This is a genomic window from Sphingobacterium sp. GQ94 (assembly GCF_059758715.1).
This window is the reverse complement of the sequence record NZ_JCAXEC010000002.1, coordinates 288,356-346,026: the sequence shown is the minus strand read 5'-3', so window position 1 is coordinate 346,026 and position 57,671 is coordinate 288,356. Positions and strand designations below refer to the sequence as shown.

Below are 57,671 nucleotides of genomic sequence, written 5' to 3'. Positions count from 1 at the left end.
TATATTCTTTGGCTTGGCAGCGATGGGATATATAGGAGGGGTAGCATTTAATAACGCTTATTTACCCATTATAGCGACCCCTGACCAACAAGACAAAGTTTCTGCTCAGGGATTTGCTTATGGGTATATTGGCTGCGTTATTTTACAAATCATTTGTTTTGTATTTGTTTTTAAACCAGAATGGTTTGGTATCACCGAGCCTTCTGTTCCCGCCAGGTTATCCTTTTTTTTAGTGGGATTATGGTGGATTTCTTTTGCTCAGATACCTTTCCGATATCTTCCTAATAATCGCCCATCAATTGCAAACGAGAATCTTCCATTTTTTGTTAAAGTAAAAAAAGAATTTTCCGAAGTAATCTCTCAAATTAAAAAAATAGATGCCATAAAAAAATTCCTACCTGCATATTTTTTTTATGCAATGGGGATTCAAACATTAGTCATAGTAGCGGCTGCATTTGGTCAGAAAGAACTGGATCTGGGCACCAACAAATTGATTGGTTCAATTCTACTGATTCAGATTGTAGCGATCGGTGGCGCTTTTATTATGTCCAGATTGGCAAAAAAATTTGGCAATATAAAAATCTTAATGTTTGTGGTTTTTTTGTGGATACAAATTTGTATAGCCTCATATTTTATGACAAATGAGTATCATTTTTACGGCATGGCATTCATGGTTGGGTTATTAATGGGTGGTATACAATCCTTATCTAGATCAACTTATTCAAAACTGATCCCTGAAAACATAAAAGATACCACATCATTTTTCAGCTTTTATGATGTTACTGAAAAATTTGCTATTGTAATTGGTTTATTTAGTTTTGGTATAATTGAACAGATTACAAATAATATACGTTATTCAGCATTGTTTCTTGGTATATTCTTCATCATTGGATTTTTACTGTTGTTTCGTGTTTTAAAATTTAATAAATTACAAACTATTCGGACAATTAATGAATAAGGTAGAATTATTTATCCCCTGTTTTATAGATCAGCTGTATCCCGAAACAGCTTTTAACACTGTTAAACTTTTAGAGAGGGCAGGATGTGAAGTGTTTTACAATACGAATCAAACCTGCTGCGGACAACCTGCTTATAATGCTGGTTTCTGGGATGAAGCAAAATCCATAGGATTAAAATTTCTTAATGACTTTGCCGAAGAACATCCCATCGTTTCGCCTTCTGCCTCTTGTGTTGGTATGGTTCGAAATGGATTTGATGACTTATTTACGAATTCTATGGAACATAATAAGTGTCGTTCCATTCAGCGAAATATTTTTGAAATCAGTGATTTTTTAATAAATGTATTAAAAAAGGAATATTTTGGGGCTGAGCTAGTCGGAACAGCTGTTTACCATGATTCATGTTCAGCATTGAGAGAATGTCATATTAAAGATGAACCAAGAAAATTACTAAATCATGTTGGAGGTTTGCAATTGTTAGAAATGCGAGATCAGGAAACATGTTGTGGTTTTGGAGGGACTTTTGCTGTAAAGTTTGAAGGCGTGTCTAGTGCGATGGCGGAACAAAAAGTGAAAAATGCTTTGGCGGTTAAGGCAGATTATATCATTTCCACAGACTCATCTTGTTTATTGCAGCTAAAAGCCTACATAGACAAACACAAATTACCGATAAAAACAATGCATATAGTTGACGTTTTAACCTCAGGTTGGGCTAATATATAAAAATAACTTATAATAAATATACTATGAATTCAAGAAGAGATTTTTTAAGAAACTTAGGGCTAATGACCGCTGGGATTACACTTGCACCATCATTGGATGTATTTGCTGCGAAAAAAGATTGGTTCGAAATATCGCTAGCTGAGTGGTCTTTACACAGAACAATTAACAAGGGTGACCTAAAGAATATAGATTTTCCAGAATATACAGCTAAGACATTTGGTATTTATGGTGTAGAATATGTCAATCAGTTTTTTAAAGACAAGGCTCAGGACATGACATACTTAAAAGACTTAAATAATAGAGCAAAGGACAATGGAATTACGAATGTTTTGATTATGATAGATGGGGAGGGATTTTTGGGTGATAGAGATGAAAATAAAAGATTGAAAGCAGTTGATAATCACCATAAATGGATCGATGCAGCTGAGTTTTTAGGTTGTAAAGCTATTCGTGTTAACGCAGCCGGAGAAGGAACTAAACAGGAAGTGAAAGACCAGGTTGTAAAAAGTTTATCTGCTTTAGCTGATTATGGTAAAAAAGCAAAAATAAATGTTATTGTTGAAAATCATGGAGGTATATCTTCCCATGGTGATTGGCTTTCTGATGTGTTGAAAACCGTAGGCAAGAAAAACTGTGGAAGTTTACCAGATTTTGGTAACTTTTATGAATATGATCGTTACCAAGGAGTAACTGAATTGATGCCTTATGCTAAAGGTGTATCTGCTAAATCTCATGATTTTGATGCGCAAGGTAATGAATCTGGCATTGATTATGCCAAGATGATGGATATTGTTAAAAAATCAGGTTACAAGGGATATGTAGGAATTGAATACGAAGGAAGTAAGCTAAGCGAAGTTGAAGGTATCAAACTTACCAAAACATTATTAGAGCGTTTTAAATAAGATGAATATTATTCTTAAAGAGTATATAATTACATATCTATCTATTATTTAATAGTTTGCGTTATTTATGTAATCTTTTAATTTATAAAACTGTTTTGTAAAATTTGCAAAACAGTTTTTTTTGTTACAAGCTTAAATTTGCATTCTTGAACACTATGGACCAGATTTACTATCCCAAAGAAATAAGTTTTAAGTGTAATGCTTAATGGTAAAAATGTGTTTACAATTTACATATTCTTACTATTAAACTTAGGGGTTAACCCGGTAAAAAAAAATTAGAACATTCATAAACGATGTTAAAGAGCAGGTAAAGATTAGCTAAAATGAAAATTATCGATTTTGCAATCATTTAGATCATATAGAGAAATTTATAATCAAAACCGGTTATTAATTTAATATTTTCCTTTTAAAATCATGGTTTTCCGATTAAACCTTATGTTCTACAAAAGTGTCATAAAACCAGTGCTATTCAAATTAAATTACATTTTCTGCATCAATACCGGAGACTAATTAGATGTAAGGATGTGTTTAATTACTATAATTTATGAATAATAATTTGTTATTTTGCTGGTCTAATAAAATAATGTTCTGAAATTTATCTTAAATTATTATATAACTAAATCATATGAATCAAGAGAAAGACGCAGAATTAGTCCAACACCTTGCTAAACAAGGAGTGGATGATAAAATGGTTATGGGGCATCCCGCCAGTCTTTTTGTCCTATTTTTTACAGAAATGTGGGAGCGCTTCAGTTACTATGGTATGCGTGCCTTACTTACAGTATTTTTACTAACTGAAATTTCTAAAGGAGGCTGGGAGTGGTCCAATAAAGATGCGATGGACTTATATGCGTGGTACACAGGGTTAGTCTATTTAACCCCATTACTTGGTGGAATAATAGCTGATAAACTGACCGGCTATCGAAAAGCAATTCTTATAGGGGCATTGGTGATGACCATGGGACATGCAGCTATGGCCTTTGAAAATATTTCTGAAAACTTCTTCTTCGTCGGTTTGATTTTAATGATACTAGGTAACGGTATGTTTAAACCAAATATCTCTTCAATGGTCGGACAATTATATCCCGACAGTAGCAAGAAAAAAGATGCTGGTTATACTATTTTTTACATGGGTATCAATTCAGGTGCGTTTTTAGGAATGTTACTGTGTGGTTATATTGGAGAGAAAATTGGTTGGCATTATGGATTTGGATTAGCAGGAGTTTTTATGTTCTTTGGTATGATTCAATTTTATTTTGCTAAAAGAATATTTGGAATAATTGGTGAAGAACCAGGAACAAAACATGATTCAAAAGAGGGTATAATTGATCCTAAGGAGGAAAAACTTCCAGCAAACGTTGTTCGGGATCGCTTAATCGTAGTTTCTGTACTAATGATTGCAAGTATATTTTTCTTTTTCGCTTTTGAGCAAGCAGGTGGTTCCATGACTATTTTTGCAAAAGATTATACACAACGAATACTTGAGGGTAATGCCGGAAGTATTTTCAAGTGGGTTGATGCAATCTTGACTGTATTTCCTATACTTATTGTGAGCTTTGTATTGTTTAAACTCTCACAGAAAATTTACAACAAATACCCGATGACTGTAATTGCGACCGCAATATCATTCGCCCTCATTTGGTGTTTAGGAATTTGGAAAGTGTACAGAGAGTTTAATTTGGAACAGACGGAAGTAACCGTTTCCTGGTTTCAGATTTTAAATAGTTTCTTTATAATCACTTTAGCATCCTCATTTAGCAAATTATGGGAAAAAATATGGAATCCTTCTGGTCCTGTTAAATTTGCATTTGGTTTGTTATTGGTCGCCTTGGGATTCATCGCATTATCGTATGGTTCGTTATCCATCCCTCAAGGAGCTAAAACAGCGTCAGTTAGTATGGTCTGGTTAATTTTAGCTTATTTTTTCCATACAACAGGAGAATTGTGTGTTTCACCAGTCGGACTTTCTTATGTCAGTAAGTTATCGCCAAAGAAATTCGCAGGTTTATTATTTGGCCTTTGGTTCACTGCATCTGCAATTGCTAACTTTATTGCGGGTAAAACAGGTTCATATATTGATAAAATTACCGAGGAATATTCAATGACAGTATTTTTCTTAATCATTGCCTCCTTACCAATTGCTGTAGCCTTGTTATTGTTAATATTTAATGGAACTTTAAAGAAAATGATGCACGGAATTAAATAATTTGCACAAGATAGTTCAACAATACAAAGAATTGAAGCCGATTAAACATAGTCGGCTTCTTTTATTAACTCATTAGTCAATTTCAATAATTGATCTAAATGTTTACCTTTACTTATTCAAAAATCTAACAGTGTCGAAGAATATTGTAATCATTCCAACTTACAACGAGAAGGAAAATATTGAACTAATTATCCGTAAAGTCTTTTCATTAAAGTATGACTTTCATATCTTAATTGTTGATGATGGATCACCAGATGGTACTGCTGAAATTGTAAAAAAACTGCAAAATGCTGAATTTGTTGAAAACCTACATTTACAAGAAAGAAAAGGAAAGCTTGGACTAGGCACTGCCTACATACATGGCTTTAAATGGGCACTTTCTCACAATTATGAATATATTTTTGAAATGGATGCTGATTTCAGCCATAACCCTGAAGATTTAATACGCTTGTGGGAGGCCTGTAAAGATCAAGGAGCAGATATGGCTATAGGTTCTAGATACGTAAAGGGGGTTAATGTTGTTAACTGGCCTATGAATAGGGTATTAATGTCCTATTTTGCTTCTGCTTACGTCCGTCTAATTACCAGAATTAAAATCCAAGATGCAACCGCTGGTTTTGTTTGTTTTAAAAGAAAAGTCTTAGAGAGAATTCCTCTTGATCAAGTAAAATTTGTAGGATATGCTTTTCAAATCGAAATGAAGTTTACGGCCATTAAATATGGCTTTAATGTTGTTGAAGTCCCAATTATATTTACGGATCGAACTTTAGGAACATCCAAGATGAATACTAAAATTTTCAAAGAAGCCTTTTTTGGGGTCATACAAATGAAAATTAAAAGTTTATTTACGGATTACAATAAATAATCTATCTAAGAGTTAACTAAAATATAGTAATATGAATGAAAACCTTGATCCCAATCCTGATAAACTATCTCATACTGAGAAAGATTTAGAAAGAGTGCTTCGACCTCAAACATTCGAAGATTTTACGGGTCAAGCGAAAATTCTTGCCAATCTATCTATTTTTGTTCAGGCCGCTATATTACGTGGTGAAGCACTAGACCACGTACTTTTACACGGCCCTCCTGGATTAGGAAAAACGACATTATCCCATATAATCGCGAATGAAATGGGTGTTGGGATTAAGATCACCTCAGGTCCTGTATTGGATAAACCGGGTGACTTGGCAGGCTTATTAACTAACCTAGAAACAGGTGATATTTTATTCATTGATGAAATCCATCGTTTAAGCCCTTTGGTCGAAGAATATCTATATTCTGCAATGGAGGACTTTAAGATCGATATTATGCTTGAGACTGGACCCAATGCACGCTCAGTACAGATTTCTTTAAATCCTTTTACACTCATTGGGGCAACAACCCGTTCTGGCTTACTGACTTCCCCTTTAAGGGCTAGGTTTGGAATCAATTCAAGATTACAATATTATGATTCAAAACTATTAACCGATATTGTCATGCGCTCCTCTAGTATTCTGTTAGTACCAATATCGGAGGAAGGAGCATATGAAATCGCAAGGAGAAGCCGCGGCACCCCACGTATTGCAAATGCATTATTAAGAAGAACTCGTGATTTCGCTCAAATAAAAGGCAACGGTTCCATAGATAAAGCCATCGCTCAATTTGCATTGAATGCATTAAATGTGGATGAAAATGGCTTAGATGAAATGGATAATAAAATTCTAAGCACCATAATTGAAAAATTTAAAGGGGGACCAGTTGGGTTAAAAACAATTGCTACTGCCGTGGGAGAGGACGAGGGTACCATTGAGGAAGTATATGAACCTTTTTTAATTCAAGAAGGATATTTAATGAGAACTTCCAGAGGAAGAGAATGTACTGAATTAGCTTTTAAACACTTAGGTAAAGTGCACCCACAAAAAGGGAATACTTTATTCTAATTTCCATTAGTTAACCGGTTTAAAATTAAATTACCCCGACTTCTTAATGCTGGGCTAGCTTCTTTTTCTAAATTGAATTGTATAATCATAATCAATTCTCCCTTTAACCAGGAATGTATACTAGTTAAATGAAATAGAATATCGAATGCATTTACTTTAACTGCAACTGGACATTCAGGATTTTCAATGACATTGAATGATTTTTCAATTATTAACTCCTGTTCTTTGGGAGTAATATGAATCGTTTTATTCTTTTTTGACAAGAAATACATCAATATTTTTGTATAACTCCGAAGGCTACTCCAATTTTTAAGTTCAATATAATTCTGGATAAGTTTTGGGTATACTAAATGAGAAAGTTCTGTATTTTTTAATAAGATATGCTCTAGGGCCCAAGACGCTTTGAAAGAAATACGAGGGTTATGAACATCCAAACTTAATTCCATAAGATCATTTAAAGTGATAGTTTTAAGTAGATCCAGATTAAAATCTGGAACACTATACTTCAAAAGACTTTCAATTTGGTTATTATCCATTAAGAAAAATCATATATCATTTAACTGAATTGCTTAAAGAACTTTTATTATTGAATTCCTAAACATTTACTTATTCAAAAATAATAGAATCTTCATAAAATTTCTCATTAAAATTCACTAAAAAAAGTTCTCTGCTCGCTCTAGTAATTGCTGTATACAACCAGCGCATAAATTCAGTATTCAACATCTCATCTACCATATAACCTTGATCAACGAAAACCAAAGGCCATTGACCTCCTTGGGCTTTGTGACAAGTTATAGCGTATGCAAATTTAATTTGTAATGCATTGTAATAGAGATCCTTTTTAATGTATTCCAGTCTGTCTTTTTTATTTGGAATATCTTGATAATCTTTCGCTATACTCTCATAAAGCGCGTGTTGCTGCTCGTAGGGCAAACTAGGGGAGTCCACATACAAGCTATCGAGCAATACGCGACATCTTATGGCCTCACCTTCGTTATTATCCATAAATTCTAAATAAAGATCTGCAAACCGAAAACCATGCATTTCGTGTATATTACTCACTTTTCTAACAGATGCCATGTCACCGTTTGCGATAAATCCTGTGCTTTTTTCATCGTTTTGTTGTAACCAATGATAATTATTTCGCACGACCATTATTTTATCACCCCCAGAGATTTCATCTTCACTAAAAAGAATTTGATTTCTAATGTGTTTATTGTAAAGATTTGCAGACTTGTTCGAACGACAAATAACCATGCAGTTTTCAATACCATATTTTCCATAGGCATAATGAAGCCCTTCAATCAAACGATCGCCGTTCATTCGAAAAATGTCATTAAATGATTTCACAATAAATTTAGGGTAGCTGTATTCAACAAACTCTTCGTCTAATCGGATTTCATTTCTAATTCTGGTGGCATTAAACAAAATGCCTGAATTTTTATCCTGCCTTACAACATCTGTAAGCTCGTAACTTAAAATATCTAATCCAAACTCAGCGTTTAAGTATTCCGCATTCAAAGCAGGGCTGGATTCTAAACCAACCGGAGGGAGTTGAGCAATATCTCCAACGAACATTAAAGTACATTTATTTCCAGATTGAACATATTTTATGAGATCGTCCAGTAGACCATTACTAAACACAGTCATACCTTCATTATTAATCATCGAGGCTTCATCAACAATAAATAAGGTATGCTCATGTTGGTTGTCCGCAAGGGTAAAATTCATCTCTAAATTCGTTGCATTTTTCTTTCTGTAAATTTTCTTATGGATGGTGAAAGCACTCTTATTCGAATAAGAACTCATCACTTTGGCAGCTCTTCCAGTTGGTGCTAATAATACCACCCGTTTTTGAAACAATGGCATCGCACTTACCAATGCAGAAATTATCGAAGTTTTTCCAGTTCCGGCATATCCCTTTAAAATAAAGCAGTAATGAGAAGAAAAAGTATGAATAAATTTCCCGATTAATTCAAAAACCTCCTGTTGTTGTTGAGTTGGCTGATGGGAAAAATGATTTATTAGAATTTTTTTAATTTGCACAATTCAAAGTTATTTAAAAGGTTGGTCAATCCAATTATTAAAGCTAATTTTGTCATTAAAGCACAATTAGGGCATGAATTATACATCGAAACAATTTCACTTCCATTATATTGCTAAATATACCTTAATCGTCAAAGCAAATTTCTTCTATGACATGCTTTATGTTATCGATGAAATGGGGCAATTAATGATATATATGAAGTATCCAAGCCATCAACCTTCCGAGGATGCATTAAAGATTTTAAGTTTACCATTTCAAAAAGTATACATCACTATTCCACATCAAAATTTAACATTTATTCCTGAAGAACTTTTCGATATCGAGGATGTAGACAAGTACCAAGAATTTATGGAAAACCCTAAACCGATGGCGGAAATTGAGAATTTGGATTTTTTGAATATACGAGCCATTTATCAAAATGATGCATTATTATTCAAACGTTGGAAGTCGTTATTTCCAATGGCACAATTTATTCCTGAATTCAAACTTAACTTAACACAAGCAAGAGCACATGTTCCTTTACAAGGGGAGGTCTTGGGGCTTGTTTTTCATGATGGGTCGACTGATATTTTTTTATTTATAAATGGTCAATTTAAGTTTTTCAACACCTTTGAGGTTGTATCCGAGGATGACTTAAATTACTTCATACTGAATCTTTTTAAAGTTTTTGGAATATCAAAAAAAGTCAATAAAGCTATCGTTAGCGGTATTGGAATACAGGAGTCTTTTATGAATACTATAAACAAATACAGTGGAGAAATTATTCAATTAAATACTAATACTCAACGAGAAGTGCTTCAGGATGTACCTGAAGATATTGCCCAAAGTTATATCCTAGATTTACCATCATGCGGATAATTGGAGGAACACTCGCAGGATTGAGATTAAACCCACCTCAAAATTTACCGGTCCGGCCAACAACAGATATGGCTAAAGAAGCATTATTTAATATCTTAAATAACCGGGTTGATTTTGAGACTTTAAAGTGTTTAGACCTGTTTGCAGGCACAGGGAATATCACCTTAGAACTTGCCTCAAGAGGAGTAGACCAAGTAGACGCAATTGATCTCCATAATAAATGCATTTTATACATTGATCAAACAGCTAAAAAGCTTAATTTAACACAAGTTAAAGCTTTGCGTTCTGATGTCTTTAAATTTATAAATTCTACCCCCAATCGCTATGATCTAATATTTGCTGATCCTCCTTATGACAACGGACAATTGCCTCAGTTGGCTCAGCTTGTACTAGAAGCCAATTTATTAAATGATGGTGGTCTTCTCATAATTGAACATCCGAGTAGCCGAAAATTAGCTCAGCATCCAACTTTCTTGGAAACTAGAAAATATGGCAATTCTTCCTTCAGTTTTTATTCAGGATAAATCGCATAGTTAAAATTAGTATAGAGGTTAATAGTGTTTTAATCAAAAAAGGAATATTGCTCAATTCCCCCCTTAGTCTTAGTATTATGGGTATATTTTGGAGCCTATTTATATGAGAATAGCCGTTTTCCCTGGGTCTTTTGATCCCTTTACCTTAGCTCATCAAGATCTCATTGAGAGATCTATGCCATTATTCGATAAAATTTATGTGGCAATTGGTATAAACAGTTCTAAAGTTGGGATGATGCATGTTGAACTACGAAAAAAATCAATACAACAATTATTTAAAAATAATCCAAAAATTGAAGTAGAAATATATAATGGTTTAACAATAGATTTTTGTAAAACTGTTCAAGCGAAATTCATTTTAAGAGGATTAAGGAACAATACTGACCTGGACTATGAAAACATTATAGCCCAGAACAATTTATTACTGGATTCAGAAATAGAAACTTATTTTCTAGTGAGTCGAACTGGAAAATCACATATATCTTCTTCAATCGTTCGTGATATCTGGAAAAACAAAGGAGATATCAGCAAGCTAATTCCAAAGATTATAATGAAATATATTGAAAAGTTAGATTAAATTAATTCTTACTTTTTGACCTTTTATTTTTCCGTTGTTTCCTAACTTCACAACTGATCTTGCTATTTCTCTTTTAACAGCAACATAGGAATCAAGTACTTTCACATCAATTAAGCCCAAGTCGTCTTTGTTAAAATCACCCAGAGACATGATATAGCCAACAATATCAATTTTATTTACCTTTTGTTTTTTTCCAGCCGTGATTCGAACAGTATGATAAGCAGGTTCATCAGGAATTGGATAGAATTCATTTAACTCTAAAATAGGCACTTCTTTATAATACTCAGGACATCGCTCGTCAACTGTTTTAACAGCATATACATTTCCTTTTTGTTGATTACGCCCAGCACGACCATTTCTATGAATAAAATCTTCTTCTTTATGTGGAAATTGATAGTGAACAATATGATTCATCTCAGGTATATCCAGTCCTCTTGAGGCTAAATCTGTTGTTATTAAGATGTTTTGGCTTCCGTTCTTAAGTTTTATTATAGCTAATTCACGGAAATATTGGTCCAAGCCACCATGATATGGAATACTCAAAATACCTTTGCCCTCAAGTAATTCTGATATATGTTCAGCGGCCTCCCTGTGATTACAGAAAACTAAAACCCTCTCGTTTGCAATTTTACAAATTAACTTAAATAGCGCCTCCAATTTAAACTTAGTAGCTACTTCAACTTTATAATACGTTAAATCTGGAATTAGTGTCTCTTTGGATAAAAAGTCTAATCTTAAGGGGTTATTCAATTCAAGATAATCAGGAATTTCGGGAATGTCTGTTGCCGAGGTAAGAATTTGATGTTTAAGTTTACTACAGGTATTTACGATAAATGATATCTGTTCTTGGAAGCCGAGTTCAAGGGATTTATCAAATTCATCTAAAACCAATGTATGGGTATTATCCAACATGTCTGGAAGTCGCTCGATATGGTAAATTAAACGTCCCGGTGTGCTCACAATTAGCTGTGGATTATCTCTTAATCTTTTCTTTTCAATTTGCGTATCATTTCCTCCATAAAGGCATACCATTTTCAATTGGTTATCCAATTTTTTAAATACACCTTCAATTTGTAATGCAAGTTCCCGAGTAGGAACAATTACTAATGTCGATGCCATTGTATTTGGATAATCTTTTAACAGTTGAAACGCAATCAAGGCGAAAGCTAAGGTTTTACCAGATCCGGTAGGCGACAGCAAAATTAAGTCTCTTTTGGGGTCGAATTGCTTATTGACCTCAAGTTGCATAGGGTTTAATGCCTTAATTTTAAGGTTTTCAAGATAGTTGTTTAACTGCTGCATGGACAAAATTATCATTATTTACTGAATAACTATCTCAATTTGTTAAATATTGTTAAGCTATCGACTATTCAATAGAGATTGGTATATCGTTTGATCATACATTAACTCATAATTTAGGTTAATAATTGGTTAGTTTAAGGCTTGACAATCTCCCCGATTGCAAGCCTTATTTTATTTTGGGGATTTGTTTCTTAAAAACCCGCTAGACCAATTCGGTTTTTCACAATAGGCACTGCTTTTGCTCTAACTAGGAAAATGGTTAATGAATGCATTTAAAATTAAAGGTTATGATAAAAAAAATAAGTTTTCCACTCCTTTTAATGTCAGTAATTCTGATTTCATCGTGTGGAATAAGTAAAAAAACACATTTGGCTCTACAAGCCCAACACAAGACTTTAGGTGAACAATATCAAAAGTCTCAAGTTGAGCTTGCCGAGAGTAGGGCACAGGTGAAGAGCTTAGAAGATCAGCTTCAACAAGAACGAAAGTCAAACGCTAGTCTGAGAGAGGCCTTAGCAAAACTTCAAGGAACCCTAGATAATAGTATTAATCAAAACACTCAAGGAAATGTAAATATTTCGAAATTGGTGGATGAGATCAATGCCTCCAACAAATACATTAAACATCTGGTGAACACTAAACAAAAAAGTGATTCACTTAACATGCTGTTAACTAATAATCTAACTCGTTCCCTTAGCAGAGAGGAAATGAGAGATGTAGATGTACAAGTACTTAAAGGTGTAGTATATATATCATTATCAGACAATATGTTATACAAGTCAGGAAGCTACGAAATATCCGATAAAGCTGGTCAAACGCTTTCTAAAATCGCAAAAATTATTAAAGATTATAAGGATTATGATGTATTAATTGAAGGTAATACAGACACAGATCCAATAGCACAACCCAACATTCGTAACAATTGGGATTTAAGCACGCTCAGAGCGTCATCCGTTGTTCAAGCTTTACAAAATACTTATGGAATAAACCCCAAACGTTTAACTGCTGGTGGACGGGGTGAATTTAATCCTATAGCAGATAATTCTACACCAGATGGAAAATCCAGAAATAGAAGAACGCAGATCATCATTACGCCAAAACTTGATCAATTTATGGATTTGATCGACAAAGCGCCAGAAACTTCTGAGGCTGATTCAACTACATTTTAATCAGTTTAGTTTCTTTTATTTTAAACATATTAAGGCATGGAGTAGTCTCCATGCCTTAATATGTTTATATCTTACCTAGTTAACCGCTATGCGATGATTAACATCACTGATGCCAAAACAACAAGTGCTAAGATGGTAATTTTAAACTCCTTTTCTGGAATGACCTTTACTAGTTTGATACCAATAAATGCACCCAGGAAAATAAAGGGAATTGCTAAAGAGTTTAATATAAGTCCTTCTACAGTCAAGTTCTTCCAAACCAAAAGTTGCAATGGAATTTTAGAAAAATTTAATATCATAATAAACCAAGCTCCTGTGGCGACCAAAGCTACCTTCTTGAGCTTTTTACTGATTAAATATAAACTGAGCGCTGGACCAGCTGCGTTACCGATCATGGTGGAAAAACCTACCAAAAAACCAAAGAAAGGAGAATACCACCATTTGCTTGTAAAAGTTGCGGCTTTGTGGTTATCTTTTTTAGATTGGTTGGACACCCATATCATCAAAAGCACACTCAATAAGATACACGCCCCCATAATTACTTTAAATGTCTGATCGTTGATGTGTTCCCCTAAAATAAGTCCAATAAACAAACCTATAAAGGAGTATAATAACATGGGTTTGATTTCTTGCCAAAGGAACTTTTTTCTGTAGTATATTACGGCCATCAAATCTGCAATACACAATAAGATTAACACTATTCCAGTAGAGAATTTAGCTCCGAACAAGAACGCAAAAATTGGAATTGCAAGTGTTCCGATATTTTGAATTCCAGTTTTTGAGATTCCTATAAGAATAGCGCAAAAAAAGTAAAGTACCCAGTATGTTGGGCTAGGAATTAATTGAAGTGTTTCAGACCACATAATTTAACAGTTCCTTCAGACGTTTACTGTTCATCCCTCTATAATCTTTTAGATAGCTTAAACATACCGGAAGCTCATCCCGATGATGGGAGGTAAGTACACCTATTACATGCATGCCCGCATTTAATCCGGCTGTTATTCCCGAAAATGAGTCTTCAAAGACGAAACAATCTTGAGGATCCACCAGCAGGTTTTTAGCCGACTGTAAATATACTTCAGGATGAGGTTTATGGAGGAGAACATTTTCACTTCCTAAGGTTGATTGGAAGTATTGACGAATATCTAGTTCGTCTAAAATTAAATCCATATTTGCTCTTGGAGCTGATGTAGCAACCCCTAATTTAAATTGATTGTTAGATAAATCTTGTAAAAATTCAATAAGAAAAGAAATGGGTGTAACTTGAGAGCTATAAATTTCCCTAAACAGGCTTTCTTTTTCATTTTCCAAATGAATTAATTCTTCACCCTGAATTTTCCTTCCGAAAAAATAAGTAAAAATATGACTATTATGTTTACCATAAATGTGATCATGAAACTGCTTTTGGGAATAAGAAATCTTATATCTTTCAAAAACCACTTCAAAAGCTTTGGCGTGATAGGGATTTGTGTTAACAATAACACCATCCATATCAAAAATTACGGCTGAATCTTTCATTCTGGCAAAAATACAAATTAAACTTATTGATCAACACGTTTTCCTAACATCTTATAAGCTTGGTTGATAAATTGGTAAAAAGCGGATTTAGGATCTTCTTTGGCTAAACTATCTATAGATCTCCCTAACCTCACGATGATCAGTTCGTCCTCAGGTAACACAATCACATACTGACCTAAGTGGCCATCCATGTAAAAAAAGTCTTTGTCTTTATACTTTCCAATCCACCAACCGTAACCGTATTTTGGTGAATCTTCAAATTTCTGACGGACTGAATTATTAACATAGGAAGAATCCAATAATTGTTTGCCATTCCATTTGCCATTTTGTAAATATAACTTCCCGAATCTAGCAAAATCTTTCGCATTACTTGCAATACAACAATATGCTTTTTCAAATCCATTGTCTTTGCTATCTACTTGCCATAGGGCGTTCCGTTCTGCTTCCATGGGCTTCCAGAAATAAGTCGACAACAATTCTGATAATGAGGTATTACTTGCTCTCTGGATAGCAATTCCCAATAGCTGTGTATCACCGCTTTTGTAATTAAAGGCTTTTCCAGGACGATCCTCAATTGGCAAAGCCTTCAGTGTGCCTTTGAGATCCTGATCAAAATATAATCTTGTGGTTATGGAAAATGGATTATAATAGCTTTCTTCCCATTTCATGCCAGATCGCATTGAGACAAGATTTTCAAATGTTAATGAATCTGCATAAGTACCAATAATTTCAGGAACAAAATCCTTTATTTTTTGTTGCAAATTTTTGATTTTTCCTGTTTCAATCATTTTTCCGAGGATTGCAGAAACAACGCTTTTAGCCATTGAAAAAGAATTTGATTTACTGGTATCTGAATAGCCTCCATAATAGGACTCACTCCATAGACTATCCTTATGAATGATTAAATAAGCGACGGTTTGGCTTGTTTCATGAACTTTTTTTAATGAATCGTTTATTGGTATAGAATTATAGCCAGAAGATTTATTCCATGGTTTTCCAATACCATTCTCAATTATATGATTATCAAAAAAAGTATAATCTTCCAGATAGGCTGTATTATACCCATGTAGATAAGTCACATAAATCCCCTTTAAGATATATTCAAGTCGGAATACATAAAGTAAAATGATTGATAGGAGCAATATAGAGCCAATCAAGATGCCAATCCTTTTTAGAATTTTAAATAAGGGATTCATATGTAGGTTATTTGATAATAAAGTTATCGAAATCTTACCAACAATTAATTATTTTATTTTTTTTGCTTCATTCCAATAGACATCCATTTCTTGCAAGCTCATTTCTTGAAGTTTTTTACCATTTTCTTTTGCTTTATTTTCCAAATAAGTAAAACGATATATAAATTTTTTATTTGTTTTTTCTAGCGCATTTTCTGGAGTAATACCCAAATGTCTAGCATAGTTAATGAGAGAAAAAAGAAGGTCTCCAAATTCTTCTTCGGCTCTTTGCATATTAATTTCGTCTTTCTCCACATTAAACTCTTGCTTGAATTCAGCTAATTCCTCTTCAACTTTTGCCCAAACTTGAGATTTGTCCTCCCAGTCAAACCCAACACCGCGAACTTTATCTTGAATTCTATGTGCTTTAACAAGGGCCGGGAGTCCATTCGGAACTCCTGAGAGGACAGAAACATTTCCTTCTTTGAGTTTAAGGGTTTCCCAATTATTTTTAACGTCTTGCTCATCTTTAACCACTACGTTAGCATAAATATGAGGGTGACGAGAAATTAATTTATCACAAATTCCGTTTAGAACATCAACAATATTGAAGTGTTCTTCTTCTTCGGCAATGCGTGCGTAGAAAACCAAATGCATTAATATATCTCCCAATTCTTTTTTAATTTCCTGATGATCCTTTTCTAGGATTGCATCTGCTAACTCATACATTTCCTCTATGGTCAAATGTCTGAGAGATTCCATTGTTTGCTTCTTGTCCCAAGGGCACTCTAAACGAAGGGTATTTAGTACTTCTAACAATCTTTCGAAAGCTTTGCCTGGACTTTTCTCTGTTGAGGGAGGAGTAAATGACATAAAATATATTGAATCAGAATTATAAAAACAATCCGTAAAGTTATGTGTTTTTTAATTAAACAATCAAAAAAGAATATGGATACCTCTCACAAATATGCCACAATCACACAGGCTTTAGATAGCTTAATTAAACAGGGTTATTCCGTTGACTATAATTTGGAATTCGACCGATTGGTATCAAATGCATCAGATTTTGAAATAGATGTGCTTTACAGGTACGAGGGAGCTTCAGATCCTGCTGATGAATCTTCTGTTTATGGCCTTAGCAATGTCAAAAATAAAGAAAAGGGAGTCTTTGTTGCTGGTAACCTATCGTTTCTAGAAGGTAAAAAAAGAGATGTTATCTTAGACTTAGAAATGAGATACCATCAAAAATAATCAGATTTTCTATCATTTATGATAATGAATAATCACACTCATTTGACTTTATTTTTTTGCATCCATTCGTTTAATCAACTAGGCATCCGTACATTTGTATAGTTAAAACTTATAGTATGACCCTGGTTCAATTAGAATATGTAATAGCAGTAGACACCTATCGAAGTTTTGTTGCAGCCGCTGAGAAATGTTTTGTTACTCAGCCTACTTTGAGCATGCAAATCCAAAAACTGGAAGAGTCAATTGGGGCAAAAATTTTTGATCGAAGTCGACAACCGGTTGTACCTACAGAAGTTGGAGAAAAAATCATCAAACAAGCCAGAACGGTTTTAACAGAAAGCAAGAAAATAGCTGAAATTTTACAATTCGAAAAAGGGGAGTTGTCTGGGGAATTAAAAATAGGCGTAATTCCAACTGTTGCGCCATTTTTACTACCTTCAGTTATTTCGAACTTCCTAAATAAACACAATAGATTAAAATTACAAATTTGGGAATATACGACAGAAAAAATTATTCAAGAATTGAAACTCGGAACCTTAGATTGTGGCATTCTTTCAACCCCATTACATGATTCTGCTATTCAGGAGATACCCTTGTTTTATGAAACTTTCGTTGCCTACGTTTCTGAAAAAAGCACTCTATTTGCTAAAAATATGGTTAGTTCTGAGGAAATTTCTGATGAGAAACTTTGGTTGTTAAATGAAGACCATTGCATGCGTGGCCAAGTTTTAAATATATGTCATTTTAAACATAATCAATCTAAGGAGGGGACCTTCGATTACAATACAGGGAGTGTTGAAACTTTAAAGAGGATGGTAGACTTAAATGGGGGCATCACGATTCTTCCAGAGCTAAGTATATCCAATTATGATGAAGACCAAATTGCAAGAGTTCGCTATTTTAAATCACCTGAACCAGTCAGAGAAATTAGTTTGGTTACGGCACAAAACTATGTCAAAAAACACGCCATAAACATGCTTAAAAATGAAATATTGTCCATCGTTCCTGAACGGTTCAAAAACAAAAAGAAAAAAGACGTAATTGGAGTGTCACTTTAGCTTTAGCAACATTATTAGGATCTTTGTGCTAAGAGTTTACTAACGTATTTGCCAATAATATCAAATTCTAAATTTACAGTTGAGCCTACTGTTATGCTTTTTAAATTGGTATGTTCTAATGTATAGGGTATAATAGCAACCGAAAAACTATTGACCTTTGAATTCACCACTGTAAGGCTAATACCATTTACTGTAATAGACCCTTTTTCAACGGTGATATTGTTCTGCTCTATATTGTATTCAAAAGTTAACTCGATGCTGCCATGGTGAGTCTCTATGAAAGTGCAGGTAGCTGTTTGATCTACATGCCCCTGAACAATATGACCATCCAGACGACCGCCCACCTGCGTACAGCGCTCCAAATTTACATCATCATCTTGTTTTAAGTGAAGTAAATTGCTTTTTTCCAGGGTTTCTTGGATAGCGGTAACTTTATGTATATCACCAATCACATCAACGACTGTCAAGCAAACCCCGTTGTGGGCGACACTTTGATCAATCTTTAAGAAGTTCGATATTTTTGATTGAATATAAAAATGAAGATTAGACTGCTCAGTATCAATTTTAACAACTTTTCCTACGGTTTCAATTATTCCTGTAAACATACATTAAACGATTTATACAAAGATAATGATTCTTTTCTCAGCGAATAAGTCAGTCGTACTTAAAAAAAATAAAAAAAAATTTGCAAATGTGTAGAATGTACACTATCTTTGTGTCATCATAATTTAGGTTTATAATTGGTTATTAAAGGTTTTCATTCTCCCCGTTTGAAAACCTTTTTTTTTAAAAATTTAATCATCTCATTTCTAGATAGTTAAATATTTTAGGCTATAGAACACTACTTAATTACTCAAATATATTTGGATTTTAATAAAGAAATTATCTACCTTTGTCTTAGGTTTAGGTTGATTACCTCGTTAAGAGGTTATTTTTTTAAAGCTTGAGCGATCGCCCGATTGTCTCAAGCTTTATTTTTTGAACTTATTTGTTGATTCTTGTTTGAAATTATCTTAACAAATCACCTTTTATTTTTTCTTTTTAAGAATATTTTTAAGGATAAGCTATTAATTTTTTAATAATCTTTTTTCCTAGCTTTAAAATATACATTAAATAAATACGGGTAGTATGGTTAAGGCACTGAGCTGTGATTTGCTGTTGAAATCAATCTTCCGGATTATAATACCCTTCGAAATTATTCCCCCGAAAAACACGAAGATCGATAACCTGTATTAAAGTATATTATTTAAATAGGGGAAGGTGAATGCATTTTTAAGGTTCAATCCCAACTTAAGACAAACCAAGGCCATGTAGCTAATAATAATACAGAAGGTTTTCAAAATTAATATAGCTTTAATTAAGCCTTTTTTTTCGATAAACTAGATAGATAAAAATAACCCAATAAACCAGATATTAATGAACCAATTAAAACTGCAAACTTAGCTTCTTCAATAAAATGTGGATCTTCAAAGGATAACATAGAAATAAAGATTGACATTGTAAATCCAATCCCACCTAACATGCCAACGCCAATCATATGTTTCCATCCGGCTAATTCTGGTAAATTTGCAATTTTAGTCTTTACACATATCCATGAAGTCAAAAATATCCCGGTTGTCTTACCTAAAAATAATCCAAGAATAATCCCTAAACCCAATGGTGTACCTAGTCCTGAAAGCATTTCATGATGTATTGTTATATTGGTATTCACCAAAGCAAATAGGGGAATGATTATAAAATTCACTGGGCTAACTAATAGATGTTCTAATTTTTCCAAAGGTGACTCCTTAGCATCTATAGTCGTTGGCAAGGTCATCGCAACCAGCACGCCTGCAATCGTAGCGTGAATGCCCGAATGGTGGATAAAGTACCAGATAAATAAACCAGGAATAATATAAGCCCAAATGTTTTTAATCCCCATTCTATTAAAGATGATTAATAGCATTAAAATACCAAAAGCATACATTAAATAGGTATAATGAAGTTCGCCTGAATAAAATATCGCGATTACCAAAATGGCTAGTAAATCATCTACTATCGCTAAGGCTGCCAAGAAAATTTTTAGACTAGCTGGAACCTTATCTCCCAATAAAGTAATTATTGCTAAGGCAAAGGCAATATCAGTTGCCATTGGGATTCCCCAACCATGACTTGTTGAACCGCCTAAATTTAACAATGTATAAATCAGTGCAGGCACTACCGCGCCTCCAATAGCGGCAATGATTGGGAGAGCAGCTTTTTTAGGTGAACTAAGTTCACCCTCTACGAGCTCTCTCTTAATTTCTAGCCCAACCAACAAAAAAAAGATGGCCATTAAACCATCGTCAATCCATTGTTTAATAGAATATTCTAGCTGAATATATTTATCCTGGTAACCAAATGTCGTTTGCAATAATTGATTAAAGGAATCAGCCAGAGGGGTATTTGCAACTACCAAAGAAAATACCACACAAAAGAATAATAATATACCGCCTGACGTATTTGAGGATAAAAATTTCTTAAATACCGTTAAATTAATCAGTTTCGCCATTTTTTCTCTTATTCAATTATATGTTTTTCAGATTAAATATTAAAGGCCCAAAGGTAATAAAAAGATTGAAATTGAATAAAAATTGGTCAGTGAGAGCTGGGTTTTTTAAAGAGTTTACCAGATCAAAGATGCTCTTATACTCTGTCTCTCCAGTCGACCTATCTCTATTCCACATTTAAATCGGTAAAAAAGAAGTTTTACGGCACACAGTAAAAAATTAGTCTCTCACTTTATACAAAAAAACTAATTTTTATAATTAAACCACTTAATTAATTCTTTTAGACTTGCTTTTTTTCCGTACATCAAAATTCCAACTCTATAAATTCTTGAGGCGGTCCAAGTCGTCAGTAAGAATCCCGCTACTAATAGGGTAAAAGATAATGCAATTTGCCAAATAGGAACCCCAAATGGTATTCTAACCAACATAGCAATTGGAGAGGTGAAAGGAATAAAGCTCAACCAGGTAGCCAATGTGCCATGAGGATCATTAATTAATACCCCAAATGATAAAGCATACGCTAAAAGCAAAGGAGCGGTTATCGGCATTGTAAATTGATTTGCCTCGGTCTCGCTATCCACTGCAGAACCTACTGCTGCAAATAAAGCACTATAGAGCATATAACCACCAATAAAAAACAGGAAAAAACAAATCACCAATTCAGAAATATTCAATGATTCAACTGCAGAATTAACAGTAGAAAGCATTGATAATCCTTCCATATCTCCACCTGAATTTACAGTTTGACTTGTTAAGTGCTCTTTAATATCATCTTTATTTAAAATGACTGCACTTGCAATAGCAAGAAGACTAAAGCTCAGAACAATCCATAAAACAAATTGCGTTATTCCTACCAGACCAATACCGATAATTTTTCCCATCATCAATTGAAACGGTTTTACAGAGGAAATAATAATTTCGATAATACGGCTTGATTTTTCTTCAATAATGCCTCGCATAACCTGAGCGCCATATAGAAATAAAGAAAGATATATCAACATCGAAAATGCGATTGCAATTATCATTGCGATATGTGTATCACTTGCTTTTGCTTCTCCGGAATCCATGATCTCCTTAGCCGAGATAGTTACTTTATTATTTATCCCTTTAATAGTTTCTGGGTCAATGTCTAATTGAGAATAATGATAATTCATCATTATTTCTTCCAAGTGGGATTCTACTTCGCCCAGTGTGTTTATATTTGGTTTTCCTGAGGAAAGAAATTCAATTTTTTGAGTAGAATAAAAATCTTTAGGTATGATTAGAATGTTGGTGTTTTCCTCTTCATCTTTCATTTTTTCTATTTGCTCATTCAGTTCTAAAGCCGTAGTGGTATAGCTGATATTTTTATTGCTTTTAAGCTTATCTGCTACTTTTGTTGAATGATCAATCACATAGATTGTAGCATTGGTCCCTTCAAAACTATTTTTAGTCAGAAAAATTACACCAACATACAAAGCAATAAAGAAGATCGGGACCAAGAAAGTAGTTAATAAGAATGATTTCTTCTTTACTCTACTCGAATATTCCCGTTGTACAATTAAGAGTATTTTATTCATGAGCTTGGCTTTGTATAGAGTTAATTATTGTTGGTGACTTTATCGATAAAAATATCGTGCATAGAGGGTACTATTTCAAAAATTTGAAGTATATCAATTTGGGGAATTAAATAAAGTAAAACTTCATTAAGGGTATAATTATCTTTTATTTTTATAGTCAATTTATTTTTGACGGATTCAGGTGTTAGGTTTTCGAACAAAACAGAATAATCCAAACTTAAATTAACTCCCGGTTTATTATTGAATTCGATCGTAAAAGTTTGACTTCTAAACTCATTTCTAATTTCTTTTACCGATCCTTCTAAAATAACCTTTGATTTATTCAACAAAGCAATATGATCACACAAGGCCTCGACAGAATCCATCCTGTGGGTGGAATAAATGATGGTTGCGCCTTTCTTATTTAGTTCTAATATTTCGTTTTGGATAGTTTGTGCGTTAATAGGGTCGAATCCGGAGAAGGGTTCATCCAATATAATCAAATCAGGCTCATGAAGTACAGTCGCTACAAATTGAACTTTTTGCTGCATACCTTTACTTAAGTCCTCAACTTTCTTGTCCCACCATGACTCAATTTTCAGCTTTTCAAACCAATATTTAATTCTAATTTTTGCTTCTTGTTTGGAAAGACCTTTCAATTGGGCTAAATATATCATCTGATCCCCAATTTTCATTTTTTTATAAAGACCTCTTTCCTCTGGCAAATACCCTATTCGACTAATATGCTTTGGTTTCAAAACTTCACCATCTATTAATATTTCACCTGAGTCTGGAGCTGTAATTTGATTAATAATTCGGATTAAAGATGTTTTCCCCGCCCCATTAGGGCCTAACAGCCCAAATATTTGTCCTTTTGGTATCTGGATAGACACATCGTCTAAGGCTCTATAATTAGCATACTGTTTAACTATGTGACGGATGTCTAGCATATAATTCAAATTTTAGGCTGAAATTAATTAAATATTTTTACAATGCGTATGAATTTTATAGTAATTCTAAATGAGTATGAAAATTATTTAAATTGTACATTTGCATTATGATCATTAAAAACGCAGAATTCTTAACGAGTAATACAGAAGTTGATAAATTGCCTCAAGCCGACCGTCCAGAATATGCTTTTATCGGACGTTCCAACGTAGGTAAGTCTTCATTAATTAATGCGATGACCAGTCGAAAGGGATTGGCCAAAACATCTCAAAAACCAGGTAAAACTCAGCTAATTAACCATTTCAACATTAATGATGAATGGTATTTAGTTGATTTACCAGGTTATGGATTTGCTCAAACTTCTAAAAAGAATCGAGCAGATTGGGAAAGATTTATCCGTCGATATTTGATTATGAGAGAGAACCTGCAGTGTGTTTTCGTGTTAATTGATAGCAGATTAGAACCTCAGAAAATCGATCTTGAATTTTGTTGTTGGCTGGGTGAAAAAGAAATCCCATTTTTTTTACTATTCACTAAAGCAGATAAACAATCTATCGTCAAGGCCGATCAGAATATTGCAAAGTTTAGAAGAGCAATAAAACAATGGTTTGAAGAGGTTCCTACTCATATTTTAACCTCATCCGAAACTAAGATGGGATGCCAAGAAATTTTAGAAACAATTGAAGGAATTAACCAAAATTTTGTATCTCCATTGGATTAGTTTATGAAGAAATATATGTCCTTAGTGCTATTCGCTCATAGCATTTTTGCGCTCCCTTTTGCTGTTATTGGTTTTTTCTTAGCCCTAAATACAACTGATTATCAATTCGAATGGAAGCTCTTCTTACTCATGCTAGTTTGTATGGTAACGGCAAGGAATGCTGCAATGGCTTTCAATCGATATTTAGACCGGGATATCGATCTTTTGAATCCTAGAACAGCTACTCGAGATATCCCCGCAGGTAAAATTTCTTCTGGACAGGCGCTTTGGTTTACAATTATTAATTGTGTTATTTTTGTGTTTTCCTGTTATTTTATAAACCCTATTTGTTTATATTTATCACCAATAGCACTTTTTGTGATACTATTCTATTCATATATGAAAAGAATATCTCCCTTGTGTCATTTTGTTTTAGGGATGGGATTAGGATTAGCACCCATTGGGGCTTACCTGGTTGTTACAGGTGTCTTCAACATTGTACCTTTGTTTTATGGATTATCTGTATTGACTTGGGTTAGTGGATTTGATATTATTTATGCACTACAGGATAAAGAATTTGATGAAGAAAACGGATTAAATTCTATCCCTGTTAAATACGGTATTAAGAAGGCCATCTTAATTTCAAAAGGTCTTCATATACTGTCTTTTATATTTGTGTTAATACCTATTTTCTTTATACCTTCTGGTATATTCTATTATATAGGTGTAACTATATATGGTTTGTTATTAATTTATCAGCATAACATAGTAAGTCCGACAGATTTCAGTAAGATTGATCGAACGTTTATGACGATTAATGGAATTGCTTCTGTGGTTTTTGCAATGTTTTATTTATTGAATATTTGGTTTGTTTAATTGACAAGAATACTCACTTTATTAATATGTCGAATAAAAATTAATTTGCATTCCATTTTGAAATCGTTTTCTTTGCAAGAAATCTATAAAATTAAATGGCGAAAAATCTATTGATAGTTGAGTCTCCGGCTAAAGCAAAAACAATTGAGGGGTATTTGGGAAAAGATTTTTTAGTAAAATCTAGTTATGGTCATATACGCGATCTGGTTAAGACCGATGATGCTATTGACACAGATAATGATTTTAAACAGAAATATGAAGTTCCCTCAGATAAAAAAGCCATTGTTAGTGAATTAAAGAAATTAGCAAAAGCTGCAGAAACAGTTTGGTTAGCTTCCGATGAGGACCGTGAAGGAGAGGCTATTTCGTGGCATCTTTTTGAAACCTTAGGGTTGAAAGAGGCCAATACCAAGCGTATTGTATTTCATGAAATTACCAAACCAGCAATACTTAAAGCCATTGAGTCGCCAAGAACAATAGATTATAATTTAGTGAATGCTCAACAAGCACGTAGGGTACTAGACCGTCTGGTTGGGTTTGAACTATCGCCAGTATTATGGAGAAAAGTTAAACCCTCACTTTCTGCCGGTAGAGTTCAATCTGTAGCTGTTCGATTGATTGTTGAAAGAGAAAGAGAAATTAATAAATTTAATGCTGAGGCATCTTTTAAAATAATTGCAATATTTAAAACTGGTAAGGGAAAAGAACAATTTAAAGCTGAATTGCCAAAAAGATTCCAAACAGTTGAGGAAGCTAAATCATTTTTAACGGACTGTATTCAGGCAAACTATAAAATAAATAGTTTAGAAACTAAACCTGCAAAACGGTCTCCATCGGCTCCTTTTACAACCTCTACACTTCAACAAGAAGCAAGTAGAAAGCTAGGCTATTCAGTTGCACGAACAATGCAAATTGCTCAACGTTTGTATGAGGCTGGGCGCATCACATACATGCGTACCGATTCAGTCAACTTATCAGAGACTGCTTTAATGGCGGCCGAGGCCGAAATAGTAAATGCTTATGGTAAAAAATACCATAAACAAAGACAATTTCGCACCAAAAGTGCTGGAGCTCAAGAAGCCCATGAAGCAATTCGACCTACTTATTTTGAAGCACATAGTATTGAAGGTGACAATTCCGAAAGACGTTTATATGAATTAATTTGGAAACGTGCTATCTCTTCTCAAATGAGTGAGGCTGAATTTGAAAAAACCACGGCTAAAATTGAGATTACCACGCGTTCAGAAGAATTCGTAGCCACGGGAGAGGTAATGAAATTTGACGGATTTTTAAAAGTGTATTTTGAATCTACAGATGAAGAATCTGACGAAGTCGATACAGAAAATTCAGAAAATACGTTATTACCTGTATTATCTATTGACCAAGAATTAGCTGCAAAATTACTGCAGGCGACCGAACGGTACTCTAGACCTCCTGCTCGATTTACAGAGGCGGCGTTGGTAAAAAAACTTGAAGAGCTTGGTATAGGTAGACCATCTACCTATGCTCCAACAATCTCCACTATCCAAAATAGGGGATATGTGATCAAAGAAGAAAGAGAAGGGAAGGAAAGAACATATCAAGTTCTAACTTTAGAAGATGGTAATTTATCACAGTTGAAAAAAACAGAAATCACCGGCGCAGAGAGAAACAAAATGTTTCCAACTGATATTGGTGTTTTGGTAAATGACTTTTTGATACAACATTTTAATGGTATTGTTGATTATCACTTTACTGCAAAAGTTGAAAAAGAATTTGATGAAATTGCACAAGGCTTAAAAGGCTGGACTCAAATGCTTTCTAATTTTTATGGTCCTTTTCATAGTGAAGTCCAAAATACATTAGAGAATGCTGATAGAGCTACCCATGAAAAAGAATTAGGTTTAGATCCAGTTTCAGGTAAACCAATATCAGTACGAGTAGGACGGTTTGGACCATTAGTTCAAATTGGAACAGCCGATGATGAAGAAAAACCTAAGTTTGCTTCTCTTCGCAAAGGTCAGATGATTGAGACAATCACTTTAGATGAAGCATTAGAATTGTTTAAATTACCTAGGAAAGTAGGAGAGTTTGAGGAAAAGGAAATGACAGTTGCAATTGGTAGATTTGGACCTTACATTCGTCATAACAGTAGCTTTTATTCTCTTCCTAAAGAAATAGATCCGTTGGAAGTTGAAGAAGATCAGGCCATTGAGATTATTAAAGAGAAACGTCAAAAAGATAAAGATAAAATCATTCGAATTTTTGAAGAAAATCCAGATGCTAAGGTAGAGAATGGCAGATGGGGACCATTTGTGCGATTTGGCAAACAAAACCTGAAAATCCCAAAAGGTACCGAGATTGATAATATTACCTATCAGGATGTGCTGAAATGGGCGGAACAAGATAATAAATCAACATCAACTAAGAAATCGAAAACCCCTGCAGCTAAGAAGCCTAAGGCTACCAAGGCAAAAAAGAAATAATTTTTATGAAAAAGGATTTGCCATTAAATATTGTTGAAGATATTTCAGTTGCGATCGTTTTAGAATCGGAGACTCCTACAAACAAAACATGGAATGTTTATCTGATCAATGAGAAATCAAAAGAACTTCAAAATGTATTGGTATCTTCTAGGGGATTTGGTGAAAACAATGGTAAACAAGTTAAGACTACAACCTTAAGACATTTTATAGGCGATATGAAAGGTCAATCTTTTCAAAAAATAGAAGCGATAGATCCACAAGTTTTTGGGTTAACCAATGAGTACTGGGTGAGCTTTTATATTAATGGCATTATGTATGATAAAAAATATATTTTCCTGCCTGAGAGTATAATTGATGACAATATGATTAAAGTTCCTTTGGTTGATAAACCAGGTATAATGATAGGAGGAGCAAATTAATACGTATGAATAACTTTATAATTGCCATTGATGGATTTTCCTCTTGTGGAAAAAGTACGGTTGCCAAAGCACTGGCTAAAAAATTGAATTTCGTATTTATAGATAGCGGTGCCATGTATAGGGCCGTAACCCTCTATATTTTAAGGAACAAGATTTCTCTTGAGGATCAGCTTTCGATACAAAAGGCGCTGGAAAATATACATATTGACTTTGTTCCAAACACTGAAAATGATCAAATACTCCTAAATGGAGAAGATGTTACCCAAGAAATAAGAAGTATGCTTATTTCTGAATATGTGAGTGAGGTCAGTGCCGTTAAACAAATTCGTCATGCGATGGTTAAACAGCAGCAAGCCTTAGCAAAAAAAAGAAATGTTGTCATGGATGGTCGTGACATTGGCACAACGGTATTTCCTAATGCGGACTTAAAGATTTTTATGACAGCCAGTCCACAGATACGTGCTGAACGCAGGTATGCTGAATTAACAGCTAAGGGAGAAATTATCAGCATGGAAGAGGTCAAAGAGAACTTAGCACACAGGGACCATATTGATAGTACAAGAAAGGAGAGTCCATTAAAGCAAGCCCAGGACGCTATTGTTTTGGACAATTCAGAGTTAAATCAGGAGGAACAGTTGGATTTTGTTATTCAACTAGTCAACTCAAAACTTTCTAAAAAATTGTAAAATAATCGCAAATCGTTAATATAAAAATAAGAATGGTCTATCAAATTCAGATAGACCATTCTTATTTTTGCCTTTTACTTCATATCATTAATTTCCTGTTGTTCACGCAACTTGTCTATATTATTTTTTGAACTAAACTCATCCTTTTTCTCTTGAAAAGATGTTAATATTTCTAATATAGCTTCGGAGTTTTCTGCTGTTCTTTGATAGATTTCTGGAATTTTATTTTCGATAATTTTATCACCAAGATCTATATTATCAATTTCAACTTTGGCGACTTTTTCTAAAACTGCTTGTTGACTATTTCGAATATCTTCAAGTTCCCTGGAAATCTTTTCCATTAATTCGAATTTCTTTAAATTATCCATAAATAAATTTATTAGTTTCTTACTACTATAAACGTATCATTCTTCAAATTGTTGCAATAATTTCTTAAAATATTGATTTACAGTTAGATAAAACAGAATTAAAAATATTGTAATCGTGTTTAGAAGATAGAGGAATCTCGAAAAACTAGTCAAAAATGTAATGGAAATTAATGTATGTAGGAATGAGTAGGATGTTTCGGTAACTAAGAAATAGAACAGGCTAAATACATATCTATATAGTAGATTAATATCTAAAATCTTTATCCACTATTTTTTTAAAAGATGGGATGCAAAAAAAAATGGCAGTAAAATAAATCACTGCCATTTTTAAGTTATATGTTTAAAGCATTTTTCCAGGATATATTTCCAAAGCATGTTTTAAACAAATAAGTGCTCTTTTTAAATCCTCTTGGTTTAATACATATGCTAATCGTACTTCATTCAGACCAGCACCTTTAGTTGAGTAGAATCCGGTAGCAGGAGCCATCATTACGGTTTCATTCTCATAATTAAAACTTTCTAAAATCCATTGACAGAACTTATCTGAGTTGTCAATAGGTAATTTCGCTACGACATAGAATGCACCTCCTGGATTCGGACAATAAACTCCTGGAATTTGATTTAACCCATGTACTAAAGTGTCTCTGCGTGCGGTATATTCTCTTGAAACCGCTTCAAAATAGCTATCTGGTGTATCGATTGCCGCCTCACCCGCTATTTGTCCTTCTAAGGAGGGACTTAATCTTGCTTGAGCAAATTTCAAAGAAGTTTGGTATAATTCTTTGTTTTTAGTAATAATACAACCGATGCGCGCTCCACAGGCTGAATATCTTTTTGAAACGGTGTCAAAAACCACAACGTGTTGCTCAAGGCCTTCCAAGTTCATTGGTGAAATAAACTCTCTGCCATCGTAGCAAAATTCCCTATATGCTTCATCAGAAAATAAATACAAATCATATTTCAAACACAATTCCCTCAATGCATTCAATTCTTCTCTTGAATATAGATATCCAGTTGGATTATTTGGATTACAGATGGCAATCGCCTTTGTTTTATCAGTTATTACTTTCTCAAAATCTGAAATGGATGGTAAAGCGAAACCATTGTCAATAGTTGACATTATTGGTTTTACTATAATATCTGCAGAACAGGCAAATCCGTTATAATTCGCGTAAAAAGGTTCTGGAATAATAACCTCTTCACCTGGATTTAAACAAGCCTGCATAATAATTGTAATCGCTTCAGATCCGCCGTTGGTAACCAAAATATCATTTGGCGAGAGATTATAATTTAGCTTATTATAATACTCAGCCAATTTCGTTCTATAGGACAGAGTACCCTCAGATGGGGTATAAGCCCAAACTTTAAAATCTATGTTTTTTAAAGCATTTAACATCACTTCTGGTGTTTCGATATCGGGTTGACCAATATTTAAGTGATAGATCTTCTTACCTTCTTTTTTTGCTTTATCAGCATATGGAGTAAGTTTTCTAATGGGAGAGGCAGGCATGTTAATACCCTTTTTTGATATACTTGGCATTATAAATTAATTACGTTCTTTTTTTTTGTAAAAGTACAAATTAATTGAATAGAAATTAAAAAGCCATTCTTTTTACGAATGGCTTTTTTTAAATTCTTGAACAAGGTAGTTGTTTTTTAGACACCAGAGCTATTCAACGATTCCTTTTATTGTAAGGGTTTTAATCGGTGTTTTTGTATTTGATTTTACAATAAATGATTTTGTAAATGGACCTTTAGCTGCAGCATTAAAAGTCACTTTAATACTTCCAGATTCTCCAGGTTTTACTGGTGTTTTAGTATATTCTGCTACTGAACATCCACATGTTGGCTGAACAGCTGAAATTATGATTGGTTCATCACCTGAATTTTTGAAAATATATTCGTGTGAAACAGGTTTATCCAAAGGAATTTTCCCGAAATCATGTGTTTCTTGATCAAATTTAAATTCCGCAGTGAATAATGACATGGAAGATAAACTGATAAATGCTACCACAACTGCACATATACTTTTTATTTTTTTCATTGTTTCAATTATTAGTTCGTTGATAATCTAAGACAAAATTAAGACCAATTTTACAAGTTTGGTCTATTTTAATACATTTTTGTTTAAATGAACAACAATTTTACAAACACACTCCATAGATCTGTTATAAAAGAGCATATTGTGAAATGTATACTTAAAAGGTTCTAACGGGATAAGGATAAAATATTCAATTGAAGGTCGATATCATAATCAAATAATCCCTTCTTTTAAAATATCCTGAATGTGTATTATTCCAGCGTATTTTCCTAGATCAGTTACCACCAACTGAGAGATACTATTTTCTCGCATAATATGAAGAGCGTTTACTGCCAATTCAGATTTTTCAATCGTTTTCGGGTCTAATGACATAATATCTTTCGCTTTTAAAGAACTTATGTCATCATGTCTTTCTAACATTCTGCGTATATCTCCGTCAGTAATAATTCCTTTAATGACATGATTTTCTATCACAATAGTAGCTCCTAATCTAAATTTTGTGATACTAATTAATACACTTCTAATAGCGGTTGATTCAGAAACAAATGGGAGACCATTATGGTCCGAAAGATCGCTTACCTTTAAATATAATTGCTTACCCAAGGAACCACCTGGATGATATTTAGCAAAATCTTGATCCGTGAATTGTCTTTTTGACTGCAGACAAACAGCAATAGCATCACCCATGGCTAATTGAACAGTCGTACTCGTTGTGGGAGCCAAATTATTAGGACAAGCTTCTTTTGTTATAGTTGTATCTAAAATAAAATTGGCATTTTCAGCCAGAAATGAAGATGTATTACCAACCATAGCAACTAAGATATTATTGGTTTGTTTTAAAAATGGCACCAATACTTTTATCTCCGGGGTATTCCCACTTTTGGAGATTGCAATGATGAGGTCATTTTTTTGAATAATACCTAAATCTCCATGAATTGCATCTGCAGCGTGCATAAAAATAGAAGGAGTACCAGTTGAATTTAAGGTAGCAACAATTTTTTGGGCAATTATTGCGCTCTTACCAATACCTGTAATGATGACCCTACCTTTTAAGTCCAAAATCGTCTCGATGACACTAACGAATTCATCATCAATTTTTTCTGAAAGTGCTAAAACATTCTGAGCTTCTAGTTGAAAAGTTTCCTTTGCTAGCAATTTAATATCTATATTGTTTTTCACGTAAAATTTGCTTATTTTTATATATTATATTTAACGCACATTACAAAAATACATTATTTAACACGTATTTTTTATACTGTTAATACATCTATTTATTTGCATCGTCAATGGAAATAGAAAAATCACTATTCGACAATCTTCAGGATTTTTTTGGGTTTGATACTTTTAAAGGAGATCAAGAAGCTATTATTACTAATGTCCTGAACAAAAAGGACACATTTGTAATTATGCCAACAGGCGGGGGAAAATCCATTTGTTATCAACTTCCTGCTTTAATGAGTGAGGGAACCGCGATTGTTATTTCCCCTTTAATTGCTTTGATGAAAAATCAAGTCGATCAACTCAGAGCATTCGGAGGTAGAAATAACATAGCACATTTTCTGAATTCTTCGCTTTCAAAAAGTGAAATCCTCAAGGTAAAACAGGAAGTTTCTGAAGGAAAGACTAAACTACTTTATGTCGCTCCTGAATCTTTAGCCAAAGAAGAAAACATTAACTTTTTAAAAAGTATAACCGTATCTTTTGTTGCTGTAGATGAAGCGCATTGTATTTCGGAATGGGGCCATGATTTCAGACCTGAATACCGCAAAATCCGTCAAGTTATTAATGAAATAGGCCAGGGGATCCCAATTATAGCATTAACAGCTACCGCTACCCCAAAAGTCCAATTTGATATTCGTAAAAATCTTCAAATGAATGACGCCTCTTTGTTCAAGTCTTCCTTTAATAGAACAAATCTATATTATGAAGTTAGACCCAAACAAGACGTTATAAAAGAAATTGTGCGATTTATCAAAAATAATTCGGACAAAGCCGGCATTATTTATTGTTTAAGTCGTAAAAAAGTTGAAGAAATATCTGAGGTATTAAGTATTAATGGTATTAAATCTCTACCATATCACGCTGGGCTGGATGCAAAAACACGGGCCGATACGCAAGACAAATTCTTGATGGAGGATATTGATGTGATTGTTGCAACTATAGCTTTCGGAATGGGTATAGATAAACCAGATGTTAGATATGTCATTCACCATGATATTCCAAAGTCTATGGAAGGATACTATCAAGAAACTGGACGAGCTGGAAGAGATGGAGGAGAAGGGTATTGCTTAGCCTTTTATTCTGAAAAGGATGTTGAAAAATTGACAAAATTCATGAAGGATAAACCAGTCTCTGAAAAAGAAATTGGTACCCAAATCCTTAAAGAAGTGATTGATTATTCCGAGTCTGCAGTGTGTAGGAGAAAACAAATTTTGCACTATTTTGGTGAACAGTTTGATGAAACTGGTTGTAATAATATGTGTGATAATTGCCGTGCTAAAAAAACATACTTTGATGCAGAAGCACCTCTGATTAAGATCTTAGATTTTATTAAACAACAAGGAGATAAATTTGATGATCAACATTTAATAAATGTAATGATTGGTCAAAATAATCAACCGATATCTTCTTACAAACATGATTCGCATCCCTTATTTGGAAGTGGGAAAGAGCTTGGGATTAATTATTGGAACTCTTTGCTTCGCCAAACTGTTTTGGCCGATTTCGTAAAAAAAGACGTAGACCAATATGGTTTATTAAAACTAACAGAAGAAGGAAAGCGGTATTTAAACAGTCCTTATGCAATAAAATTTATTCTTAATAGACCAATGCTTGCTGCAAAATCAGATTCACTCGACGAACAGTCAGGACAATCTGGAGCTCTCGATACAGAACTATTAAAAATGTTAAAGGAGCTGAGAAAGAAGATTGCAAAACAAAAATCTTTACCTCCTTTTGTAATTTTTCAAGATCCTTCTTTAAATGAAATGTGTACACATTACCCAATTACATTAGAAGAACTGAAGCAAATTCAAGGGGTTGGTTCGGGTAAAGCCGTGAAATTTGGGACCTCATTTATTGAGTTAATAAAAAAGTATGTGGAAGATAATGAAATTGACAGACCACAAGACTTAGTCATTAAGAGTACAGCAAATAAATCCGCACTCAAAGTTTCGATAATTCAGAATATTGATAGAAAGATTAGTCTAGAAGATATTGCTTCCTCTAAAGGGGTTAGTTATGAAAATCTTTTAAAGGAAGTAGAATCAATTGTAAATTCTGGAACCAAACTTAATATCGGATACTTCGTCGATGAAATGATAGATCAAGACCGTCAAGATGAAGTCTATGATTATTTCAAGTCAGCTGAAAACGATGAAATAGGATTGGCTCTAAATGAATTGGGTGAAGAAGATTACTCTTATGAGGATATTCAACTGATGAGAATCAAATTTATGTCTGAACTAGGAAATTAATTAATTTTATATGATTACTAAATATTTGCCAGGAATTAAAAATGGCAATTCACCTGCATTCTTTTTGATGGCAGGTCCATGTGCAATTGAAGGTGAAGAAATTGCTTTACGAATTGCAGAGAAAATTGTTTCTGTTACCGATAAGCTTAATATACCCTTTATATTTAAGGGGTCTTACCGGAAAGCAAATAGATCAAAAGTAGATTCTTTTACTGGGATAGGTGACGAGAAAGCATTAAAAATATTAGAAAAAGTTGGTAAAACATTTGGAGTACCTACTGTAACGGATATCCATGAAAGTCATGAAGCCGCGATGGCAGCTGCTTATGTGGATGTTTTACAGATACCAGCGTTTCTATGTAGACAAACTGAATTATTAATTGCTGCTGCCGAAACAGGAAAGGTCGTTAACATAAAAAAAGGGCAGTTTTTATCAGCTGAATCCATGAAATTCGCGGTTGAAAAGGTAATTGACTCTGGGAATGATAAAGTCTTCTTAACGGATAGGGGAAATACTTTTGGTTATCAGGATCTGATCGTGGATTTCAGAGGTATTCCTGTTTTAAAATCATTTGATGTTCCTACAATAATGGATTGTACTCATTCGTTACAACAACCTAATCAAAGCTCCGGAGTTACCGGTGGAAAACCAGAATTAATTGAAACAATTGCAAAAGCGGCTATAGCAGTAGGAGCAGATGGATTATTTATAGAAACACATCCAGATCCAGCTAACGCTAAATCTGATGGCGCAAATATGCTTCATTTGGATTTATTGGAAGGCTTGTTAACAAAATTAGTCCGAATTAGAGAGGCCATTTTGTAAGATTATTTACTCAACCATTAAAAAAGAGGAATTATTCTTAGAAGATGATTCCTCTTTCTATTTTTGTATACTTAAATTAAGTTTTCAAAATTCAAACCGACATTTTTGAAATATCAAAAAAAATGCGAAGATTTCACTTCGCATTTAAATACTCAAATATGTGTTTCACTAAAATTAACTAAATAGGCTATTCAAAGTATTCTTTGATACGCTCAAAAAATGATTTTTCACTTTTACCTGGTTGTGGTTTAAAATTTGCAGAATCCTTTAGTTTTTCCAACAATTCCTTTTCCTCCTTATTCACCGTTTTTGGTGTCCAGACATTCACATAGACTAATTGATCACCGTGATGATAAGAATTTACCTCAGGTAGCCCCTTGCCCTTTAAACGTAAAATTTTTCCCCCTTGTGTTCCAGCATCAATTTTAATTTTTGCCTTCCCATCAATAGTGGGTATTTCCACGCTAGTCCCTAAGGCTGCATCAGCAAAACTGATATATAAATCGAAAATGACATTAATACCATCTCTTTTCAAAGTTTCATGCGGTATCTCTTCAACTAGGATGATTAGATCACCAGGAATTCCACCTCGAGGCGCAGCGTTTCCTTTTCCACTCATCGAAAGTTGCATACCCTCACTCACGCCTGCAGGTATATTGATAGAAATTGTTTCCTCCCCACGAATCAAACCTTCTCCTTTACAACTTGTACATTTCGCTGTAATTTCCACACCCTCTCCGTTACAAGTAGGGCAGGTACTTGTGGTTTGCATTTGTCCTAAAACAGTATTTGTAACACGACGAACAGAACCACTACCACCACAGGTTCCACATGTATGATAAGAATTTTTATCTTTTGCACCACTACCACTACAAGTTGTACAAACAATTTGTTTATTTACTTTGACTTTCTTTTCTACACCTTTAGCGATCTCCTCTAGAGTAAGTTTGACTTTAATACGAAGATTACTACCACGCTGAACCCGACGTCCACCACGTGATCCACCTCCGCCAAAGAAACTTTCAAAAGGATTCCCACCTCCTCCAAAAATATCTCCAAACTGGCTGAAAATATCTTCCATGTTCATTCCGCCTGCGCCACCTCCGTGACCTGCTGCAGAATTCCCTGAATGACCAAATTGGTCGTATCGCCTTCTTTTATCTGTATTACTTAATACCTCATAAGCTTCAGCTGCTTCTTTAAACTTATCTTCAGCTTCCTTATCTCCAGGATTTTTATCTGGGTGAAATTTAATTGCTAACTTACGGTAAGCAGATTTAATCTCTGAGGCCTCAGCAGATCTAGAAACTCCTAGAACATCGTAATAATCTCTTTTTGACATTTTATTTTCTTATTGACCTACAATAACTTTAGCAAATCGAATTACTGCGTCATTTAACGTGTAACCTTTTTCAACAACGTCAATTACATTGTTCTTCAGATCAGCAGTAGGCGCAGGAATTAGGGTAATAGCTTCTTGATATTCTGGATCAAATGGTTTCCCTAATACGTCCATTTCTTTTACACCAAGTTGGTCTAAAGTTTTGCGAAACTTAACATTTACTAGCTCAATACCTTGTTTTAAAGAATCTTGTTCTGGTGATTCGTTCATAAAACTTAAAGCGCGATCAAAATCATCTAATACAGGAAGTAGTTTTACTATTACATCCTTACCGGCAGATTGCATTAAATCAAGTTTTTCCTTAGATGTTCTTTTTTTATAGTTGTCAAATTCAGCAAATAAGCGAGCATACTTTTCATTTGCCTCAGTTAGTTTTTGGTCTAACTTTTCAATATCGGAAGTTGTATTTTCTGCAGTCTCTTCTGAATTATTTAATTCCTGATCTTCAAGATTTTCGTTTTCGTTCATCATCACCTTTTATAAATTATATACTCATATGCGTTGCAACAATTTTATTGCCAACAAAAAAAATCCGACATGCTGTCAGTGTTTCCCTGAGGTAACTAGCAAAAATGTCGGATTTAGTATTTTTATGTCAGCAACTAAATACTAACATTGTCATGTAATACACCATCAGCGGTTTTAAGAATCCGTGCTGGCATATTTTTTATTATCTGATAATCATGAGTGGCCATTAACACGGCTGTGCCCGAGGCCGCAATATCACGTAGGAGCAATACGATTTCTTCCGATGTTAATGGGTCCAGATTTCCTGTTGGTTCATCTGCAAGGATAATTTCAGGATTGTTCAATAAAGCTCGCGCAATAACTACCCGTTGTTGTTCGCCACCAGATAGTTCATGAGGCATTTTTTTGAATTTAGATCGTAACCCCACCTTTTCCAGGACATCTAACATACGATTTTCGATCAATTTCTTATCTTTCCAACCTGTTGCCCGTAGTGCGAATTCTAAATTTTCTTCAACAGTTCTATCATTCAATAAGTGAAAGTCCTGAAAGACGATACCTAATTTTCGTCTTAAAAACGGAACATCATTCTCATGTAGTTTTTTTAAATCAAAACCTGCAATCATACCTTCACCGGTCGCTATATACAAATCTCCATATATGATCTTTAATAAGCTACTTTTCCCTGATCCAGATTGTCCTATAAGATACAAGAATTCACCATGGGCAATATCTAAGTTTACATTAGACAATACGAGATGCTTTTGCTGATAAATATCTACATTTTTTAATTTTATAACCGTATTCGTTTCTCTCATAATATTTTTAAGTCGATTTTCTTGATTTGACCAAAAGGTAATTCCCGAACAATATTCATAATATATTCCGCTTTATCCCCAAGTCCAATTTTGTCCAAAGATTTTTCCGGTCTATCAACCCGGAAATAAGCTAAAAGTGTAAAAGCATCATCTCGCAATTGCACATAGTCTGGGATTTTAGCTACACCTTTAACCTTAATTACATACATAGTTGAACAAAATTATAATTTTTTGTGGATTCACAATCATATAACGTTGTAAATTCCTAATTATTGGTTTTCTAATAAAAAAGCGATGGTGTCAATTCCATCAGCATAATCATCCAATGATGGACATTGACTAGATCCTAAAGGAAATAGAGGTGAATTTATATCCATAGCAATCTCACTGGTTACACATTGAATTGTATTTTGATTTGAATTAATGTAATTAATCACTTCATCCAAAGACGAATACCGTTGATAATGGACAACAGAAAGGGGAGAGGATATACTTTGATCTTCTTTAAGCAGTAGAAATCCATTATCAAAATGTGTGTTTTTATTTATGAGAAATATTGATTTATTGAAATCATAGTTATTCGAATATTTATGATGATTTATGATTGATTCGAAATGGACCAACCCCTCGAATAAATGTGCAATATCATAATTTTCAGGGATAAAAATTTTGGAAACAGAACGGCATCCTAAACCAAAATAATCAAATATATCATGTCCCAAATTGTTTAATTCAGTTTTATTTTCCTTTCCAGAGAGAACAGCTAAAGAATTCCTGTTTTTCCGAATGATGTGTGGCTTATTCCCAAAATAATATTCAAAGTATCTAGCTGAATTATTACTTCCTGTTGCAATGATTAAATCATAATTAGCTAATTTTTCAACCAAACAGACTTTGTTTTTAAATTCGGGCTCTATGTTAATTAATAAATCTAAAATAAATGCTGTCAAACCAGCATCCTCCGAAGAAGCCTTTATTTTAACATCGTATCCTGTAATCAATACGGAGAGAATATCATGAAATCCTACTAGGGGTAAATTACCTGCCAAGACTAGACCAACAACTTTGGTTGTATTAATATCTGGAACATCCTTTAACCAATTGTTTAGTTTATCTTCAGTTAGGTTAGATGCAATAGCATTGATTTGCTTAAAGACATTTTCCGTTGTATACCAAGGGTTTTTACTTGTTACTGAATTGAAGAAATCCGAGGTTTTAATTTCCTGTGATTTTAAATAAACTCCAAGTTTTATAAAGGCCTGAATTCTTTGTTTTATTGTCAAAATCTTATTATTTAGAATAAATCTGTAATTATTTTGCAGTATATTTGCCATATCAAAGTAAATAACTACTAATTTTATATACTTTTATTTATTAGTGTATCAAATTAGTCATAACTTTGAGATACAAAATTAGTTTATTATTTTATTGTAAGGACATAAATGGCGATTAAAATTACTGACGAATGTATAAATTGTGGCGCTTGCGAACCAGAGTGCCCCAACAATGCAATTTACGATGCTGCTGTTCCATGGAAATTTTCTGATGGTACAGCTTTAAATGGAATTATTGATTTTGGTGATGGTGTTACATTGGATGCCAACGAATCACAAGACGCAGTATCAAACGAATTTTATTATATCGTTTCAGATAAATGCACGGAGTGTGTTGGATTTCATGATGAACCTCAGTGTGCTGCTGTATGTCCTGTAGATTGTTGTGTTGAGGATGAAGAAATCGTTGAGTCTAATGAAGAATTGTTAGCAAAGAAAGCTTGGCTCCACGCCGAATAGAATTAAAATATTTTATTTTTATCAGTTATACTGATAAAAAACTTAGAATGGGGTTGATAAATTAGTTTTTATCAATCCCATTCTTTTTCTCAAGGGATAGGTAATACAAATCATACTCTTTTAAAATCTTAACATAAAGTCTTTTAGATCTATTTCCATTAATTACTTATAGAAAACAAAAACTCCATAGGGCAATATACAAATCCGTAAAATATTTGGTATGCAGAGCTATTTTTATATTTTTGTTCGTGAAATAATCGAATTAAATTCAATAATAACCATAAATAATCTACATGTCTAAAAAAAACACGGGATATATCTTATTGTTTACCATAGCAATAGCTTCAATACTAACTTTATTATATGAATTTAATTTAGTCCAAATATCAGAATCAGTAATGATCGCGGTACGATGGGTGACTGGATTTGTACTCGTTTGGAATGCAATAGTTAGGAAAGGATTAACAACTTGGATTCTTACTTGTATGATTCTGGGTATATTTATTGGCCTGGATTTTCCCAATGCAGCTAGAGCATTACAGCCCTTAAGTCAAGGCTTTATTAAGCTTGTTAAAACCATTGTCGGACCAATTCTTTTTTCAACATTGGTAGTCGGAATAGCAGGACATTCAGACTTGAAACAAGTCGGAAGAATGGCTTGGAAATCAATGTTGTATTTTTTCTGTGCAACCACATGCGCAATTTTTATTGGATTGGCCACAATCAATCTAACTCAAGCAGGTGTAGGAATTGATATAGCGAGTATGCCGCATGAGGAATTACCTTCGACATCTGCTATGTCAGATGCTGATAAAATGGCTTTAGAACATATTGACCAGAGTGCTCATTGGTTATTTAAATTCACCACATTTTTTAGAGACACATTTCCAGAGAATATAGTTAAATCTGTTTATGAAAATAAGGTTTTACAAATCGTAGTCTTTGCTGTCATTTTTGGTATAGGCCTAGCGATGGTAGAGGAAAAGAAACGAAAACCCTTTGTTGATTTTGCAGAAAGTTTATCAGAGGCCATGTTTAAGTTTACAAACCTGGTCATGCTTTTTGCCCCAATCGGCGTGGGAGCAGCAATGGCGTACACAGTAGGTCATTTAGGAGTAGATATCTTAAAAAATCTATTCATGCTATTGGCCTCTTTATACCTGGCCCTGTTAATATTTCTTTCATGTGTTTTATTACCAGTATGTCTATACCTTAAAATTCCCCTTAAACAATTTATCAATGCCATTAAGGAACCTGTTTCAATAGCATTTGCAACGACAAGTTCAGATGCTGCATTGCCTAAAGCGATGAGCGCTATGGAAAAATTTGGTGTCCCTCGAAGAATTGTATCCTTTGTGATTCCAACCGGTTATAGCTTCAATCTGGATGGCACTTCTTTGTATTTATCATTAGCGTCAATATTCGTAGCTCAGGCGGCTGGAATTGATCTTTCGTTTGGTCAGCAATTATTAATTGCTTTCACTTTAATGATTACCTCAAAAGGAGTTGCGGCAGTTCCAAGGGCTTCACTAATTGTATTAATTGCTACAGCTGACCAATTTGGATTGCCTGTTTTCGTTATTGCTGCAATATTAGGTATTGATGAATTAATGGATATGGCAAGAACTTCAGTAAATGTAATAGGTAACTGTTTAGCCACTGTTGTGGTGGCAAAATGGGAAGGAGAATTTGATGAGGCTGCTCCTTATCGAATTGACAGGGATGAGGATGGTTTGGAAGAAATTGCAGACTTAATTCATGAGAGTCCTGAATCTAAAAATGATCATTAAAATCTAATATATATAAAATGTCCCCAAAAAAGTGTCTAACTTTTTGGGGGTATTTTATATATTATTGCTGCTATTTAAGAAATATACCCCTTAACGTATTGTTTTGTCAATTCATGCTTTGGGTTCAATAAAATCTCTTCTGATTTACCAAATTCAATAATCTCACCATTATATAGAAAGAGAATATAGTCTGAAACCCTTCTTGCTTGGCGAAGAATATGGGTTACTAGAACAATGGTATAATCCTTTTTTAAATCAATAAGAAGATTTTCAATTATTTGGGTTGAAATAGGATCTAAGGCAGATGTTGATTCATCTCCAAGAATAATTTCAGGCTCAACGGCTAAACCTCTCGCTAAACAAAGCCTTTGCTGTTGTCCAATGGATAAACGAGTGGCAGAGGTGTCCAAGCGTTCTTTTACCTCGTCCCACAGCCCAACATTTCTTAATTGTTGTTCAACAATTGCTTTCAATATTTTACGATCTCTCTGTCCATGAATTTTGGGACCATATGCAATATTGTCGAAAATAGACATTGGCAGTGGAAATGGTTTTTGAGATAATAAGCCCATTTTTTTTCGAATATGTGTTACCTCAGCATTTTTATCATAAATATCTTCACCATTAACCAATACAGATCCTTCCACTTTGACATCTTTAGAATCATCCATTAATCTATTAAGGGTCTTTAAGAGTGTAGTTTTGCCACATCCAGAGGGTCCAATAATTGAGGTGATACTATTATTGGGGATATCAAGATTGATATTTTTAAGAATTTGTTGATTCTCGACAAAAACATTCAAGTTTTTAATTTGAATATGCGGACGAGATGGAATTTCTATATTTTGTGTTTCTTTTGTTTGGAGGCTAGGTAATGTGTACATAAAACTATTAATAAAATTATGATTGTTAATATTAATGCAGACGCATAAGCACGCCCTTGAACCTCAGCAATTGGGCTACTCAATTGAAAGAAAATAGCCAAGGGTAACGTCGCCGTCGGTTCATCTAAATACAACGGAATATTATCACTAAAACCTGTTGTAAGCAAAACACCAGCAACGTCACCAATTGCTCTGCCGAATGCGAGCAATATGGCAGTGAAAAGCCCTGGTTTTATATAACTTAATACAACCTTAGCCGTTTCCCATCTTGTTGCCCCTAATGAAGATGTTATATTTTTTAGATCAACAGGTACTGTATTTATTAACTCATCGAGTGTTCTTACCACAATGGGAATAGTTAATAAGGTAATGGTAATAATTCCTCCAAGTAGAGAAGCCCTAATTCCTAACCAAACCATAATGCTAAAGGCAATAGCCCCATATACTATTGACGGGATGCCAAAGAGTACATCAAAAAGCAGTTTTGACGACCTGGAAATAAATGATCCACTTTTGATGTAAATATTTAAATAAAGGGTAATTGGAATTCCTACCGCAATAGCCAAAATAGTTGAAAATCCAGCTAAATAAAGGGAACCTAAAATAGCATTTAAAATTCCTCCAGATTTTCCTATATAAAATCCACCTTGAGGAGTCTGAGATACCATTTCCCAGGACAAATAAGGTAATCCCTTAATAAGTATTGTACCTATAATAAAAAACAACGATCCTGTTATAATGATACCAGAACATTGCATGCAAATTTTCGCAATTCGTTCCTTTCTAAGTCTCCATTGAATGTTACTCATTAATGTTTGCCCTCCAGTCTATTTAAAATAACACGAGATATTAAATTGAATACGAAAATGATTACGAATAACAATAAGGCTGCAAACATTAAAGCAGAATCATAAAGGGGAATAGACATCATTTCTCCAAAATTATTTGCAATTAATGCCGGAATAGGATAACCTGCATCAAATATTGACTTTGGTATTTGGGGAATATTACCACAAACCATCAATACAGCAATTGTTTCTCCGAAAGCTCGTGAAACAGCCAAAACAATTGCTGCAATAATTCCTGGCTTAGCCTTCTTTAATACTACGTGTTGAATTGTTTCCCAACGAGTTGCTCCTAAAGAGAGTGAAACTGATTTCAATTCTAAAGGAATAGTTTGTAAAACTTCGACCAGAATGCTAACCATGATGGGAAAAATCATTACAGCTAATACAATTCCTCCCGCGAAAACTGAATAACCAGTCATAGTGATGCCTAAAAGTGGAGCAATTATGTTCCCTAAAATTGGTACAACAAAAAGCACTCCCCAAACCCCATAAAGTACTGGTGGAATTGCGGCAAGAACATTGACAAGCGGCAATACCATATTACGTAGCTTATCTGATGCATATTCTACTAAGTAAACAGATGCAGCAATACATAAAGGAACTGCAATCACCAGAGATATAAGTGTGACCCAAATCGTTCCCATTATAAATGATAAAAAACCGAAATTGCCTTTCATTGGGGACCAAACACTATTGGAAATAATATTCCACAATGACTCGTATTGAAGGAGCGGCTTTGCTTTAACACAAAGACCAATGACAATTAAAATAATGACCAATAATACAATCAAAAGTAAGGCCGCTGAAATATTTTTTATAATCGTGTCCTTAATTAATCTATAACTCATTTGGTTTTAACTTTTTAAGTTCATTTTCAATAGCCTGTTTGTTCAATGGAACGTACCCATTATCTAATAGATGACCCTGTTCTTTTTCAGAGAGTATGAATTTGAAAAATTCAACCAATAATTTTGTTTGTTTATCAGCTCGAATAACAAAAGTCAAATCCCGAGATGGGGGAGATGGATAAATTTCTTTGGCAACCGCTGAACATAATTCATCGATATTTTCATAAAAATTCTCGAGGGAATCAATCTGACCATTACTATTAAGATCAATCGGTATAGACATTATCCCTGGATTTGTCTTTTTTGTTTTCAGGTTATAAACATAATTGATATTATTAAATCCAATTGCCAATGGATTTTCAATAATTGCCTGTGCCAAGCCTGGATCCCCAAATATTCCAATACCCCTCAATTCTTCCTGAGTGGCTCCAAAGAATTTGGCCCAAGTTTCAGCAGCGCCGGCGGCATCAGATCTTACATACGTCTCAATAGGGTCATGTGTAAATCGAGGATCAATTTCATTCCAAGTTTTATAACTATTTTTAATAAATATTCCTTCTAATTCTAGTTGTGTGAGTCCTCTTTGTTTAATGAGATCAGCGTTTGGGTGTTTATTATTAATTGTCCCAATTACGGCATCTTTTGCAACATGGATAGGGTAGGCTCCCTTATCAACTTCAATTTGATGCAAATCTCTTGAAACAAGCCCGACGTCCACCATATTAGTTAACACATCAGATATTCCTTTACCTGCACCGCCTGCAGATATATTGAATCGGACATTGGGATTATTTTTTTTAAAATCTTCAGACCAAATTACTGCTAAAGGATACAAAGCGAATGCCCCTGATATAGAAATTGTTCCTACATATCCTTTTTCTTTATCATATCCCTCAGAAATTTTTGGGGCGCATGAATACATGAAATAAAGGGTTATAATACTGAAAATTAAATACTTATAATTGTTCACACATTGTAATTTAAAAATCATCTTAAAACTAGCGCTACAAATATATACTAATTCAGTAGATTTAATGTACTTAATAGATATTTATTTTATACATTTGTCAAAGAAACATTATCAATTACTAAAGGAATACTAATTAACGTTACGTATTTCATAATTATTAAATAAAACTTATGCAGAGCTTTCGTACTGAATTAGAGAATCCACTCGTAGAACAAGAGGTTATCGAGTTAGAAAGAAGGATTAGAAACTTTCAGAAAGGCAATATCCCTGAAGAAAAGTTTAGATCGTTAAGGTTAGCTAGGGGAATTTACGGTCAACGTCAACCTGGGGTGCAAATGGTGCGAATTAAGTTACCATTTGGGAGAGTAACTTTTAAACAAATTTTAAGAATTTCAGATATTTCTGATGAGTATGCTAGTAATAATCTGCACCTAACTACTCGACAAGATATTCAGATTCATTATGTCAGTTTGGATAAAACACCAGAGCTTTGGGCCAAACTCGCGGAGGATCAACTTACCATTAGGGAAGCATGCGGTAATACAGTTAGAAATGTGACTGCCTCTCCAACCGCTGGAATTGATCCAAATGAACCTTTTGATGTTTCTTCATATGCTCATGCTGCATTTTCTTATTTTTTGAGAAATCCTATTTGTGCTGAAATGGGACGAAAATTTAAATTAGCATTTTCCGCAAGTGATGAGGATACTGCATTTTCATATATCCATGACTTCGGATTCATTCCTAAAATAAAAACTGAAAACGGTCAAGAAATAAGGGGATTCAAAGTGATGCTTGGTGGAGGATTAGGTGCACAACCCCTTACAGCATTTCCAGTCCATGACTTCATGCCTGAGCAAGACATTATACCTTATATTGAGGCTACTATCCGTGTTTTTGATCGCCATGGAGAAAGAACCAATCGCAATAAAGCCAGATTTAAATATTTAATTCAAAAACTGGGTTTAGAAACTGTATTGGAACTAATAGAACAAGAAAAGGTAGCCATAAAAAATAAAAAAGTTGAGATTGACTACAACATAATCCCACAGCCTGAGGCACCAAATAAACCCGTTGTTGAGGTACTGCCGATTGATCCAATTGGCTTTGAGATTTGGAAAAGCACCAATATTTTTGAGCAAAAGCAAAAAGGTTATTATGGAGTATATGCCAATATTCAAACGGGTGATATTAGTACAAAAAAGGCGAGAATACTAATCGATGGTTTAAAGGATCACGTGGCCGACGATATTAGAATAACTCAAGATCAAAACTTGTTATTCAAATTTGTTAGACCAGAATCTTTTGCCCATGTCTATAATTTATTGTTTTCTTTGGGTTTTGCTAAACCGGGGCACAATAGCACAGCAGATATTACAACATGTCCAGGTACCGATACCTGTAATTTAGGTATTTCCAATTCAACGGAAATGGCTAGAGTTTTAGAGAATTACATTCATGAATTCCATTCAGATTTCATACACGAACAGGAGTTTAAAATCAAAATTTCCGGATGTATGAATTCATGTGGTCAACATGGTTTAGCTCATTTAGGATTTCATGGTAGCTCTTTAAAATCTGGAGGAAACGTAATACCCGCTGCCCAGGTCTTACTAGCTGGCGGAACTATAGGTGATGGAATTGGAAGAATGGCTGAAAGGGTAATTAAAGTACCAACAAAAAGAGTGCTTCAAGTCGTAGATTTAATTCTTTCAGATTATAAAGCCAACAAGGAAATTGATCAAAATTTTCATCAGTATTATGATCTTAAAACAAAGGATTACTTCTACAAGCTTTTAAAACCACTATCTGATCTCACCAATTTAACAACAGATGAGCTTCTGGATTGGGGACACGAAGAAACATATACTACTGCAATTGGGGTTGGTGAATGTGCCGGAGTAATAATTGATTTAGTAGCCACATTATTTTATGATGCGGAAGAAAAAATAGAGTTAGCTAACTTAACATTAAAAAACGATCAATATGCAGATGCTATTTATCACACATACAGTTCCTTTATTTGGACAGCAAAAGCGTTATTACTAGACAAAGGGATAAGTGTTTCTACGCAAGTTGCAGTGATAAATGGATTTGATGAACATTATGTTAATACAGGAATAATTAAATTGTCTAAATCATTCTCAGATCTTGTTTTACAGATCAACAAATATGAACCTTCAAAAGAATTTGCAGAAACTTATTTAAAACAAGCAACCGTTTTTAACTTAGAAGGAGTTCAACTTAGAGAAGAATTAAGATCAGTTAGTCAATAAATTAGGTGGAGGAGATGAAAGAAGTAAAACCATTGGTGACCTTAGTTGGAGCTGGTCCAGGCGACCCAGATCTAATTACATTGAAAGGAATTAAGGCAATTCAAAATGCGGATGTAATACTTTATGATGCATTAGTTAATGAAGAAATTTTGGATTATGCAAAAGATTCATGTACAAAAATATATGTAGGCAAAAGAGCCGAAAGACTATCAACCTCTCAGGATTATATTAATCAACTCTTAGTAGATTATGCCTTGACCCATGGTCATGTCGTTAGATTAAAAGGGGGTGATCCGTTTGTATTTGGAAGAGGTGGGGAGGAGCTTGATTTTGTTCGTCAATTTCATATTCAAACTGCTGTAATACCAGGAATATCTTCCTCAGTTGGATTAACAGGATTACAACAAATCCCCTTGACTTATAGGGGCATTTCAGAATCTTTCTGGGTTATTACAGGTGCAACTACGGCAGGGAAATTGTCTGAAGATCTCTATAAAGCCGTACAGACCAACGCAACTGTAGTCGTTTTAATGGGTTTTTCAAAACTTAAAGAAATTGTAGAACTTTATCAGCTTAATGGCAAAGGAAGTTTGCCAATTGCATTAATTCAAAATGGTTCATTACCAAATGAAAGGATTGTATTAGGAAATATCGATACGATACTACAGGAATCAGAAAGATCATTAATTGGTGTACCAGCGATAATTGTTCTTGGTGAAGTTGTAGCTAAACATCAAGATTTCCAAACCGTTAAACAAGAATTACAATATATTCAGTCGTAAAATGAATACGCTATTTCCCGTATACCTTAAGCTTGATCAAATAAACACCTTATTGGTGGGGGCTGGTAATGTAGGATTAGAAAAACTAAATGCGATTATAAATAATTCCCCTGAGGCAAAAATTACACTTGTTTCAGAAACCATCAGCCCAGCATGTACTAATTTCATTAAAGGTAGGCCTAATATTAGGCTGGAAATCAGACCTTTTAAAGATGAAGACTTGCAAGGAAAACAATTAATTGTTTTAGCCACTAACAATTCAACCTTAAACGATCATATTAGGGGGCTTGCTTCTCAAAAGGGAATATTATTGAATGTTGCAGATAAACCGAGTCTATGTGATTTTTATTTAGGTTCAGTGGTGCAAAAAGGAAATTTAAAAATAGGAATTTCTACAAATGGCAAATCTCCTACAATTGCTAAACGTTTAAAAGAAATATTAAATGATTTACTTCCTGAGGAAATAGATGAAACTCTAACATTGATGTCTGAATTGCGAGAACAATTAAAAGGTGATTTACAGGATAAAATAACAGCATTGAATGCTCATACGCAACAATTAATTAAAAAGAAGTAGTATGCTGAATCAAATTAAACAGGATATACAGGGATTGAGGGCGGAAGAAATCCTTGCTTATATAGATAAAAATTTTGGAAATAAGGTAGTTTTTTCAACCTCATTTGGAATAGAAGATCAGGTGATCACTCACATGCTTTCTCAAATAAAAGCGAAAACTTCCATTTTCACATTGGACACTGGTCGAATGTTTACCGAAACTTATTATGTATGGAATAGAACTTTGGAAATCTACAAGCTTCCAATAAAAACCTATTATCCTGATACACAATCTGTTCAAGACTTAGTTTCTCTCAAGGGCCCTTCAAGCTTCTATGAATCTATAGAAAACAGGAAGGAATGTTGTTTTATTCGAAAAATTGAACCTTTGAAAAGAGCTATAAAAGGCTATACAATTTGGATAACAGGTATTCGAGCTGAGCAATCCGAAAATAGAGATCAAATGGAAATAGTGGAATGGGATGAAGGTAATAAAATCATCAAAATTCATCCGTTATTTCATTGGACACTAAAGAAAGTTGAAGATTTTCTTAAAACGAATTTTGTTCCCTATAACCCATTGCACGACAAAGGGTATCCTAGTATTGGTTGTCAACCCTGCACTAGAGCAATAATAGAAGGGGAAGACTTTAGAGCCGGCCGTTGGTGGTGGGAAGATAAAAGCAAAAAGGAGTGTGGATTACATATTACAAGTAAATAATAAAATTAAATAATGGACTACTTAGATCAATTAGAGGCAGAAGCCATTTATATACTTAGAGAGGTTGCGGGTCAATTTGAAAACCCTGCTTTATTATTCTCAGGAGGAAAAGACTCCATTACATTGGTTCATCTGGCTAAAAAAGCGTTTAGGCCCGGAAAATTTCCTTTTCCTTTAGTCCATATAGATACTGGCCATAATTTTCCCGAAACCATTGAATTTAGAGATTGGTTAGTTCAACAAACAGGTGAAAAATTGATTGTCGGCTATGTACAGGACAGCATTGATTCGGGAAAAGTAATTGAACAAAAAGGCAAAAATGCTAGCAGAAATTCATTACAAACAACCACTTTATTAGATACTATTGAAAAATTTGGATTTGATGCTTGTATCGGTGGGGCACGTAGAGACGAAGAAAAGGCTAGAGCAAAGGAAAGAATTTTTTCAGTACGGGATGAATTTGGACAATGGGATCCAAAAAGACAGCGACCAGAACTGTGGAATATTTTCAACGGAAAGATCCAAAAAGGAGAAAACGTACGCGTATTCCCAATTTCAAACTGGACGGAATTGGATGTTTGGAATTATATTAAAAGAGAAAAAATAGACCTTCCTTCTATTTATTTTAGTCATCTTAGAGATGTTGTATTTCGCAATGGACAGTGGATGGCTGCAGATCCTGCATTACAAATTGATGTTAGTGATATTATTGAACACAAGTCTGTCCGTTTCAGGACAGTAGGTGATATGACATGTACTGCTGCTGTAGATTCAGAAGCTACGGAATTAGACGACATTATTGCTGAAATTAGAGCCTCGACAGTGAGTGAAAGAGGGGCTAGAATGGATGACAAAGTATCAGAGGCTGCAATGGAAGATCGCAAAAAACAAGGATATTTTTAGTCTTTGTTAGGATAGTAAATTCATCACAAAATAATATAAATTCGTAAACAACAGATGAACATAATAAAATTTTTAACCGCTGGATCAGTTGATGATGGAAAAAGTACATTAATTGGTAGATTATTGTATGACACCAATTCAATTCTTGATGATCAGTTGGAAGCTATTCAAAAAGCTAACAGAAAAAACGATGATGGTACCGTTGACTTAGCTATTTTAACGGACGGCCTAAAAGCGGAACGTGAGCAAGGCATTACGATAGACGTTGCGTATAAATATTTTCAAACTGAAAAAAGAAAATTTATTATAGCAGATGCACCAGGCCATATTCAATACACGCGGAACATGGTCACCGGGGCCTCAAATTCTGATTTGATTATCATCTTAATTGATGCCAGAAAAGGGGTAATAGAACAGACTAAAAGACATTCATTTTTAGCCAAATTATTGGGAATAAAAAAAATCCTGGTATGTGTTAATAAAATGGATATGAAAGATTATGAATTAGCTGTATATGAAAATATAAAATCGGACTATTTAAATCTAGCGAATAAATTAGAACTGGAAGATGTTGATTTCATACCAGTATCTGCACTTAAAGGCGATAATATCGTTCATAATTCCGATAGAACACCTTGGTACACAGGACCTTCATTGTTGAATTATCTGGAAAATGTTGAAATTAAACAGACTCTAAATAACGGCTGGCGCTTTCCAGTTCAATGGGTCATACGACCACAAAGCGCTGAATTACATGACTATAGAGGTTATGCTGGAAGAGTGTTAGGAGAGGGGCTTAAAGTAGGAGAAGAAATAATTGTGTATCCTGCTGGAATAAAATCAAAAATAAAATCGATAGAATTTAATCAAAAAGAATTGCTTGAAGCAAAAAATGGTTCTTCAGTAATCGTTCATCTGACTGATCAAGTTGATATTTCCCGAGGTGATTTTATCGTAAGTGCAAATTATCCAGCGTTGACTCAACGGATTTTCGAAGCAAATATTTCTTGGTTTGAAACCAAAGATTTAGACATCAATCAAGTATATCTATTACAAACTCATAGCAAAACGACAAAAATCAAAATTCAAGAAATTCTATACAAGTATGATGTACATACACAGGATCAATTGAAAAATCAGCCAATCCAATTAAATGACATTGGTCGAGTTCTTATCAAAGCTGCTGAAGATGTCGTATTTGATAGACAACAAGATTTTCCTGAAAACTCTAGAGCTATTATTATCGACCCAAGAACAAATATCACAGTAGCTGCAGCAATAATTCAAGAAGTATAAATTACAAAGACAACCTATATGGGGAAGTCTTTGTAATATTCTATTTAACATAATATAAATTATTGGACAGATATATATCCTGAAGTAAAAGTCAAAAATTAGGCGAATCGCGTACGATGCTATTGATTCTCTTAATCCGTAAGCGTCGAGATATCTATTTTTGGTTTTGACAAATTCAAAGCTTTTATAGTTTTCTTACACTCATCTACCATTTCTTGAGTCATATTATACGTGTAAGCGCCATAATCGTCATATTTTAGTTCGCCCACATAAAAAAAGCCATATTTATCAAAGAAATCAGTTAAATCTAATTTTGAAATTTCACAGGCCGTTTTTACAAAATTTAATTGATGCACCGCTGGATTCCTTTCAATTACAACAGGCGCTTTTCCCCAACTTTCACGAATGCGTTGCCTGGTTGGAGTATTATTAGAATTTTGTTTTCTAAATGCTTCAAATAAATCAGGATAAAAATCTGGATTAGAACCTATTCCAGAGAAATATAATTGTAGCTGCCAAAATGGAACTAAACGGTTGAAAACATCTGGATCTTGTAAATAGGATATATTTCCTTCGATAATGCTTTTACGAGCAGATTGATAATTATTTTGTTCTAAAATTCTAGAATTATTACCAAAAGATGTTGTAACATATAAAGAAAATAGATTATTACTTACTTCTCCTAAACCACCCCATCTAAACATGGGAGTAGTTTGATGGACATGACCGACTTCATGGCTGAATCCCCAACATGGATCCCCTTTAATTACGCGATTGGGGTCCACAACCATTGCCATTGCATAGCCTTTTTTATCTCCCATATAGGCTACACCGTCCCCATCTCTAAACATGTAGTAATTAAAATTCACTCTAGATAATATTTTATTTTTTGGAACCTTGTTATGCTTAACTAGTCCCATAATCTTGTATTGTCTATATATCAAGGAATCATAATTACTGATGAGCTCAACTCCTTTATTGTAAGCATATTTTTTCATAGCTTGTACGGGATAAACAACTTGAATATGTTGTCCTTTAGCATCCAATATGGGAAATACGGCCCTGATCAATAAAAGTATTCCAATCACCATTATTATGTTTATTTATGTCAAAATACCCATTATCTTTGCCAGTAATAAAGTGAATGCTTATGGGGTTCTCAGAGTTAGGTTTATCAGAAAAATAGCTAACATAAGCTAAACTACCATAGTCAGTTAGATTAATTATATTAACTCCATTCTTAAGATAAAACTCTTGTTTTTCAATTCCCCAACCCTTTGGATCTTTGGTTGGATCTTCTGGATTAGGTGCTTTTCTTAACCAATTTGGAACGATTAATTTTACATCTTTATCTTTCTGAATACCATCTACTATTACAACATGTTTTCCTATCGGTAGATAAACGCCTGTTATATTTTCGTATTTACTATAGCCATCTCCAATACTTAATTCTTGCCCTAATATCCTTGGAGACAATTTGGCTTGATAAACTGCAAATTTATATTTGCTTGTAGATTTTCCCTCTAAAAGCGCATAAGCATATTCTTTTATTTGAGGATTATTAATTTTGTCAAGCTGCTTTTTGCTCATGTTATTTTTGAGTTTAAGAGCCATTGGGTCTTCAAAAACAGACAAATAATCATACGCTTGTTGGTAATCCTTTGCTGTCTGCGCAACAGAAGAAAAACTTAAAAATAATGCTGAAGATAGCATGAAAGTGAATAATTTCATATTTAGGAATATTAATTTCATCTCTAAAATACATTATTATTATATATTTCATCTTTGGGCTTTTTTAATATCATTACTTATCTTTGTTATAGCAATAAGCAAACGATTGTTTAATTTAAAAATATTTTACATCCAAGATATATCACCACCAAAAAATCATTTTCTTCATGCATTATTTAATCGCAATATCCCCTATTCTATTTTCATTAGGTCCCTCTATTAATTATGCTTCTGCACAATCAATAGAGAAATTGGAATCCGATATAACTAAAATCATTGATAGATACGAGGCCAAAGTTGGAGTAGCGATTCACAATGCTAATTTTACGGATAGTTTAATTATTAATGGAGATTATCACTATCCCTTACAAAGTGTTTATAAAGTTCATTTGGGCATTGCTGTATTAGATCAGATAGATAAAGGTAATCTACAATTGACTCAACCTATTGAAATTACCGAACAACGAGTTAATACTGATATTTATAGTCCAATTAAAGATAAATTTCCAAACGGGGTAACCTTAGGCATTGATGAGATTTTAAAATATTCTATATCGCAAAGTGACAATGTAGCTTGCGACGTATTATTTGAATTGCTAGGCGGTCCCGAAAAGGTCCAGCAATATTTTATTGCCAATGGCTACAATAACCTATCGATCAAATGGACTGAGGAAATCCAACAACACAATTGGAACATCCAATTTGAAAATTGGACCACTGTTTCCTCTGTCAATAAGATTCTATATGATTATTATGTGAATAAAAATAACTTATTATCAAAGAGCTCTCATCAATATCTATGGGACACGATGCGTTCAACGATGACTGGTAAAAATCAGTTGAAAGCAAACCTACCTAAAGGAACTGTAGTTGCACATAAAACAGGTTATTCTGGACAACATCCTGACACGAAAGAAATTGCTGCACTTAACGATGTTGGTGTAATTACATTGCCCAATGGAGAGGTGTTTTTTATTAGTGTGTTTGTCACAAACTCAAAAGAAGATTTATCCACAAGTGCAAAAATTATAGCGGAAATTGCTAAAGCAACTTGGGATTACTTTATCCATCAGAAAATCTAATTAAGAACATATTTTAGATTGATTTTTTAAATTCTAAGGTGTGCTTAAAACAAAAACAAAATGAAAAATAATATAAAAGAGAATTCTCTTCTACCCGAAGATTCTGTAGAATTAATAGCCATACTCCAGCATCGATTTGAAAATAATATGATTCGTCATAAAGATTTGAAATGGGAAAAGGTTATTGCTAAATTAGATCAAAACAAGTTATGGTCTTTAAAGCAGATGGAAGAAACTCTGGGAGAACCAGATGTAGTAGCATATGACAGTCTAGCTGACGAGTATATTTTCATGGATTGTTCTAAAGAAAGTCCCAAAAACCGCCGAAGTATTTGTTACGATTATGAAGCCTTAGAATCTAGGAAAACCCATAAACCAGAACACAGCGCAGTTGAAATGGCTAATGAAATGGGAATTAAATTACTTAGTGAAGAAGAATATCAATTTCTTCAAACGTTGGGGAATTTTGACCTGAAGTCCTCAAGCTGGTTACTAACTCCAGATGAAATCCGTGAAAAAGGGGGTGCAATATTTGGTGATTTGCGATTTGGACGCGTATTTATCTATCATAATGGAGCAGAATCATATTATGGAGTTAGAGGATTCAGAGGAGCATTAAGAGTTTAGAAACCATTTTATTTTGGCTAATTAGAATATTTACTATTTAAATACCATATCCCTATATTACACAAGCCAGAAACAACAATAACTACAACAAACAGATATTCACCTAAAATACTTCTTCCTGAAAAAACGGCATGAAATACGATGATAACGCATAATGCAATTATAATTCTCAGAATTAAGGATTTTGTTTTCTTTGGCAATCGTTTTTACTTTCTTAGTGTTTGTGGCTTGTTATAATACATATGCTATCTACATTGCCAAAATTTTATCCATTGTTTCAGATAATTGTTTTAGATGTACACGATCACCTGCTCCAACCTCTAGAGTTAAATATTCTCCTTTATAATTGATATTTTCAATGGTTTCCATAATTTTAGGCCAGTTAACATCCCCTTTTGTTAACTCGACGCCAAAAGCTTTACTTAAACCTTGTTCATTCATTATTTTACGACTAAATTCCTTGACATGTAATTTGAAAATTCTGCTATTAAGAGTTTCTAACCAATGTTCTGGCCAGCCATAACGAAGAATATTTCCCAGATCAAAATACCAACCTACTAGAGGATGATTAATCTTTTCTAAGAAATGCTTTGCCTCTACAGGACTTAGAATGAAGTTGTTCCAAACATTTTCTAAACCAATTTTTACACCAGTTTTTTCAGCATGTGGTATTAATTTCCTGATCGAATCTAAGGCATTGTTATACGCCGTTTCATAGGACACCTTTTCATTTACAACCCCTGGAACAACCAACACCGTATCGCCACCTAATTCTTTTGTTTCATGAAGCGATTTTATTACGGAATCAACAATATATTTTCTGACTGAAGAATCGGGATCTGATAATGGTTTTCCCCAGTGGTCCTTATTTACTGTGCTTGGGATCTCAATTCCTGTTTTATTTTTGGCTTCTATTAGTTCCTTAATAGAAAGTTCAGAAGGCGTATTAATTTCGATACCATCATATCCTAAATCCTTAATTAATTTAAATTTATCAAGAATAGATAAATCCTCTTTGATCATATAATAACTTATTCCCTTTTTAAATTTTGATCTATTAATGGATTTAAATTCTCCTCCAATTGCTGGAGAAACCAGCGCTGTTCCGGTTAAAATGGACACCGATTTTATAAAGTCTTTTCTATGCATAATTTTTTATTGGTTTTAATTTAGTTCTATTATGAAACCTGATATATAGCAAGTTCAGTTACGCTTATTAAAGCAATTATTTACAATAATTTTGTTTTTATCGAGTATTATAGTCCAAGAATATCTATAATTTGGTAAACTTCCATCATCCAAAATGTTACATTCTTTTGAACCTAAAATAAGGGTATTCAGGATTTGTTTTTTCTGAACCACTTCCCTATTCATGAACAAAGTTAAAGGGAATAAAAAGCACCAAAATTTTCACTATTAAAACAAGAATCTTAGGATTCATATCGGAACATTTGAGGTTTAGATCAAGAATATCCGTAATAAAGATACAATATTAAAACCAATTACTATATGCAAAAATACCCGGTGTTCCTCCGGTATGAATGAATAACAATGGTTCATCCTGTGGATATTTCCCAGCTTTTATATCCGCTAAAAAACCGGTAAACGCTTTCCCGGTATATACTGGGTCTAATATAACACCTTCAGTTTGAGCCAACAGTTTAATAGTATTTAAAGTTGCCTGATCAGGAATCCCATAATCTTCACCGACATAATCATTACTCAAATTGTATTTTATGAGATTCGACAGTTGCGAAGAATCTAATAATTTAAGAATATTATTTGTTATTTTAAATGTTTCAGAGAGCAAAGGTTCATTCTCGGGCTGAACATTATAAGCATGTACATCAATATCTTTATTTATAAAAGCATATCCCGCTAGTAAGCCAGCATGTGTACCACCTGAACCACTTGCTAAAGCAATGTGATTAAAATTACGATTTACTAAGTCTGCTTGGTTTTCAATTTCAAAAACGGACCTCGCATACCCTAATCCTCCAATTGTATTAGACCCACCAATTGGAATATAATATACCCTCTCTCCTTTGGCTTCATAATAAGCTATTAAATCATTTATGAATTCATTTGCGCTACGATCTTTATCCAATTCATGGATATTAGCCTCTAACAGATTATCTAAAACTATATTTCCGTTTAATTGATAGCTCTCCGTATCTAAAGGCACACTGTTTTTTAGAATTAAATCTATTTCAAAACCATGCATTTTAGCGACCACAGCAGTTAATCTGGCATGGTTAGACTGCCTTGCTCCAACCGTGATAATTCGTGTTGCACCTTGAGATTTCGCTTGGCAAATCAAGTATTCTAATTTCCTTAATTTATTACCTCCCATCCCGAGCTCTGATAAATCGTCTCTTTTGATGAATATTTCAGTTTTAAATCGCTCGCTGATGTGCTTAAGAGGCAATAATGGGCTTGGCTGTTGTAAAAGACCAATTCTGCCTATTTCATGTTCATTTAAATAAAAATCAAAAAGCTCAGATTGTTTCATTTTCTAAAAATATAAAAAAAATCATCTAGTAACAAAGAAGTTAAAATATTGGCATAATTAACATATTTTTGGTAATATTGTGCCGAATCATATATAATATTATCAATAAATGTCCCTTAATCTTAAGAGTTTCATCAAACAGGTAGATTCCAATAATCCTAATGAACCTGAGTTTCTACAAGCTGTAACAGAAGTTGTTGAAGATCTAATCCCATATATCATTGAAAATCGTAATGATTTGATTGATATGAAGATCTTGGAAAGAATGGTTGAACCAGAAAGAATAGTTACATTTC

58 protein-coding genes (2 of these 58 running past the window's edge) are annotated in these 57,671 nt (G+C 33.8%); 30 read left to right on the top strand and 28 right to left on the bottom strand.

Features of this window, described 5'->3' with window-relative positions; genetic code table 11:
* From AC6CHH_RS03230 to ruvB, 6 genes are all read left to right on the top strand, one after another.
* On the top strand, positions 1–958 hold the 3' portion of the coding sequence (locus tag AC6CHH_RS03230; RefSeq protein WP_498279673.1) for an MFS transporter. Its footprint begins 365 nt before the window's first position; the window shows 958 of its 1,323 coding nt (coding positions 366–1,323); its start codon lies beyond the left edge, outside the window; the stop codon is at positions 956–958.
* Positions 951–1,682: a (Fe-S)-binding protein gene (locus AC6CHH_RS03225; RefSeq protein WP_498279671.1), complete on the top strand. Its 732-nt coding sequence runs from the start codon at positions 951–953 to the stop codon at positions 1,680–1,682. The genes AC6CHH_RS03230 and AC6CHH_RS03225 overlap by 8 nt, the downstream gene beginning before the upstream one ends.
* 23 nt (positions 1,683–1,705) lie before the next feature.
* Positions 1,706–2,584 carry a sugar phosphate isomerase/epimerase family protein gene (locus AC6CHH_RS03220; protein ID WP_498279669.1) on the top strand — a complete coding sequence of 293 codons (879 nt, stop codon included), beginning with the start codon at positions 1,706–1,708 and terminating at the stop codon, positions 2,582–2,584.
* A 625-nt stretch (positions 2,585–3,209) separates the two neighbouring features.
* The gene (locus AC6CHH_RS03215) at positions 3,210–4,790 is read left to right on the top strand and encodes a peptide MFS transporter (protein WP_498279667.1); all 1,581 of its coding nucleotides are present in this window, start codon (positions 3,210–3,212) and stop codon (positions 4,788–4,790) included.
* 130 nt (positions 4,791–4,920) lie between these two features.
* Positions 4,921–5,655, top strand: coding sequence for a polyprenol monophosphomannose synthase (locus AC6CHH_RS03210; protein ID WP_498279665.1), 735 nt, complete (start codon positions 4,921–4,923; stop codon positions 5,653–5,655).
* Positions 5,656–5,686: 31 nt separating this feature from the next.
* Positions 5,687–6,709 (top strand): Holliday junction branch migration DNA helicase RuvB, encoded by a 1,023-nt coding sequence (gene ruvB, locus AC6CHH_RS03205; RefSeq protein WP_498279663.1) that lies wholly within the window; start codon positions 5,687–5,689, stop codon positions 6,707–6,709.
* Here ruvB and AC6CHH_RS03200 read toward each other — a convergent pair.
* Both AC6CHH_RS03200 and AC6CHH_RS03195 read right to left on the bottom strand, forming a co-directional pair.
* Complete coding sequence (locus tag AC6CHH_RS03200; protein WP_498279661.1) at positions 6,706–7,245, bottom strand: hypothetical protein; 540 nt, start codon at positions 7,243–7,245, stop codon at positions 6,706–6,708. The two genes, ruvB and AC6CHH_RS03200, sit on opposite strands and share 4 nt — an antisense overlap.
* A gap of 70 nt (positions 7,246–7,315) precedes the next feature.
* Positions 7,316–8,755, bottom strand: a complete 1,440-nt coding sequence (locus AC6CHH_RS03195) for an ATP-dependent DNA helicase (RefSeq protein ID WP_498279659.1) — start codon at positions 8,753–8,755, stop codon at positions 7,316–7,318.
* Between the two features lie 73 nt (positions 8,756–8,828).
* Here AC6CHH_RS03195 and AC6CHH_RS03190 point away from each other — a divergent pair, with 73 nt between their 5' ends.
* From AC6CHH_RS03190 to coaD, 3 genes are all read left to right on the top strand, one after another.
* A complete protein-coding gene (locus tag AC6CHH_RS03190) occupies positions 8,829–9,614 on the top strand; it encodes a DUF3822 family protein (protein ID WP_498279657.1) in 786 nt (261 codons plus the stop codon).
* The gene (locus AC6CHH_RS03185) at positions 9,605–10,138 is read left to right on the top strand and encodes an RsmD family RNA methyltransferase (protein WP_498279655.1); all 534 of its coding nucleotides are present in this window, start codon (positions 9,605–9,607) and stop codon (positions 10,136–10,138) included. The genes AC6CHH_RS03190 and AC6CHH_RS03185 overlap by 10 nt, the downstream gene beginning before the upstream one ends.
* A 112-nt stretch (positions 10,139–10,250) precedes the next feature.
* Entirely contained in the window at positions 10,251–10,724 is a 474-nt protein-coding gene (gene coaD, locus AC6CHH_RS03180) for a pantetheine-phosphate adenylyltransferase (protein ID WP_498279653.1), read from the top strand.
* Here the strand turns inward: coaD and AC6CHH_RS03175 are convergent.
* Entirely contained in the window at positions 10,716–12,026 is a 1,311-nt protein-coding gene (locus AC6CHH_RS03175; protein WP_498279651.1) for a DEAD/DEAH box helicase, read from the bottom strand. The genes coaD and AC6CHH_RS03175 overlap by 9 nt on opposite strands.
* 287 nt (positions 12,027–12,313) lie before the next feature.
* Here AC6CHH_RS03175 and AC6CHH_RS03170 point away from each other — a divergent pair, with 287 nt between their 5' ends.
* Positions 12,314–13,195 (top strand): OmpA/MotB family protein, encoded by an 882-nt coding sequence (locus AC6CHH_RS03170; RefSeq protein WP_498279649.1) that lies wholly within the window; start codon positions 12,314–12,316, stop codon positions 13,193–13,195.
* A gap of 86 nt (positions 13,196–13,281) precedes the next feature.
* Here the strand turns inward: AC6CHH_RS03170 and AC6CHH_RS03165 are convergent, their stop codons facing one another.
* From AC6CHH_RS03165 to mazG, 4 genes are read right to left on the bottom strand one after another with little or no spacing between them, the layout of a single operon-like run.
* The gene (locus tag AC6CHH_RS03165) at positions 13,282–14,058 is read right to left on the bottom strand and encodes a sulfite exporter TauE/SafE family protein (protein WP_498279647.1); all 777 of its coding nucleotides are present in this window, start codon (positions 14,056–14,058) and stop codon (positions 13,282–13,284) included.
* Positions 14,048–14,713: an HAD family hydrolase gene (locus AC6CHH_RS03160; protein ID WP_498279645.1), complete on the bottom strand. Its 666-nt coding sequence runs from the start codon at positions 14,711–14,713 to the stop codon at positions 14,048–14,050. Before AC6CHH_RS03160 ends, AC6CHH_RS03165 begins: the two co-directional genes overlap by 11 nt.
* Before the next feature lie 23 nt (positions 14,714–14,736).
* Positions 14,737–15,909, bottom strand: coding sequence for a serine hydrolase domain-containing protein (locus AC6CHH_RS03155; RefSeq protein ID WP_498279643.1), 1,173 nt, complete (start codon positions 15,907–15,909; stop codon positions 14,737–14,739).
* A gap of 48 nt (positions 15,910–15,957) precedes the next feature.
* Positions 15,958–16,761, bottom strand: a complete 804-nt coding sequence (mazG, locus tag AC6CHH_RS03150; RefSeq protein WP_498279641.1) for a nucleoside triphosphate pyrophosphohydrolase — start codon at positions 16,759–16,761, stop codon at positions 15,958–15,960.
* A 75-nt stretch (positions 16,762–16,836) separates the two neighbouring features.
* Here mazG and AC6CHH_RS03145 point away from each other — a divergent pair, with 75 nt between their 5' ends.
* Positions 16,837–17,139 (top strand): hypothetical protein, encoded by a 303-nt coding sequence (locus AC6CHH_RS03145; protein ID WP_498279639.1) that lies wholly within the window; start codon positions 16,837–16,839, stop codon positions 17,137–17,139.
* 116 nt (positions 17,140–17,255) lie between these two features.
* Complete coding sequence (locus tag AC6CHH_RS03140; RefSeq protein WP_498279637.1) at positions 17,256–18,197, top strand: hydrogen peroxide-inducible genes activator; 942 nt, start codon at positions 17,256–17,258, stop codon at positions 18,195–18,197.
* 14 nt (positions 18,198–18,211) lie between these two features.
* Here AC6CHH_RS03140 and AC6CHH_RS03135 read toward each other — a convergent pair whose 3' ends face one another.
* From AC6CHH_RS03135 to AC6CHH_RS03120, 4 genes are all read right to left on the bottom strand, one after another.
* Positions 18,212–18,802 carry a riboflavin synthase gene (locus AC6CHH_RS03135; protein WP_498279635.1) on the bottom strand — a complete coding sequence of 197 codons (591 nt, stop codon included), beginning with the start codon at positions 18,800–18,802 and terminating at the stop codon, positions 18,212–18,214.
* A gap of 752 nt (positions 18,803–19,554) precedes the next feature.
* A complete protein-coding gene (gene nhaA, locus AC6CHH_RS03130) occupies positions 19,555–20,727 on the bottom strand; it encodes a Na+/H+ antiporter NhaA (RefSeq protein ID WP_498279633.1) in 1,173 nt (390 codons plus the stop codon).
* A gap of 243 nt (positions 20,728–20,970) precedes the next feature.
* Positions 20,971–22,284, bottom strand: a complete 1,314-nt coding sequence (locus AC6CHH_RS03125; protein WP_498279631.1) for an ABC transporter permease — start codon at positions 22,282–22,284, stop codon at positions 20,971–20,973.
* Positions 22,285–22,304: 20 nt separating this feature from the next.
* Complete coding sequence (locus AC6CHH_RS03120) at positions 22,305–23,213, bottom strand: ABC transporter ATP-binding protein (protein ID WP_498279629.1); 909 nt, start codon at positions 23,211–23,213, stop codon at positions 22,305–22,307.
* A 107-nt stretch (positions 23,214–23,320) separates the two neighbouring features.
* Here AC6CHH_RS03120 and yihA point away from each other — a divergent pair, with 107 nt between their 5' ends.
* The 5 genes from yihA to cmk all read left to right on the top strand — a co-directional run bounded on the left by yihA (position 23,321) and on the right by cmk (position 28,357).
* Positions 23,321–23,932 carry a ribosome biogenesis GTP-binding protein YihA/YsxC gene (gene yihA, locus AC6CHH_RS03115; RefSeq protein ID WP_498279627.1) on the top strand — a complete coding sequence of 204 codons (612 nt, stop codon included), beginning with the start codon at positions 23,321–23,323 and terminating at the stop codon, positions 23,930–23,932.
* Between the two features lie 3 nt (positions 23,933–23,935).
* The gene (locus AC6CHH_RS03110; protein WP_498279625.1) at positions 23,936–24,787 is read left to right on the top strand and encodes a UbiA-like polyprenyltransferase; all 852 of its coding nucleotides are present in this window, start codon (positions 23,936–23,938) and stop codon (positions 24,785–24,787) included.
* A gap of 95 nt (positions 24,788–24,882) precedes the next feature.
* Positions 24,883–27,252: a type I DNA topoisomerase gene (gene topA / locus AC6CHH_RS03105; protein ID WP_498279623.1), complete on the top strand. Its 2,370-nt coding sequence runs from the start codon at positions 24,883–24,885 to the stop codon at positions 27,250–27,252.
* Between the two features lie 5 nt (positions 27,253–27,257).
* Positions 27,258–27,671, top strand: a complete 414-nt coding sequence (locus tag AC6CHH_RS03100; RefSeq protein ID WP_498279621.1) for a hypothetical protein — start codon at positions 27,258–27,260, stop codon at positions 27,669–27,671.
* 5 nt (positions 27,672–27,676) lie between these two features.
* Positions 27,677–28,357, top strand: a complete 681-nt coding sequence (gene cmk, locus AC6CHH_RS03095) for a (d)CMP kinase (RefSeq protein WP_498279619.1) — start codon at positions 27,677–27,679, stop codon at positions 28,355–28,357.
* Between the two features lie 74 nt (positions 28,358–28,431).
* Here the strand turns inward: cmk and AC6CHH_RS03090 are convergent, their stop codons facing one another.
* The 4 genes from AC6CHH_RS03090 to AC6CHH_RS03075 form a co-directional block, all read right to left on the bottom strand.
* Positions 28,432–28,725, bottom strand: a complete 294-nt coding sequence (locus AC6CHH_RS03090) for a hypothetical protein (RefSeq protein WP_498279617.1) — start codon at positions 28,723–28,725, stop codon at positions 28,432–28,434.
* Between the two features lie 340 nt (positions 28,726–29,065).
* A complete protein-coding gene (locus tag AC6CHH_RS03085; protein ID WP_498279615.1) occupies positions 29,066–30,265 on the bottom strand; it encodes a pyridoxal phosphate-dependent aminotransferase in 1,200 nt (399 codons plus the stop codon).
* 129 nt (positions 30,266–30,394) lie between these two features.
* Positions 30,395–30,769 (bottom strand): DUF1573 domain-containing protein, encoded by a 375-nt coding sequence (locus AC6CHH_RS03080; RefSeq protein WP_498279613.1) that lies wholly within the window; start codon positions 30,767–30,769, stop codon positions 30,395–30,397.
* A 210-nt stretch (positions 30,770–30,979) separates the two neighbouring features.
* On the bottom strand, positions 30,980–31,945 hold the full coding sequence (locus tag AC6CHH_RS03075) for a KpsF/GutQ family sugar-phosphate isomerase (protein WP_498279611.1): 966 nt from the start codon (positions 31,943–31,945) through the stop codon (positions 30,980–30,982).
* A 107-nt stretch (positions 31,946–32,052) separates the two neighbouring features.
* Between AC6CHH_RS03075 and recQ the strand changes: the two genes are divergently transcribed.
* Positions 32,053–34,242, top strand: a complete 2,190-nt coding sequence (gene recQ, locus AC6CHH_RS03070) for a DNA helicase RecQ (protein ID WP_498279609.1) — start codon at positions 32,053–32,055, stop codon at positions 34,240–34,242.
* 10 nt (positions 34,243–34,252) lie between these two features.
* The gene (gene kdsA, locus AC6CHH_RS03065) at positions 34,253–35,068 is read left to right on the top strand and encodes a 3-deoxy-8-phosphooctulonate synthase (RefSeq protein WP_498279607.1); all 816 of its coding nucleotides are present in this window, start codon (positions 34,253–34,255) and stop codon (positions 35,066–35,068) included.
* Between the two features lie 187 nt (positions 35,069–35,255).
* Here the strand turns inward: kdsA and dnaJ are convergent, their stop codons facing one another.
* The 5 genes from dnaJ to AC6CHH_RS03040 form a co-directional block, all read right to left on the bottom strand.
* A complete protein-coding gene (gene dnaJ, locus AC6CHH_RS03060) occupies positions 35,256–36,410 on the bottom strand; it encodes a molecular chaperone DnaJ (protein WP_498279605.1) in 1,155 nt (384 codons plus the stop codon).
* Positions 36,411–36,419: 9 nt separating this feature from the next.
* On the bottom strand, positions 36,420–36,938 hold the full coding sequence (locus tag AC6CHH_RS03055; protein WP_498279604.1) for a nucleotide exchange factor GrpE: 519 nt from the start codon (positions 36,936–36,938) through the stop codon (positions 36,420–36,422).
* A gap of 134 nt (positions 36,939–37,072) precedes the next feature.
* Positions 37,073–37,756: a cell division ATP-binding protein FtsE gene (locus AC6CHH_RS03050; RefSeq protein WP_498279602.1), complete on the bottom strand. Its 684-nt coding sequence runs from the start codon at positions 37,754–37,756 to the stop codon at positions 37,073–37,075.
* Positions 37,753–37,965: a fructose-6-phosphate aldolase gene (locus AC6CHH_RS03045; RefSeq protein ID WP_498279600.1), complete on the bottom strand. Its 213-nt coding sequence runs from the start codon at positions 37,963–37,965 to the stop codon at positions 37,753–37,755. The genes AC6CHH_RS03050 and AC6CHH_RS03045 overlap by 4 nt, the downstream gene beginning before the upstream one ends.
* Positions 37,966–38,025: 60 nt before the next feature.
* Positions 38,026–39,090, bottom strand: coding sequence for an acyl-CoA reductase (locus AC6CHH_RS03040; protein WP_498279598.1), 1,065 nt, complete (start codon positions 39,088–39,090; stop codon positions 38,026–38,028).
* A gap of 108 nt (positions 39,091–39,198) precedes the next feature.
* On the opposite strand from AC6CHH_RS03040, the gene AC6CHH_RS03035 reads away from it, so the two are divergent.
* Both AC6CHH_RS03035 and AC6CHH_RS03030 read left to right on the top strand, forming a co-directional pair.
* On the top strand, positions 39,199–39,549 hold the full coding sequence (locus AC6CHH_RS03035) for a 4Fe-4S binding protein (RefSeq protein WP_498279596.1): 351 nt from the start codon (positions 39,199–39,201) through the stop codon (positions 39,547–39,549).
* A 293-nt stretch (positions 39,550–39,842) separates the two neighbouring features.
* Complete coding sequence (locus AC6CHH_RS03030; RefSeq protein ID WP_498279594.1) at positions 39,843–41,339, top strand: dicarboxylate/amino acid:cation symporter; 1,497 nt, start codon at positions 39,843–39,845, stop codon at positions 41,337–41,339.
* Positions 41,340–41,413: 74 nt separating this feature from the next.
* Here the strand turns inward: AC6CHH_RS03030 and AC6CHH_RS03025 are convergent, their stop codons facing one another.
* From AC6CHH_RS03025 to AC6CHH_RS03010, 4 genes are read right to left on the bottom strand one after another with little or no spacing between them, the layout of a single operon-like run.
* Positions 41,414–42,223, bottom strand: a complete 810-nt coding sequence (locus AC6CHH_RS03025) for a phosphate ABC transporter ATP-binding protein (protein WP_498279592.1) — start codon at positions 42,221–42,223, stop codon at positions 41,414–41,416.
* Complete coding sequence (locus tag AC6CHH_RS03020) at positions 42,178–43,032, bottom strand: PstA family ABC transporter permease (protein WP_498279590.1); 855 nt, start codon at positions 43,030–43,032, stop codon at positions 42,178–42,180. Before AC6CHH_RS03020 ends, AC6CHH_RS03025 begins: the two co-directional genes overlap by 46 nt.
* A complete protein-coding gene (gene pstC / locus AC6CHH_RS03015; RefSeq protein ID WP_498279588.1) occupies positions 43,032–43,919 on the bottom strand; it encodes a phosphate ABC transporter permease subunit PstC in 888 nt (295 codons plus the stop codon). Before pstC ends, AC6CHH_RS03020 begins: the two co-directional genes overlap by 1 nt.
* The gene (locus AC6CHH_RS03010; protein WP_498279586.1) at positions 43,909–44,841 is read right to left on the bottom strand and encodes a PstS family phosphate ABC transporter substrate-binding protein; all 933 of its coding nucleotides are present in this window, start codon (positions 44,839–44,841) and stop codon (positions 43,909–43,911) included. Before AC6CHH_RS03010 ends, pstC begins: the two co-directional genes overlap by 11 nt.
* Positions 44,842–45,059: 218 nt before the next feature.
* On the opposite strand from AC6CHH_RS03010, the gene AC6CHH_RS03005 reads away from it, so the two are divergent.
* The 6 genes from AC6CHH_RS03005 to AC6CHH_RS02980 are packed head-to-tail and all read left to right on the top strand — an operon-like array spanning position 45,060 to position 51,423.
* Positions 45,060–47,165 carry a ferredoxin-like domain-containing protein gene (locus AC6CHH_RS03005; protein ID WP_498279584.1) on the top strand — a complete coding sequence of 702 codons (2,106 nt, stop codon included), beginning with the start codon at positions 45,060–45,062 and terminating at the stop codon, positions 47,163–47,165.
* A 14-nt stretch (positions 47,166–47,179) separates the two neighbouring features.
* A complete protein-coding gene (gene cobA, locus AC6CHH_RS03000) occupies positions 47,180–47,947 on the top strand; it encodes a uroporphyrinogen-III C-methyltransferase (protein ID WP_498279582.1) in 768 nt (255 codons plus the stop codon).
* Positions 47,948–48,002: 55 nt separating this feature from the next.
* Entirely contained in the window at positions 48,003–48,524 is a 522-nt protein-coding gene (locus tag AC6CHH_RS02995; RefSeq protein WP_498279580.1) for a precorrin-2 dehydrogenase/sirohydrochlorin ferrochelatase family protein, read from the top strand.
* Position 48,525: 1 nt separating this feature from the next.
* Complete coding sequence (locus AC6CHH_RS02990; protein ID WP_498279578.1) at positions 48,526–49,224, top strand: phosphoadenylyl-sulfate reductase; 699 nt, start codon at positions 48,526–48,528, stop codon at positions 49,222–49,224.
* A gap of 12 nt (positions 49,225–49,236) precedes the next feature.
* On the top strand, positions 49,237–50,127 hold the full coding sequence (gene cysD, locus AC6CHH_RS02985; RefSeq protein WP_498279576.1) for a sulfate adenylyltransferase subunit CysD: 891 nt from the start codon (positions 49,237–49,239) through the stop codon (positions 50,125–50,127).
* Between the two features lie 54 nt (positions 50,128–50,181).
* A complete protein-coding gene (locus tag AC6CHH_RS02980; protein WP_498279574.1) occupies positions 50,182–51,423 on the top strand; it encodes a sulfate adenylyltransferase subunit 1 in 1,242 nt (413 codons plus the stop codon).
* Between the two features lie 131 nt (positions 51,424–51,554).
* Here AC6CHH_RS02980 and AC6CHH_RS02975 read toward each other — a convergent pair whose 3' ends face one another.
* Both AC6CHH_RS02975 and AC6CHH_RS02970 read right to left on the bottom strand, forming a co-directional pair.
* Positions 51,555–52,514 carry a M60 family metallopeptidase gene (locus AC6CHH_RS02975; protein ID WP_498279572.1) on the bottom strand — a complete coding sequence of 320 codons (960 nt, stop codon included), beginning with the start codon at positions 52,512–52,514 and terminating at the stop codon, positions 51,555–51,557.
* Entirely contained in the window at positions 52,459–53,154 is a 696-nt protein-coding gene (locus AC6CHH_RS02970; protein ID WP_498279570.1) for a hypothetical protein, read from the bottom strand. Before AC6CHH_RS02970 ends, AC6CHH_RS02975 begins: the two co-directional genes overlap by 56 nt.
* A gap of 167 nt (positions 53,155–53,321) precedes the next feature.
* On the opposite strand from AC6CHH_RS02970, the gene bla reads away from it, so the two are divergent.
* Together bla and AC6CHH_RS02960 are read left to right on the top strand one after the other, a co-directional pair.
* The gene (bla, locus tag AC6CHH_RS02965; RefSeq protein WP_498279568.1) at positions 53,322–54,236 is read left to right on the top strand and encodes a class A beta-lactamase; all 915 of its coding nucleotides are present in this window, start codon (positions 53,322–53,324) and stop codon (positions 54,234–54,236) included.
* Positions 54,237–54,296: 60 nt separating this feature from the next.
* Complete coding sequence (locus AC6CHH_RS02960) at positions 54,297–54,863, top strand: DUF4256 domain-containing protein (protein WP_498279566.1); 567 nt, start codon at positions 54,297–54,299, stop codon at positions 54,861–54,863.
* A 249-nt stretch (positions 54,864–55,112) separates the two neighbouring features.
* Here the strand turns inward: AC6CHH_RS02960 and AC6CHH_RS02955 are convergent, their stop codons facing one another.
* Together AC6CHH_RS02955 and AC6CHH_RS02950 are read right to left on the bottom strand one after the other, a co-directional pair.
* Positions 55,113–56,012 (bottom strand): sugar phosphate isomerase/epimerase family protein, encoded by a 900-nt coding sequence (locus AC6CHH_RS02955; RefSeq protein ID WP_498279564.1) that lies wholly within the window; start codon positions 56,010–56,012, stop codon positions 55,113–55,115.
* A gap of 343 nt (positions 56,013–56,355) precedes the next feature.
* Positions 56,356–57,375: a D-cysteine desulfhydrase family protein gene (locus tag AC6CHH_RS02950; protein WP_498279562.1), complete on the bottom strand. Its 1,020-nt coding sequence runs from the start codon at positions 57,373–57,375 to the stop codon at positions 56,356–56,358.
* Between the two features lie 109 nt (positions 57,376–57,484).
* On the opposite strand from AC6CHH_RS02950, the gene gdhA reads away from it, so the two are divergent.
* Positions 57,485–57,671, top strand: the beginning of a protein-coding gene (gene gdhA / locus AC6CHH_RS02945) for an NADP-specific glutamate dehydrogenase (protein WP_498279560.1). 1,148 nt of this gene lie beyond the right edge of the window; only the first 187 of its 1,335 coding nucleotides appear in the window; it begins with the start codon at positions 57,485–57,487; its stop codon lies off the right edge, out of view.

Excerpts from the sequence above, each read along its gene's own strand:
- AC6CHH_RS03225 (WP_498279671.1), top strand. The coding sequence starts at position 951 with ATGAATAAGGTAGAATTATTTATCCCCTGTTTTATAGATCAGCTGTAT.
- AC6CHH_RS03220 (WP_498279669.1), top strand. The coding sequence starts at position 1,706 with ATGAATTCAAGAAGAGATTTTTTAAGAAACTTAGGGCTAATGACCGCT.
- AC6CHH_RS03215 (WP_498279667.1), top strand. The coding sequence starts at position 3,210 with ATGAATCAAGAGAAAGACGCAGAATTAGTCCAACACCTTGCTAAACAA.
- ruvB (WP_498279663.1), top strand. The coding sequence starts at position 5,687 with ATGAATGAAAACCTTGATCCCAATCCTGATAAACTATCTCATACTGAG.
- AC6CHH_RS03200 (WP_498279661.1), bottom strand. The coding sequence starts at position 7,245 with ATGGATAATAACCAAATTGAAAGTCTTTTGAAGTATAGTGTTCCAGAT.
- AC6CHH_RS03190 (WP_498279657.1), top strand. The coding sequence starts at position 8,829 with ATGAATTATACATCGAAACAATTTCACTTCCATTATATTGCTAAATAT.
- AC6CHH_RS03185 (WP_498279655.1), top strand. The coding sequence starts at position 9,605 with ATGCGGATAATTGGAGGAACACTCGCAGGATTGAGATTAAACCCACCT.
- coaD (WP_498279653.1), top strand. The coding sequence starts at position 10,251 with ATGAGAATAGCCGTTTTCCCTGGGTCTTTTGATCCCTTTACCTTAGCT.
- AC6CHH_RS03175 (WP_498279651.1), bottom strand. The coding sequence starts at position 12,026 with ATGCAGCAGTTAAACAACTATCTTGAAAACCTTAAAATTAAGGCATTA.
- AC6CHH_RS03170 (WP_498279649.1), top strand. The coding sequence starts at position 12,314 with ATGATAAAAAAAATAAGTTTTCCACTCCTTTTAATGTCAGTAATTCTG.
- AC6CHH_RS03165 (WP_498279647.1), bottom strand. The coding sequence starts at position 14,058 with ATGTGGTCTGAAACACTTCAATTAATTCCTAGCCCAACATACTGGGTA.
- AC6CHH_RS03160 (WP_498279645.1), bottom strand. The coding sequence starts at position 14,713 with ATGAAAGATTCAGCCGTAATTTTTGATATGGATGGTGTTATTGTTAAC.
- AC6CHH_RS03155 (WP_498279643.1), bottom strand. The coding sequence starts at position 15,909 with ATGAATCCCTTATTTAAAATTCTAAAAAGGATTGGCATCTTGATTGGC.
- mazG (WP_498279641.1), bottom strand. The coding sequence starts at position 16,761 with ATGTCATTTACTCCTCCCTCAACAGAGAAAAGTCCAGGCAAAGCTTTC.
- AC6CHH_RS03145 (WP_498279639.1), top strand. The coding sequence starts at position 16,837 with ATGGATACCTCTCACAAATATGCCACAATCACACAGGCTTTAGATAGC.
- AC6CHH_RS03140 (WP_498279637.1), top strand. The coding sequence starts at position 17,256 with ATGACCCTGGTTCAATTAGAATATGTAATAGCAGTAGACACCTATCGA.
- AC6CHH_RS03135 (WP_498279635.1), bottom strand. The coding sequence starts at position 18,802 with ATGTTTACAGGAATAATTGAAACCGTAGGAAAAGTTGTTAAAATTGAT.
- nhaA (WP_498279633.1), bottom strand. The coding sequence starts at position 20,727 with ATGGCGAAACTGATTAATTTAACGGTATTTAAGAAATTTTTATCCTCA.
- AC6CHH_RS03125 (WP_498279631.1), bottom strand. The coding sequence starts at position 22,284 with ATGAATAAAATACTCTTAATTGTACAACGGGAATATTCGAGTAGAGTA.
- AC6CHH_RS03120 (WP_498279629.1), bottom strand. The coding sequence starts at position 23,213 with ATGCTAGACATCCGTCACATAGTTAAACAGTATGCTAATTATAGAGCC.
- yihA (WP_498279627.1), top strand. The coding sequence starts at position 23,321 with ATGATCATTAAAAACGCAGAATTCTTAACGAGTAATACAGAAGTTGAT.
- AC6CHH_RS03110 (WP_498279625.1), top strand. The coding sequence starts at position 23,936 with ATGAAGAAATATATGTCCTTAGTGCTATTCGCTCATAGCATTTTTGCG.
- topA (WP_498279623.1), top strand. The coding sequence starts at position 24,883 with ATGGCGAAAAATCTATTGATAGTTGAGTCTCCGGCTAAAGCAAAAACA.
- AC6CHH_RS03100 (WP_498279621.1), top strand. The coding sequence starts at position 27,258 with ATGAAAAAGGATTTGCCATTAAATATTGTTGAAGATATTTCAGTTGCG.
- cmk (WP_498279619.1), top strand. The coding sequence starts at position 27,677 with ATGAATAACTTTATAATTGCCATTGATGGATTTTCCTCTTGTGGAAAA.
- AC6CHH_RS03090 (WP_498279617.1), bottom strand. The coding sequence starts at position 28,725 with ATGGATAATTTAAAGAAATTCGAATTAATGGAAAAGATTTCCAGGGAA.
- AC6CHH_RS03085 (WP_498279615.1), bottom strand. The coding sequence starts at position 30,265 with ATGCCAAGTATATCAAAAAAGGGTATTAACATGCCTGCCTCTCCCATT.
- AC6CHH_RS03080 (WP_498279613.1), bottom strand. The coding sequence starts at position 30,769 with ATGAAAAAAATAAAAAGTATATGTGCAGTTGTGGTAGCATTTATCAGT.
- recQ (WP_498279609.1), top strand. The coding sequence starts at position 32,053 with ATGGAAATAGAAAAATCACTATTCGACAATCTTCAGGATTTTTTTGGG.
- kdsA (WP_498279607.1), top strand. The coding sequence starts at position 34,253 with ATGATTACTAAATATTTGCCAGGAATTAAAAATGGCAATTCACCTGCA.
- dnaJ (WP_498279605.1), bottom strand. The coding sequence starts at position 36,410 with ATGTCAAAAAGAGATTATTACGATGTTCTAGGAGTTTCTAGATCTGCT.
- AC6CHH_RS03055 (WP_498279604.1), bottom strand. The coding sequence starts at position 36,938 with ATGAACGAAAACGAAAATCTTGAAGATCAGGAATTAAATAATTCAGAA.
- AC6CHH_RS03050 (WP_498279602.1), bottom strand. The coding sequence starts at position 37,756 with ATGAGAGAAACGAATACGGTTATAAAATTAAAAAATGTAGATATTTAT.
- AC6CHH_RS03045 (WP_498279600.1), bottom strand. The coding sequence starts at position 37,965 with ATGTATGTAATTAAGGTTAAAGGTGTAGCTAAAATCCCAGACTATGTG.
- AC6CHH_RS03040 (WP_498279598.1), bottom strand. The coding sequence starts at position 39,090 with ATGGCAAATATACTGCAAAATAATTACAGATTTATTCTAAATAATAAG.
- AC6CHH_RS03035 (WP_498279596.1), top strand. The coding sequence starts at position 39,199 with ATGGCGATTAAAATTACTGACGAATGTATAAATTGTGGCGCTTGCGAA.
- AC6CHH_RS03030 (WP_498279594.1), top strand. The coding sequence starts at position 39,843 with ATGTCTAAAAAAAACACGGGATATATCTTATTGTTTACCATAGCAATA.
- AC6CHH_RS03025 (WP_498279592.1), bottom strand. The coding sequence starts at position 42,223 with ATGTACACATTACCTAGCCTCCAAACAAAAGAAACACAAAATATAGAA.
- AC6CHH_RS03020 (WP_498279590.1), bottom strand. The coding sequence starts at position 43,032 with ATGAGTAACATTCAATGGAGACTTAGAAAGGAACGAATTGCGAAAATT.
- pstC (WP_498279588.1), bottom strand. The coding sequence starts at position 43,919 with ATGAGTTATAGATTAATTAAGGACACGATTATAAAAAATATTTCAGCG.
- AC6CHH_RS03010 (WP_498279586.1), bottom strand. The coding sequence starts at position 44,841 with ATGTATTCATGCGCCCCAAAAATTTCTGAGGGATATGATAAAGAAAAA.
- AC6CHH_RS03005 (WP_498279584.1), top strand. The coding sequence starts at position 45,060 with ATGCAGAGCTTTCGTACTGAATTAGAGAATCCACTCGTAGAACAAGAG.
- cobA (WP_498279582.1), top strand. The coding sequence starts at position 47,180 with ATGAAAGAAGTAAAACCATTGGTGACCTTAGTTGGAGCTGGTCCAGGC.
- AC6CHH_RS02990 (WP_498279578.1), top strand. The coding sequence starts at position 48,526 with ATGCTGAATCAAATTAAACAGGATATACAGGGATTGAGGGCGGAAGAA.
- cysD (WP_498279576.1), top strand. The coding sequence starts at position 49,237 with ATGGACTACTTAGATCAATTAGAGGCAGAAGCCATTTATATACTTAGA.
- AC6CHH_RS02980 (WP_498279574.1), top strand. The coding sequence starts at position 50,182 with ATGAACATAATAAAATTTTTAACCGCTGGATCAGTTGATGATGGAAAA.
- AC6CHH_RS02975 (WP_498279572.1), bottom strand. The coding sequence starts at position 52,514 with ATGGTGATTGGAATACTTTTATTGATCAGGGCCGTATTTCCCATATTG.
- AC6CHH_RS02970 (WP_498279570.1), bottom strand. The coding sequence starts at position 53,154 with ATGAAATTATTCACTTTCATGCTATCTTCAGCATTATTTTTAAGTTTT.
- bla (WP_498279568.1), top strand. The coding sequence starts at position 53,322 with ATGCATTATTTAATCGCAATATCCCCTATTCTATTTTCATTAGGTCCC.
- AC6CHH_RS02960 (WP_498279566.1), top strand. The coding sequence starts at position 54,297 with ATGAAAAATAATATAAAAGAGAATTCTCTTCTACCCGAAGATTCTGTA.
- AC6CHH_RS02955 (WP_498279564.1), bottom strand. The coding sequence starts at position 56,012 with ATGCATAGAAAAGACTTTATAAAATCGGTGTCCATTTTAACCGGAACA.
- AC6CHH_RS02950 (WP_498279562.1), bottom strand. The coding sequence starts at position 57,375 with ATGAAACAATCTGAGCTTTTTGATTTTTATTTAAATGAACATGAAATA.